Annotated in this window: 49 protein-coding genes and 1 tRNA gene; 17 read left to right on the forward strand and 33 right to left on the reverse strand. The window is 64.7% G+C overall.

Annotation, left to right across the window (positions count from 1 at the left end):
- Positions 1-32 precede the first annotated feature (32 nt).
- From J0A90_RS08535 to J0A90_RS08590, 12 genes are all read right to left on the reverse strand, one after another.
- Positions 33-108, reverse strand: a tRNA-Lys gene (locus J0A90_RS08535).
- A 226-nt stretch (positions 109-334) separates the two neighbouring features.
- Positions 335-1,198: a 23S rRNA pseudouridine(2605) synthase RluB gene (rluB, locus tag J0A90_RS08540; protein ID WP_106419304.1), complete on the reverse strand. Its 864-nt coding sequence runs from the start codon at positions 1,196-1,198 to the stop codon at positions 335-337.
- Between the two features lie 38 nt (positions 1,199-1,236).
- Entirely contained in the window at positions 1,237-2,118 is an 882-nt protein-coding gene (scpB, locus tag J0A90_RS08545; protein WP_207033514.1) for an SMC-Scp complex subunit ScpB, read from the reverse strand.
- 12 nt (positions 2,119-2,130) lie between these two features.
- Positions 2,131-3,081: a ScpA family protein gene (locus tag J0A90_RS08550; RefSeq protein ID WP_207033516.1), complete on the reverse strand. Its 951-nt coding sequence runs from the start codon at positions 3,079-3,081 to the stop codon at positions 2,131-2,133.
- Positions 3,082-3,197: 116 nt separating this feature from the next.
- Entirely contained in the window at positions 3,198-3,653 is a 456-nt protein-coding gene (locus J0A90_RS08555; protein ID WP_370635758.1) for a bifunctional diaminohydroxyphosphoribosylaminopyrimidine deaminase/5-amino-6-(5-phosphoribosylamino)uracil reductase RibD, read from the reverse strand.
- Positions 3,650-3,904, reverse strand: a complete 255-nt coding sequence (locus tag J0A90_RS08560; RefSeq protein WP_207033520.1) for a type II toxin-antitoxin system Phd/YefM family antitoxin — start codon at positions 3,902-3,904, stop codon at positions 3,650-3,652. The genes J0A90_RS08555 and J0A90_RS08560 overlap by 4 nt, the downstream gene beginning before the upstream one ends.
- 113 nt (positions 3,905-4,017) lie before the next feature.
- Positions 4,018-5,130: a pyrroloquinoline quinone biosynthesis protein PqqE gene (pqqE, locus tag J0A90_RS08565; protein ID WP_207033522.1), complete on the reverse strand. Its 1,113-nt coding sequence runs from the start codon at positions 5,128-5,130 to the stop codon at positions 4,018-4,020.
- Positions 5,127-5,420, reverse strand: coding sequence for a pyrroloquinoline quinone biosynthesis peptide chaperone PqqD (gene pqqD / locus J0A90_RS08570; RefSeq protein ID WP_207033523.1), 294 nt, complete (start codon positions 5,418-5,420; stop codon positions 5,127-5,129). Before pqqD ends, pqqE begins: the two co-directional genes overlap by 4 nt.
- Positions 5,417-6,217, reverse strand: a complete 801-nt coding sequence (gene pqqC, locus J0A90_RS08575) for a pyrroloquinoline-quinone synthase PqqC (protein WP_233076624.1) — start codon at positions 6,215-6,217, stop codon at positions 5,417-5,419. Before pqqC ends, pqqD begins: the two co-directional genes overlap by 4 nt.
- Positions 6,205-7,098, reverse strand: coding sequence for a pyrroloquinoline quinone biosynthesis protein PqqB (pqqB, locus tag J0A90_RS08580; RefSeq protein ID WP_233076625.1), 894 nt, complete (start codon positions 7,096-7,098; stop codon positions 6,205-6,207). Before pqqB ends, pqqC begins: the two co-directional genes overlap by 13 nt.
- Positions 7,099-7,142: 44 nt before the next feature.
- Positions 7,143-7,271 carry a pyrroloquinoline quinone precursor peptide PqqA gene (pqqA, locus tag J0A90_RS08585; protein WP_207033525.1) on the reverse strand — a complete coding sequence of 43 codons (129 nt, stop codon included), beginning with the start codon at positions 7,269-7,271 and terminating at the stop codon, positions 7,143-7,145.
- Between the two features lie 57 nt (positions 7,272-7,328).
- A complete protein-coding gene (locus tag J0A90_RS08590; protein WP_207033527.1) occupies positions 7,329-9,293 on the reverse strand; it encodes a DEAD/DEAH box helicase in 1,965 nt (654 codons plus the stop codon).
- A gap of 192 nt (positions 9,294-9,485) precedes the next feature.
- Between J0A90_RS08590 and J0A90_RS08595 the strand changes: the two genes are divergently transcribed.
- The 3 genes from J0A90_RS08595 (at position 9,486) to hutH (ending at position 11,972) form a co-directional block, all read left to right on the forward strand.
- Complete coding sequence (locus tag J0A90_RS08595; RefSeq protein WP_035477215.1) at positions 9,486-9,902, forward strand: hypothetical protein; 417 nt, start codon at positions 9,486-9,488, stop codon at positions 9,900-9,902.
- 127 nt (positions 9,903-10,029) lie between these two features.
- Positions 10,030-10,347 (forward strand): putative quinol monooxygenase, encoded by a 318-nt coding sequence (locus J0A90_RS08600; RefSeq protein ID WP_207033529.1) that lies wholly within the window; start codon positions 10,030-10,032, stop codon positions 10,345-10,347.
- 98 nt (positions 10,348-10,445) lie between these two features.
- Complete coding sequence (gene hutH, locus J0A90_RS08605; RefSeq protein WP_207033531.1) at positions 10,446-11,972, forward strand: histidine ammonia-lyase; 1,527 nt, start codon at positions 10,446-10,448, stop codon at positions 11,970-11,972.
- A gap of 21 nt (positions 11,973-11,993) precedes the next feature.
- Here the strand turns inward: hutH and J0A90_RS08610 are convergent, their stop codons facing one another.
- Positions 11,994-13,229 carry an FAD-binding oxidoreductase gene (locus tag J0A90_RS08610; protein ID WP_207033532.1) on the reverse strand — a complete coding sequence of 412 codons (1,236 nt, stop codon included), beginning with the start codon at positions 13,227-13,229 and terminating at the stop codon, positions 11,994-11,996.
- A 402-nt stretch (positions 13,230-13,631) separates the two neighbouring features.
- Between J0A90_RS08610 and J0A90_RS08615 the strand changes: the two genes are divergently transcribed.
- From J0A90_RS08615 to J0A90_RS08635, 5 genes are all read left to right on the forward strand, one after another.
- Positions 13,632-14,618 carry a D-glycerate dehydrogenase gene (locus J0A90_RS08615; protein ID WP_207033534.1) on the forward strand — a complete coding sequence of 329 codons (987 nt, stop codon included), beginning with the start codon at positions 13,632-13,634 and terminating at the stop codon, positions 14,616-14,618.
- 319 nt (positions 14,619-14,937) lie between these two features.
- Positions 14,938-15,618, forward strand: coding sequence for an HAD family phosphatase (locus tag J0A90_RS08620; RefSeq protein ID WP_207033536.1), 681 nt, complete (start codon positions 14,938-14,940; stop codon positions 15,616-15,618).
- Positions 15,619-15,718: 100 nt separating this feature from the next.
- Entirely contained in the window at positions 15,719-16,093 is a 375-nt protein-coding gene (locus J0A90_RS08625; RefSeq protein ID WP_207033538.1) for a translation initiation factor Sui1, read from the forward strand.
- Between the two features lie 68 nt (positions 16,094-16,161).
- Positions 16,162-16,593: a YbaY family lipoprotein gene (locus J0A90_RS08630; RefSeq protein ID WP_207033540.1), complete on the forward strand. Its 432-nt coding sequence runs from the start codon at positions 16,162-16,164 to the stop codon at positions 16,591-16,593.
- A gap of 85 nt (positions 16,594-16,678) precedes the next feature.
- Positions 16,679-17,671, forward strand: a complete 993-nt coding sequence (locus J0A90_RS08635; protein WP_207033543.1) for an aldo/keto reductase — start codon at positions 16,679-16,681, stop codon at positions 17,669-17,671.
- Here J0A90_RS08635 and J0A90_RS08640 read toward each other — a convergent pair.
- Positions 17,646-18,524 (reverse strand): NAD-dependent protein deacetylase, encoded by an 879-nt coding sequence (locus tag J0A90_RS08640; RefSeq protein WP_207033545.1) that lies wholly within the window; start codon positions 18,522-18,524, stop codon positions 17,646-17,648. The genes J0A90_RS08635 and J0A90_RS08640 overlap by 26 nt on opposite strands.
- Before the next feature lie 85 nt (positions 18,525-18,609).
- On the opposite strand from J0A90_RS08640, the gene J0A90_RS08645 reads away from it, so the two are divergent.
- From J0A90_RS08645 to J0A90_RS08655, 3 genes are read left to right on the forward strand one after another with little or no spacing between them, the layout of a single operon-like run.
- Entirely contained in the window at positions 18,610-19,695 is a 1,086-nt protein-coding gene (locus tag J0A90_RS08645; protein ID WP_207033547.1) for a diguanylate cyclase, read from the forward strand.
- 37 nt (positions 19,696-19,732) lie between these two features.
- Entirely contained in the window at positions 19,733-20,647 is a 915-nt protein-coding gene (locus J0A90_RS08650; protein ID WP_233076626.1) for a nuclease-related domain-containing protein, read from the forward strand.
- Positions 20,648-20,673: 26 nt separating this feature from the next.
- On the forward strand, positions 20,674-21,645 hold the full coding sequence (locus J0A90_RS08655) for a sugar kinase (protein WP_207033552.1): 972 nt from the start codon (positions 20,674-20,676) through the stop codon (positions 21,643-21,645).
- Positions 21,646-21,660: 15 nt separating this feature from the next.
- On the opposite strand, the gene J0A90_RS08660 is transcribed toward J0A90_RS08655, so the two are convergent.
- Together J0A90_RS08660 and J0A90_RS08665 are read right to left on the reverse strand one after the other, a co-directional pair.
- Positions 21,661-22,185 carry a hypothetical protein gene (locus tag J0A90_RS08660; protein ID WP_207033554.1) on the reverse strand — a complete coding sequence of 175 codons (525 nt, stop codon included), beginning with the start codon at positions 22,183-22,185 and terminating at the stop codon, positions 21,661-21,663.
- The gene (locus J0A90_RS08665) at positions 22,178-23,809 is read right to left on the reverse strand and encodes a sodium:solute symporter (RefSeq protein ID WP_207033556.1); all 1,632 of its coding nucleotides are present in this window, start codon (positions 23,807-23,809) and stop codon (positions 22,178-22,180) included. The genes J0A90_RS08660 and J0A90_RS08665 overlap by 8 nt, the downstream gene beginning before the upstream one ends.
- Before the next feature lie 335 nt (positions 23,810-24,144).
- On the opposite strand from J0A90_RS08665, the gene J0A90_RS08670 reads away from it, so the two are divergent.
- Positions 24,145-24,996, forward strand: coding sequence for a RimK family alpha-L-glutamate ligase (locus J0A90_RS08670; RefSeq protein WP_207033558.1), 852 nt, complete (start codon positions 24,145-24,147; stop codon positions 24,994-24,996).
- Between the two features lie 27 nt (positions 24,997-25,023).
- Here the strand turns inward: J0A90_RS08670 and betT are convergent, their stop codons facing one another.
- The 4 genes from betT to J0A90_RS08690 form a co-directional block, all read right to left on the reverse strand.
- Positions 25,024-27,087, reverse strand: a complete 2,064-nt coding sequence (gene betT / locus J0A90_RS08675) for a choline BCCT transporter BetT (protein ID WP_207033560.1) — start codon at positions 27,085-27,087, stop codon at positions 25,024-25,026.
- Between the two features lie 503 nt (positions 27,088-27,590).
- Positions 27,591-29,546, reverse strand: a complete 1,956-nt coding sequence (locus J0A90_RS08680) for a tripartite tricarboxylate transporter permease (protein ID WP_207033562.1) — start codon at positions 29,544-29,546, stop codon at positions 27,591-27,593.
- 39 nt (positions 29,547-29,585) lie between these two features.
- Positions 29,586-30,701, reverse strand: a complete 1,116-nt coding sequence (locus J0A90_RS08685) for a tripartite tricarboxylate transporter substrate binding protein (protein ID WP_207033564.1) — start codon at positions 30,699-30,701, stop codon at positions 29,586-29,588.
- A gap of 70 nt (positions 30,702-30,771) precedes the next feature.
- Positions 30,772-31,860, reverse strand: coding sequence for a 4-oxalomesaconate tautomerase (locus J0A90_RS08690; RefSeq protein WP_207033566.1), 1,089 nt, complete (start codon positions 31,858-31,860; stop codon positions 30,772-30,774).
- Between the two features lie 210 nt (positions 31,861-32,070).
- On the opposite strand from J0A90_RS08690, the gene J0A90_RS08695 reads away from it, so the two are divergent.
- The 3 genes from J0A90_RS08695 (at position 32,071) to J0A90_RS08705 (ending at position 38,272) form a co-directional block, all read left to right on the forward strand.
- A complete protein-coding gene (locus J0A90_RS08695) occupies positions 32,071-32,997 on the forward strand; it encodes a LysR family transcriptional regulator (protein WP_035477269.1) in 927 nt (308 codons plus the stop codon).
- Between the two features lie 275 nt (positions 32,998-33,272).
- A complete protein-coding gene (locus J0A90_RS08700) occupies positions 33,273-36,074 on the forward strand; it encodes a type VI secretion system Vgr family protein (protein WP_233076627.1) in 2,802 nt (933 codons plus the stop codon).
- Positions 36,071-38,272: a hypothetical protein gene (locus J0A90_RS08705; protein WP_207033568.1), complete on the forward strand. Its 2,202-nt coding sequence runs from the start codon at positions 36,071-36,073 to the stop codon at positions 38,270-38,272. The genes J0A90_RS08700 and J0A90_RS08705 overlap by 4 nt, the downstream gene beginning before the upstream one ends.
- A 43-nt stretch (positions 38,273-38,315) precedes the next feature.
- Here J0A90_RS08705 and J0A90_RS08710 read toward each other — a convergent pair whose 3' ends face one another.
- The 6 genes from J0A90_RS08710 to J0A90_RS08735 form a co-directional block, all read right to left on the reverse strand.
- Positions 38,316-39,218 carry an SUMF1/EgtB/PvdO family nonheme iron enzyme gene (locus J0A90_RS08710; RefSeq protein WP_233076628.1) on the reverse strand — a complete coding sequence of 301 codons (903 nt, stop codon included), beginning with the start codon at positions 39,216-39,218 and terminating at the stop codon, positions 38,316-38,318.
- Positions 39,219-39,469: 251 nt separating this feature from the next.
- The gene (locus J0A90_RS08715; RefSeq protein ID WP_233076629.1) at positions 39,470-40,408 is read right to left on the reverse strand and encodes a formylglycine-generating enzyme family protein; all 939 of its coding nucleotides are present in this window, start codon (positions 40,406-40,408) and stop codon (positions 39,470-39,472) included.
- A gap of 224 nt (positions 40,409-40,632) precedes the next feature.
- A complete protein-coding gene (locus tag J0A90_RS08720) occupies positions 40,633-41,559 on the reverse strand; it encodes an SUMF1/EgtB/PvdO family nonheme iron enzyme (RefSeq protein ID WP_207033574.1) in 927 nt (308 codons plus the stop codon).
- Positions 41,560-41,624: 65 nt separating this feature from the next.
- Positions 41,625-42,557: an SUMF1/EgtB/PvdO family nonheme iron enzyme gene (locus tag J0A90_RS08725; protein WP_207033576.1), complete on the reverse strand. Its 933-nt coding sequence runs from the start codon at positions 42,555-42,557 to the stop codon at positions 41,625-41,627.
- A 256-nt stretch (positions 42,558-42,813) separates the two neighbouring features.
- Complete coding sequence (locus J0A90_RS08730) at positions 42,814-44,148, reverse strand: deoxyguanosinetriphosphate triphosphohydrolase (protein WP_207033579.1); 1,335 nt, start codon at positions 44,146-44,148, stop codon at positions 42,814-42,816.
- Between the two features lie 276 nt (positions 44,149-44,424).
- Entirely contained in the window at positions 44,425-45,288 is an 864-nt protein-coding gene (locus tag J0A90_RS08735; RefSeq protein WP_207033581.1) for an oxaloacetate decarboxylase, read from the reverse strand.
- 297 nt (positions 45,289-45,585) lie between these two features.
- Between J0A90_RS08735 and J0A90_RS08740 the strand changes: the two genes are divergently transcribed.
- On the forward strand, positions 45,586-46,695 hold the full coding sequence (locus tag J0A90_RS08740; protein ID WP_207033583.1) for a cobalamin-independent methionine synthase II family protein: 1,110 nt from the start codon (positions 45,586-45,588) through the stop codon (positions 46,693-46,695).
- Between the two features lie 47 nt (positions 46,696-46,742).
- On the opposite strand, the gene J0A90_RS08745 is transcribed toward J0A90_RS08740, so the two are convergent.
- The 5 genes from J0A90_RS08745 to glnA all read right to left on the reverse strand — a co-directional run bounded on the left by J0A90_RS08745 (position 46,743) and on the right by glnA (position 53,442).
- Entirely contained in the window at positions 46,743-48,491 is a 1,749-nt protein-coding gene (locus J0A90_RS08745; RefSeq protein WP_207033585.1) for an alpha-amylase family glycosyl hydrolase, read from the reverse strand.
- Between the two features lie 90 nt (positions 48,492-48,581).
- A complete protein-coding gene (gene glnG / locus J0A90_RS08750; RefSeq protein ID WP_035474784.1) occupies positions 48,582-49,991 on the reverse strand; it encodes a nitrogen regulation protein NR(I) in 1,410 nt (469 codons plus the stop codon).
- A gap of 88 nt (positions 49,992-50,079) precedes the next feature.
- A complete protein-coding gene (gene glnL / locus J0A90_RS08755; protein WP_207033587.1) occupies positions 50,080-51,123 on the reverse strand; it encodes a nitrogen regulation protein NR(II) in 1,044 nt (347 codons plus the stop codon).
- Positions 51,124-51,281: 158 nt separating this feature from the next.
- The gene (locus J0A90_RS08760; RefSeq protein WP_233076630.1) at positions 51,282-51,845 is read right to left on the reverse strand and encodes a DUF4124 domain-containing protein; all 564 of its coding nucleotides are present in this window, start codon (positions 51,843-51,845) and stop codon (positions 51,282-51,284) included.
- 190 nt (positions 51,846-52,035) lie between these two features.
- Positions 52,036-53,442 carry a glutamate--ammonia ligase gene (glnA, locus tag J0A90_RS08765; protein ID WP_233076632.1) on the reverse strand — a complete coding sequence of 469 codons (1,407 nt, stop codon included), beginning with the start codon at positions 53,440-53,442 and terminating at the stop codon, positions 52,036-52,038.
- 437 nt (positions 53,443-53,879) lie between these two features.
- Here glnA and J0A90_RS08770 point away from each other — a divergent pair, with 437 nt between their 5' ends.
- Positions 53,880-54,875, forward strand: coding sequence for a polysaccharide deacetylase family protein (locus tag J0A90_RS08770; protein WP_207033591.1), 996 nt, complete (start codon positions 53,880-53,882; stop codon positions 54,873-54,875).
- Positions 54,876-55,132: 257 nt separating this feature from the next.
- On the opposite strand, the gene J0A90_RS08775 is transcribed toward J0A90_RS08770, so the two are convergent.
- A complete protein-coding gene (locus tag J0A90_RS08775) occupies positions 55,133-55,720 on the reverse strand; it encodes a nucleotidyltransferase family protein (RefSeq protein WP_233076634.1) in 588 nt (195 codons plus the stop codon).
- Entirely contained in the window at positions 55,699-57,276 is a 1,578-nt protein-coding gene (locus tag J0A90_RS08780; protein WP_207033593.1) for a transporter associated domain-containing protein, read from the reverse strand. Before J0A90_RS08780 ends, J0A90_RS08775 begins: the two co-directional genes overlap by 22 nt.
- Positions 57,277-57,554 lie beyond the last annotated feature (278 nt).

The raw sequence follows: 57,554 nt of genomic DNA on the forward strand, positions 1-57,554 counted from the left end.
AAAACTTGCAAATTGCATCGACCCGTCGGCGGTGGTGGGTCGTGTAGGATTCGAACCTACGACCAATTGGTTAAAAGCCAACTGCTCTACCAACTGAGCTAACGACCCTTACCGACTGGGCGCACATACTAATGGTAAGCCTCGGAGCAGGCAAGCGTTTTTTCCCACCTTCCCGCGCCGGTTGCACACCGCGGGTCCGATGCCCAGCACCCGCCAGGCCTTCGTCAAGAGCCCACCAGGAACACGCCGATAATTCGCCAAGAGCCGACGAAGGCCCCAAGCCGAACCCGCGTCGCGCAGACGCGGGGTCGGCCATGGTCAAACCGCGGCGAGATCAGGCGTCGCGGCGCGGCCGCCGCGGCTTCTTCATCGCCGTGACCGGGCGCCGCTTGTTCTTGTCGCGGCTCCAGCGATTCTTCTCGTCCGGGGTCAGCTCCGGCACCTTGCGCGGCTCCAGCCCGGCCATGGTGGAGAGTTCGTCGATCTCGTCCTGGGAGAGTTCGAGCCACTCGCCGGCCTTGGCGCGCTTGTCGAGGAAGATATTGCCATAGCGCACACGCTTGAGCCGGCTCACGGTCAGCCCCTGGGACTCCCACAGCCGGCGCACCTCGCGGTTGCGACCTTCGAGGATCACCACGTGGAACCAGGTGTTGATGCCTTCGCCGCCGAACTCCTGGACATCGGTGAAGCGCGCCGGGCCATCCTCGAGCATCACGCCCTCGACCATATTGACCACGTGCTCGCGCTGCACTTCGCCCATGACCCGCACGGCGTATTCGCGCTCGATCTGGTGCGACGGGTGCATCAGCCGATTGGCCAGCTCACCGTCGGTGGTGAACAGCAAAAGCCCGCTGGTGTTGATGTCGAGACGCCCGATCGCGATCCAGCGCTCGCCCTTCAGGCGCGGCAGCCGCTCGAACACGGTGCGCCGCCCTTCCGGGTCCTTGCGCGTGCACAGCTCGCCTTCCGGCTTGTTGTACATGATCACCCGGCGCGGCACCTCGTCGTTGGCGCGCAGGTTGACCGGCCGGTCATCGAGGGTGATCCGGTCGCGCATGCCGACCCGGTCACCCAGGGTGGCGACACTGCCGTTGACCTTGACGCGCCCGGCGCCGATCGCGGTCTCCATCTCGCGGCGCGAGCCGTAGCCGGCCCGGGCCAGCACTTTCTGCAGTTTTTCGGTATTGGTGTCTGTCATGGGTCTATCGATGCCTCATCGGCTGCGGGAAGCCAGGCTCAGGGATCCTGTTCGTCCGAGGCTTCCGGGGTGTCCGCGCCCGTGGCGTCGGCGGTGGAGTCCGGCTCCACCGCCTGGCGCTGGCGGGCGCGTTCGGCCAGACGTGCGTCGAGCTCGGCAAAACTCAACGACTGGCCGGGGGACGCCGTCTCGGCGTGCTCGTCTGCGTCGGGCACTGCCGACGCTGCCGAAGATACTGTCTGTTCGTCGCCGCTCGGCGTATCGCTCTCCGCCGCAAGGCTCTCGCTCTCCGCCGCAAGGCTCTCGCTTTCCGACGCCGGGCTCTCGCTCTCCGACGCCGGCGGTGTGTGCAGCGCGGTCTCGAAGGTCTCGAAATGCTTCAGCTCGTGCATCGGCGGTAGCGCATCGAGACTCTTCAACCCCAGGGCGTCGAGAAAGGCCCGCGTGGTGGCATAGACCGCCGGGCGCCCAGGGACGTCACGCTGGCCCACGGCGCGTATCCAGCCGCGCTCGATCAGGGTGCGCATGATCGAGCTCGACACCGCCACGCCGCGCACTTCTTCGATGTCGCCGCGGGTCACCGGTTGACGATAGGCGATCAGCGCCAGGGTCTCCAGCAGCGCCCGCGAGTAGCGCTGCGGGCGCTCGTCCCACAGCCGCGAGACCCACGGCGAGTAGCGCTGGCGAATACGCACCTGATAGCCGGACGCGGACTCCATCAGCTCCAGCGCTCCACCCGCCAGCAGCCGCTCGGAGAGCTTGTTGAGCGACTCCCGGATCGCCGCCCGCGAGGGCGGCTTGCCCTCGTCGAACACCGCCTCGATCCGCTCCAGCGACAGCGGCTCACCCGCGGCCAGCAGCACGGCCTCGAGAATCTCGTCGAGCGCCGGCGTCAGGTAGGGATCGGTCAGACGGTTCATGGTATCGCTTCGCTATCGCTGCTGTCGGCCGGACGACGCGCCGCTGTCGCTCACGCCATCGGTCTCGAAGGCCGGCTCGTCCGCCGCGGCGTCTGTCATGTCGTCGGCGCCGGCCTCCAGCGCCAGCCGCGCACGCACGTGGATCGGCGAGAGCGGCGCATTCTGCACGATTTCGATCATCGACTCACGCGCTAATTCGAGAATCGCCATGAAGGTGACGATCACCCCGGCGCGCCCTTCGCGGGGGGTGAAAAGCGCCTCGAACGGGGTGAATTGGTCGGCACGCAGCCGCTGCATGATCGCCTGCATGCGATCCCGGGTCGACAGCGCCTCGCGGCTGATACGGTGCGACTGGCGCAGGTCGGCACGCTTAAGCATCTGCCCCAGCGCGCCGAGCAGCTCGCCCAGCTCGACGTCCGGATGCACCACCCGCGGCGTGAGCGTGGGCAGCGCCGCCTGGGCCGGATGCCAGTCGCGGCCCTGACGCGGCAGCGCGTCGAGTTCCTCGGCGGCGAGCTTGAGCTGCTCGTACTCCTGTAGCCGGCGGATCAGCTCGGCGCGGGGGTCCTCCTCGTCGTCATCCTCCGCCGCCTTGGGCGGACGCGGCAGCAGGCTGCGCGATTTGATCTCGGCGAGCATCGCCGCCATCACCAGATACTCGCCGGCGAGGTCGATCTCCATCGCCTGCATCAACTCGACGTACTCGACGTATTGATGGGTGATCGCGGCGACGTTGATCGCCAGAATATCCAGGTTATGGCGCCGGATCAGATAAAGCAGCAAGTCCAGCGGCCCCTCGAAGGTCTCGAGAAAGACCTTGAGCGCCTCCGGGGGAATGTAGAGATCCTCGGGCAGCTGGGTCAGCGTCTCGCCGTTGACCCGCACCACGAAATCCAGCGGCAACTGCTCGGGTGACGCCGCCTTGGCGGCATCGGGTTCCTGCTCGGAATCAATCACGCGCATGCCGCCTCTCCGCCGAGTGCTGGATGAAATCGCTCAACGCCAATCCGCCAGTCTAACAAGGGATGGCGGACGGCGGGATAACGCAGCCGCGGATAGCGCGCCGGCATCCGGTATCTCTATCGCAGGAGATAGCGCCCCAGAAATGCATCCACCTCTGCCGCACAGATACCCTCGACGACCTCGACGCCGGCATCCGACAACATATTCAGACCCAGACCATCGTTTCGCGGGTCGGGGTCCTTCAACGCGACCACTACCCGAGAGATCCCTCTTCTTATCAAGGCTTGGGCGCACGAGGGCGTACGCCCGTGAAACGAGCAGGGCTCCAGAGTGACATAGGCGGTCACATCATGAAGAGGGCCCGCATAAGCGGCCAATGCGGCGGCTTCGGCATGATGCTGCCCCGGAGACTGCGTATGGCCCACTGCCACGACCTGCCCTGATCGGACCAGCACACACCCGACCGGTGGATTCGGCAGACACGCAGGTATCGCCTTGCGGGATTCCCGCATTGCGAGACGCATGAAGTCTTTATGCGACGAGGTGGGGAATATCTCTGCGGAGCTGGTCACAAGGCGCCCCCAGATGCTTTGCGCGCCGCCTGATGATCCAGCGAACGCCCTTCCTGCAGCGCACGCTCACCGCGCGACGGGCCTTCGAGTAGCGCCAGGCGCCGCTGCATGAACTCGTAGTCGTCGATATCCACCAGGTAGGCGGAAGGCCTGCCGTGCTCGGTAATCATCACGGGCTCTTTCGACATACGCAGCTCGCCAAGAATCTGCGTCGCGCGGCGCTTGAGGTTGGTTACCCGCTCGACTTTCATCGCTATATCTCCCGCATTCGCGCACGACACATGACGCCTCGATGGCCGCCACAAGAGAGCGTGTCGTGACTAGCCGCTAGCGTATCACTCGCAAGCGACACCGACACTCGCCCTCAGCGCCCCTCACGAGCGAAGCGCCGATAGCGAAACTCGGCGTCACGACTGGCGTCGACGATAGCCAGCGTCTGGACCTCGTCGTGATAGGGCGAACGCTCGCACACCGGGTCCATCTGGCTGGCGTCGCCGGTGAGTGCGAGCGCCTGGCAGCGGCAGCCGCCCCAGTCGATCTCGCGCCGTTCGCAGCTCTGGCAGGTGTCCGGCATCCACGCCGTGCCGCGATAGGCGTTGAACGCCGGGCTGTCGTACCAGATCTCGCCGAGGCCGTGTTCGCGCACGTTCCAGAACGCGAGGCCGGGAATCGTCTCCGCCGCGTGGCACGGCAGCACGCGCCCCGCCGGGGTGACATTGAGCGATTGCCGCCCCCAGCCGTTCATGCATGGCTTGGGCAGGCGCGCATAGTAGTCCGGCACCACGGCATCGATCACCAGCTTGCCCGCGAGCCGTTCCCGCGCGGCTTCGACCAGCGCCAGCGCCTCCATCACCTGCTCGCGCGGTGGCATCAGCGCAGCGCGGTTCTCCAGCGCCCAGCCGTAGTACTGGGCGTGGGCGATCTCCAGGCGCCGTGCGCCCAGGTCGAGCGCGAGTTCCACCAGCTCGGGCAGTTGGTGCAGGTTGTGGCGGTGGATCACGCTGTTGAGGGTCAGCGGCAGGCCGGCGTCGGTGACCTCGGCGGCAAAGGCGCGCTTCTTTTCGAACGCGCCGGGCAGATTGGCGATGCGATCATTGACCTCGGCAGTGGCGCCCTGGATCGAGAGCTGCACGTGGTCGAGCCCGGCCTCGGCCAGGGCGTCGAGCCGCGCTCGCGAGAGATTGACCCCGGCGGTGATCAGATTGGTGTAGAGCCCGTGCTCGACGCAGCTCGCCACCAGCGCTTCGAGGTCCGACCGCGCCGCCGGCTCGCCGCCGGAAAGATGCACTTGCAGCACGCCCAGCTCGGCGGCTTCGGCGAAGACACGCTGCCAGGTCGCCGTGTCGAGCTCGTCGCGCTTGCGCGTCAGTTCGAGCGGGTTGGAGCAGTACGGGCACTGCAGCGGGCAGCGGTGGGTCAGCTCCGCCAGCATGCCGAGCGGCGGCGCGGGACGGGCGGAATCATCGAGATGACTCATGCCACGTCCAGCACTTGCTTGAGGATCAGATCGGCGAGCATGGTGCGCACGTCAGCGAGAATGCGCTCGCGCGGGGCCGCGAAGGTGGCGGCCAGATCATCGACGATGGCGCCGATGGCGCGCTCGCCGTCGACCCGCGAGAGAACCTCACGGGCCACCGGATCGAGCTGGAACACGCGCTCCGGCGCGAGCAGCACCCAGCCGCCGCGAGCCTTGTCTTCACGCAGTCTCACGCCGCGTGGCAGACGTACGATCGCCTCTTCGGCGAGTGCTGGCGCGGATGGATTCATGTCGGCTGCCCCCGCGTTTCAGCCTCGCCGTTCCAGGCTCCCGGCGGGACTTGGCCCGTCCCTTTCGAACCGGAGCCGACGTAGGCGTGCTGGAGCGCATCGAGCATGGCCCACAGCACGCTGCACTTGAAGCGCAGCGCATCGATCACCGCCTGCTGCTGGTCGGCACGCTGGGCGTGGCGCTTGACGTAATCCAGCGCCATCTCCGCATCCCGCGGCGCCTGGGTCAGGCGCGGCTCGAAGTAGGCCAGGGTCTCGGCCGAGACGAAGTCATAGTGAGCCAGCATGCCGCGCACCCGCTGGCCGATCACCATCGGCGAGAACAGCTCGGTGAGCGAAGAAGCCACCGCCTCCAGCAGCGTGCGGTCGCGCACGAAGTGGGTGTAAGCCTCCACCGCGAAGCGCGTGGCCGGCAGGATGCCGCGGGTCGAGACCACCAGCTCACGCGCCAGCCCCAGGCCATCGGTCAGCTTAAGCCAGCGCGCAATGCCGCCCTCGCCCGGCGCCTCGCCGTCATGGTCGACCAGCCGCGCACGCCAGATGCGGCGCAGCTCGGGATCGTCGAGACGCGCGATCAAGGACGCATCCTTGATCGGGATCATCGCCTGGTAGTAGTAGCGATTGAGCGCCCAGGCCTGCACCTGGCGCTTGTCCAGCTCGCCGTTCTGCAGCATCAGCTGGAACGGATGGCGATGGTGATAGCGGGTCTCGCCCACCTCGCGCAGGCGCGCTTCCAGCGCTGCCATGCTCAGGGGTTCGACCAGATCGGGATGGTTCTCGACTTTCAGCTGCGACACGCAAGCTCCATGCCGTCGTAGGCGATTTCCCAACCCGCGCGCTCGGCCTGGGCGCGCTCCGGCGAGCCCTCGATCAGCACCGGGTTGGTGTTGTTGATATGCACGAAGACACGCCGGCGCACCGCCAATCCGGCGAAGGCGGCGATACTGCCCGCGTCGCCCGACATCGACATGTGTCCCATGCGTGCGCCGGTCTTGACGCCGACACCGGCAGCGATCATCTCGTCGTCGCGCCATAGTGTGCCGTCGAACAGCACCAGGTCGGCGCCCTCCAGCCGTGCGGCCAGGGCCGGGGTCATCGCCGCACAGCCGGGGATGTAGTAGACCCGCGAGCCGGCACCGATGAACTCCACGCCCACGGTATCCTCGCCCTCGACGCCGATCTCGACCGTGTCGCCTTCCAGGTAGAGCGCGGTCTTGCCCGGCACCGCGAAGAGTTTTGCGCTGACGCCGTCGAGCAGCTCGAAGGCGGTTTCCAGGGCCACCGGCTCGCGGGTCACGCATTCTGCGTTGAGCACGCCGAAGATCGGGTTGGTCTCGAGCACCGCCTGGATCGACGGCGTGGCCAGTAGCCGGAACGGCGAGCGCTCGCGCAGGTTGAGCAATCCACCGATATGGTCGACGTCGGCGTTGGTCAGCAGCACGCTGCGAATCGGGGTATGGCGGTCACCGTGCTGCGGCTGCAGCACCGGGTTTTGTCGAATCTGGGCGAGAATCTCGGGGGCGCAGTTGATCAGCGCCCACTGCTCGCCATCGCGACTGATGGCAATCGAGGATTGCGTGCGCGGGGTGATGCGAGGGTCGCCAGCCCAGGCCAGGCGGCACACCTCGCACCGACAGTTCCACTGCGGGGAGCCGCCACCGGCGGCCGCCCCCAGCACGCGAAGCCGCAGACCCGCGGCTTCGCCTGCACCTGCTGCCGAACTCAAAACTCGGCGGGCATGTAGTCGTTGATTTCCATGCCGACGCAGATTTCCTTCACTTCCGGGGTCGTCCAGCTCATGGCGAGCTCCTTGAATCGAGTGGCGTGGCGCTCCAACGAACGCCTGTGCATTCTAGCCAATCCGACCCGACTTCGTGAAACAATTAGCCGGTAAACGGTTCTCTCCGTTCAGCCATCCGCCGACTCGGCGGTGCGATAGCGCCCGGCATAGTCGAACAGCTTCTCGCCCAGACGCCAGTAGCGGCCGCTCTTGCGCGCAATGACGAAGTCCGGCGCCCGCAGGCGATGCGCTTCGGCAGCAGCCTCGTCGGCCGAGGCCGGCTGCCAGTCGCTGCCCGGAGCACGTAGATGCTGGCGCAGGAAGACCCGCGCGAAGACGTGGCGCTGGGCTCGGGTCTCGAGGCCGAACCACTCATCCAGGGTGTCACCATCCTCATCGTGGTAGGTGACCTTGAGACGCGGCACGCCGCGGCCGTTAGTGGTCGCCTGCAGCTGCATGCCGCTGACCCGCAGCACCTTGGCGTGTTTGAGCTTGAGCGCATCGCGCAGCTTGTCGTCGGGGTCGACCAGGCGCTCACCGCAGTGGCCGCAGGCGCGTGCAGCGATGTCGTTCTCGCCGCCGCACTGCTCGCACACCTTGAAGCGGAAGCGAAAGGTGCACTGCACCTTATTACTGGCGCCCGAAGCCGCGCCTCGGCTTTCATTGGCGCCCGCCCCCACGCCGACACCGGCTGACGCGTCCGGGTTCGACCTGTCGTCTTGCGCGCCGGGTTGGGCGCGACCGACAGCGTCGCGTGTAGTGCGCGCGCGGTCATGGGCGAGTGTAGAGAACACCAGCCCCTGGCAGCGGCGGCCGTGATGCTCGATCACCAGATCGCCATCACGCTTGCCCCAGAAGGTGTTGGCGAAGCCGCACTCGGGGCATTCGACCTGGACCGGCTCGCTGTCGCTGTCCGGGCGCGCCTGGTCGATCTCGGGGGCGTAGAGATCCCACGGGTTGCCGGCGTAATCGAGCACCAGACAGTCGCGCTTGCCCGGCGATAACCGCAAGCCGCGGCCGACGATCTGCTGATAGAGCCCCACCGACTCGGTCGGTCGCAGGATCGCGATCACATCCACATGGGGGGCGTCGAAGCCGGTAGTGAGTACCGCCACGTTGACCAGATACTTGAGTTCGCGTGCCTTGAAGGCGGCGATTAGTCGCTCGCGCTCCGGCCCCGGCGTCGCCCCGGTGACCAGGGCGCTGGCCTCCGCCGGCAGCAGCCCCAGCACCTCCTCGGCATGCGCCACGGTGGCGGCGAAGATCATCACGCCCTCGCGGTCGCGGGCGCGCTCGATCACGTCGGCCACGATCTGTGGCGTGGCGCGGTTGCCCTGGACCACCCCGTTCAGGTCGCGCTCGGCGAACTGGCCATTGCGCTGCGCCGTGAGCTGCGAGAAATCGTAGAACGCCAAGGCGGCGTCGAGGCGCCGCGGCTCGGCCAGATAGCCCTGGCGCACCATCACCCGCAGCGGCTGCTCGAATACGCAGTCGCGGAAGAAGGCGTCCTCCGGCCCCTTGACCATGCCGTGGTAGTGGCGGTGGTAGAGAAAGCCCTCGCCCAGCCGGTAGGGGGTGGCGGTCAGCCCCAGGATCTTGAGATTGGGCCGCGCCTGGCGCAGCCGGGCGATCACCTGGGCATAGCTCGATGATGCCCGCGCCCGCGCCGCAGCACTCGTCTGTGCCTCGGTCTCCGCACCACCGTGGCGCAGCGCGACCCGGTGGCACTCGTCGATCACCAGCAGGGTGAAGTCACCGGCGGCGAACGCCTCGAGGCCGTTGACCACCGACTGCACCGAGCCGAACACCACCTGGCGCGCGCTCTCTTTGCGCTTGAGACCGGCGCTGAAGATATCCGCCTCTAGCCCGTAGGCGAGGTACTTGGCGTGGTTCTGCTCGACCAGCTCACGCACGTGCGCCAGCACCAGTACGCGCCCCCGCGCACGCCTGGCCAGCTCGGCGATCACCAGCGACTTGCCGCTCCCCGTGGGCAGCACCACCACCGCCGGGTCGTCACTGCCGCGAAAGTGGGCGATGACGTTGTCGACGGCCTGGATCTGGTAGGGGCGGAGTTGGGGGGCGCTGGCAGACATGGCGCGAGGGTAGCACGCGCACCGCCGCCGGGCAGCCGCGCCTGCCGTGGCAACACCGCAGCGCACACGGTCAGGCCCTGGCCGGCGATCTCGCTTACACTGGGGGGATCGCCTTCGAGCCGGGCCGTGTCGCCAACGGCATCACCGCTCATGGCTCGAAGCCTGATTGACTTGATTTAGCGGAGCGCCACCATGTCATCCGAACAGACGCCACTGGCGCAATACATAGAGCGGCTGCGCGCCGAAGAGATCGATATCGAAGCCATGGACGAACAGGCCGCGCGCCTGCGTCAGGATCATCTGGAGTTCGTGCTGGTGGTAGCGGCCGACGAGCCGGCCTTCTTCCAGCTGATGCTGCCCGGGGTGTGGCAGGCCGCCGCGTCGACCAATCGTCTACGGCTGCTGGAGACCGCCAACGACGTGATGAACACGATCAAGGCGGCCAAGCTGGTGGTCCACCAGGAAGCGGTGCACGTCAGCGTCGAGCAGTTCGTCAGCGGCCCCGAGCAGGGCGCAGCGCTGATTCCCGGGCTGATGGAGCTGCTCAAGAGCGCGGTGGCCGAGTTCCAGGAGCGGTTGGGGATGGGCGAGGCACCGCGCATTCATTAGCGCCGCCTGACAAGATGGCGTTCGCCGGGCTTTCCGTCCTCACCCAGGGTTGCGTGAGCCCAGCACCACCCGCACCTAAGAGTCATCGACTGCATAGACACCCCCATAGACAACCCAGGAGAGCCGCATGGCCGATACCCCCTATTTCGTCGTGATTGCCGAGTTTCAGATCAAACCGGGTCAGGTGCCGGCCTTTCTGGCGCTGGCACACAACGACGCCAGCGAGTCGCTGGCCAACGAGGAAGGCTGTTTCACCTTCGACGTGCTGACTCCCGAAGGCAGCGAAGACCTGGTGGTGCTGCACGAGGTCTACCGCGACCGTGCCGCTTTCGAGCACCACACCACCATGCCGCACTATGCCCCGTTCAAGGAGGCCTCCGCCCCGCTGCTGGCCGCCGAGCCCAAGGTGCGCTTCTTCCTTACCGCCGAACGCCCGTCGGCCTGAGCCCTTCGCGCTGAACTCTCCTCACCCGGCGGCGCTGGCCGCCGGATGCATGGCCCGGCTACACTCGGCGCCTCCCCGAGCCAAGTGGATGCCGAGCCATGTCTCATGCCCCCGAGCCGATCGTTTTCGGCCCCGCCCCACTGACCCTGGAGGCGGTGGTCGCGCTGGCCGAGCGCCGTGCCCCCTCAATCCTGGACGACGACCCGGCGTGGCGTGCACGCATCGCCCGCGGCGCCCAGGCGGTCGAAGGGCTGCTCGACCGTGAGGGGCAAATCTACGGCATCACCACCGGCTACGGTGACTCCTGCGTCACCGCGGTGCCACTGAGCCAGGTGGCGGCATTGCCGCGTCAGCTCTACACCTTCCACGGCTGCGGCCTGGGCCGTTTTCTCGAGCCCGAAGCCGCCCGGGCGGTGCTCGCGGCACGCCTGCAGTCGCTGTGCCAGGGCGTCTCCGGGGTGCGCTTCGAACTGCTCGAACGGCTCCACGCCTGCCTGCACGAGGACCTGCTGCCGCGCATTCCCGAGGAGGGCTCGGTGGGGGCCAGCGGCGATCTGACGCCGCTCTCCTACATTGCCGCCATGCTGTGTGGCGAGCGCGAGGTGATCTGGCGTGGCCGGATGTGCCCCGCCGCCGAAGCCCACGCCGAGCTGGGCTGGGCGCCAATGACCCTGCGCCCCAAGGAGGCGCTGGCGCTGATGAACGGCACCGCGGTGATGACCGCGCTGGCGTGTCAGGCGTTCGCCCGCGCCGAGTATCTGCTGAAGCTCGCCACCCGCATCACCGCCCTCAACGTGGTGGCGCTGCGCGGCAACCCGGCGCATTTCGGTGCGCGGCTGTTCGCCGCCAAGCCGCATCCCGGCCAGGGCCAGGTCGCCGCCTGGCTGCGTGCCGATCTTGAGAGCGAGACGGCCGTACCGCAACAGCGCCTGCAGGACCGCTACTCGCTGCGCTGCGCGCCGCACGTGCTGGGGGTACTGGCCGACAGCCTGGGCTGGCTGCGCGGTTTCATCGAGACCGAACTCAACAGCGCCAACGATAACCCGCTGATCGACCCCGACTCGGGGGAGGTGATGCACGGCGGCCACTTCTACGGCGGCCATATCGCCTTCGCCATGGATAGCCTCAAGACCCTCACCGCCAACGTCGCCGACCTGCTCGACCGCCAGCTCGCGCTGCTGGTCGACAGCCGCTACAACCACGGGCTGCCGGGCAATCTCTCCGGCGCCCCGGCCGAGCGGGCGATGATCAATCACGGCTTCAAGGCGGTGCAGATAGGCGCCTCCGCCTGGGCCGCCGAGGCGCTCAAGGGCACCCTGCCGGCGAGCGTCTTCTCGCGCTCCACCGAGTGCCACAACCAGGACAAGGTGAGCATGGGCACCATTGCCGCCCGCGATGCCCTGCGCGTGCTCGAACTCACCAAACAGGTCGCCGCGGCGACACTGCTGGCGGCGCTGCAGGGGGTTCACCTGCGCGCTGACCCGCTGCCCAAACCGCTGGCCACCATGGTCGCGACGCTGCGTGAGGATTTCGCCCCGGTGGGCGAGGACCGCGCCCTGGATGCCGAGCTGCGTCACTGCCTGACGCGGATCCGCTCACGCCACTGGCCGCTGTACGCCTCCTGAAGCGGCAACGGCCGCGTCGGCTCAGAAACGCTTGGCTGAATAGGGCGCTGGCTCGATGTAGGGCGTCTCGCCGCACATCATCTCCGCCAGCAGCCGCCCCGAGGCCGGCCCCAGGGTGAAGCCCTGGTGGGCGTGGCCGAAGTGGAACCACAGCCCGGCGTGCTTGGGCGCCGGGCCGATCACCGGTTTCATGTCCGGCGTGCACGGCCGCGCGCCGAGCCACGGGGTCTGCTCGACCGCATCGCCGATCGCCAAAAGCTCGCGCGCGACGCGCTCGGCCTTGCTCGACTGCAGCGGCGTGGCGCGGGCGTCGAGACGTGCGAACTCGGCCCCGGTGGTGATGCGCAGGCCGCGATTCATCGGCGCCAGCATGATGCCGTTCTCGGCATCCAGCATCGCCATGCTCAGCGGCGTCGGCATGTCGTAGTGGCGGTGGTAGCCGCGCTTGACGAACAGCGGCAGGTGGTAATCGAAGCGCCGCAGCAGCTCGTCCGACCAGGGGCCCAGCGCCACTACCGCCTCGGCGGCCTCGACCGGCCCTTCGCTGGTGGTCACCCGCCAGCCGGCGCCGTGACGTTCGAGGGTCGCGGCGTCACCGCTGACGAAGGCGCCGCCGCGGGCCTGGAACAGGCTGGCGTAGCTCGCCACCAGCGCGCCGGGGTCGCGTACCGACCACGGCTGGGTCCAGTGCACTGCACCCGCCAGGCGCTGGGTCAGCCCGGGTTCCAGCCGCGCCAGCTCGTCGCCGCTGACCGGGGCATGCTCGACCCCGTACTCCTGGGCCAGCCGCTCGGCATTGGCCAGGCCCTTCTCCAGCGCCTCCTGGCTGCGGTAGGCGGTGCGCCAGCCGCTCTTGCGCACCAGCGCCCCGGCGCCGGCCTCCTCGATCAGGCTGTCGTGCTCGCTCAGGCAGTGGGCGATCAGCCGGCTGTACTCCCGCGCCACCTGGGCGTAGCGCGACGGCGAGGACCACCACCAGTACTGCGCCAGCGGCGAGGCCAGATGCGGCAGCGCCGAGGGGTGGTAGTTGACGTCGATGCCGCCCTTGCGCGCGACCTTGAAGATCATGCGGCTGTCGTGCGGGAAGGGGTAAGGCTCCACCGCCTCGCGCTGGATCAGGCCGGCGTTGCCGTAGGAGGTCTCCTCCCCCGGTGCGCGGCGATCCACCAGCACCACGTTGCGCCCACGCCGCTGCAACTGCAGCGCGGTCGACACCCCGATCATGCCGGCCCCCAGCACCACCACATCCGCTTGCATAGCCACTCCTCAGCCCTTGAACACCTACTTAGCCCTTGAACAACTACTTAGCCCGTGAACACCTACTCGGCCCTTGAACACGCCAACGGCATCGCCCATGGGTCAGCGCCGATGCCGCCCCAGTGACGAACCCCGTGCCGCATCCTGTCATACCTGTAGCAGTCGATGATAACAGCAACCCCGGCGCAACCAAGGTCTGCGGGCGCGAACACTCGCGCCCTCGGGGTCGACGCCAGCGTCAGCCTCGGTGGTCTGGACTTTACGCAGGCCGACTCGCCATGATGCGGTGATCACCGGTCAAGCTCATGGCCCCGCTCGGCGCCGTGCCGGCGCGACTTTGGCGTCTTCCCCCGGCCACGCAGGGCTGGGTCGGCCGGTCCATGCCATCAAACGGAGAGTTCCATGCGCAAGCGTATCCTGGCCTATCGCCGTCTCGACGAGCAGCAGCTCGACCAGCTCCGCGAGCGCTATCAGGTCGACTACTTCGGCAAGCTCGCCTCCGCCGACGACCCGGCATTCCGTGAGGCGCTGGGCCAGGCCCACGGGCTGATCGGCGCGGGGGTGAAGATCACTTCCGAGCTGCTCGACGCGGCGCCGAATCTCGAGACCATCTCGAGCATTTCGGTGGGCGTGGACAGCTACCCGGTCGAGGAGCTGACCCGGCGTGGCATCCTGCTCAGCCATACCCCGGACGTGCTCACCGAGACCACCGCCGACACCGGCTTCGCGCTGATCATGGCGAGCGCCCGGCGGGTGGTGGAACTGGCCGAGTACGTCAAGCGCGGCGAGTGGCAGGCGAGTATCGGCGCCGAGCAGTTCGGCACCGACGTGCATGGCAAGACCCTGGGCATGATCGGCTTCGGCCGGATCGGCCAGGCGATCGCCCGCCGCGGTGCGCTGGGCTTCGGCATGCGCGTGCTCTACGCCAAGGCCTCGCCCAAACCGGCACTGGAGCAGGAGCTGGGAGCACGCCACTGCGAGCTGGACGAGCTGCTGCGCGAGGCCGACTTCGTCTGTGCGATCGTGCCGCTCAACGCCGATACCCGGCACCTGATCGGCGTGGCCGAGTTTGCGCGCATGAAGTCGAGCGCGATCTTTATCAATCTGGCCCGCGGCGAGGTGGTCGACGAAGCCGCGATGATCGATGCCCTAGAACGCGGCGAGATCCGCGGCGCCGGTCTCGACGTGTTCGCGCAGGAGCCGCTGCCGGCCGACTCGCCGCTGCCGCGCATGGCCAACGTGGTCGCGCTGCCGCACATCGGCTCGGCCACTCACGAGACGCGCACCGCCATGGCCCAGCGCGCCGTCGACAACCTGCTGCTGGCGCTGGAGGGCAAACGCCCACTCAGCCCGTTCAACCCCGAAGCCTGGTCCGAACGGCTCGACTGAGCGCCAGCAAGGGCGCCAGGAAGGACGCGCTGACGATAGCCCAGCGGGGGCCGGCATGAGCAGGCGCCGGTACCCGCTCGGACCGAGGTCATCGGTTAAAGAGTGTGCAATTCGCGCCCAGCGGCACGCCCTGACTTGTCAAGCAGAATCTCGGCGACTAAAGTTGGAGAGCGTCATTGAAAACAGTGTTCCGTAACCTTATCTCAACAAAAGGGTCACGGTGCCGATAACCGGGATATTGGCGCGACAGCCACCGACTCACCGGCCACGGCCGCTCTGGTCACCCCTTTCACTGACAGCGCCCTCGAGGCGACCCATCATGCCCGACCCGCTCTGCTTGCTTTTCGATTGCGACGGCACTCTGGTCGACAGCGAACCGTTGTTGGCCGAGATCATGGCCAAGTACCTCACCCAGGCCGGCCTTCCGTTTCGCCCCCTCGATTACATGAACGACTTTCGTGGCGCGCGCTTCGGCAGCATCGTGGCGCATCTCGAACGCGCCTACGGCGAGATCGATCCCACGCTGCGCGAAGAGACCGAACGCGACATGCGCCGTGAGATGAACGAGCGCATGCTCAACGAGCTCGCGCCGATCGAAGGCGCCGCCGGTGCCCTCGATGCGCTGGGCGGGCTGCCGCGCTGCGTCGCCTCCAACGGCCCCGAGCACAAGATCCGCCGCGCGCTCGACAGCACCGGGCTGCGCCACTTCTTCGATGATCATATCTACAGCGCCTACAGCGTGGGCAGCTGGAAGCCCGACCCCGGCCTGTTCCTGCACGCCGGTCGCGACATGGGCTTCGACCCGGCCCACTGCGTGGTGATCGACGATGCCCAGGTCGGCGTACGCGCTGCGCTGGCCGCCGGCATGCGGGTGATACACATCAACCGCTTCCCCGAGCGCGAAGCCACGCCGGCGGGCGCCATCGCCATCGGCCACATGCGCGAACTGCCTGGGGCCGTCGAGCGACTGCTGCCGATGCTCGCCGCCAACCACGCCTGATAGCGGCTCGATCTGCCGCCGGGACGTCGGCGGGCAGCGCTCGTCCACCCCCGGCCGAGCGCGCTATCATGGCGTCTCAGCCATTGCAGCGGAGTCCTTCATGCCCTCCCTCCAGGATCAGTTGCGCGGTCTGGTCTACTCCACCGAGCACGGTGAGACCTGCCCCGCGTGCCGCCAGGCGCTCGCCGAGTGCCGCTGTCAGGCCGACGCCGAGGCCGAGCGGCTCGCCGCACTCGACGGGATCGTGCGTATCCGCCGCGAAACCAGCGGCCGCAAAGGCAAGGGCGTAACCACGATCGAAGGCGTCCCCCTCCCTCAGGAGGAACTCAAGGCGCTGGCCAAGGTATTGAAGAAGCGCTGCGGCACCGGCGGCGCGCTCAAGGCGGGAGTGATCGAGATCCAGGGCGACCATCGCGAGGTGCTCAAGCGCGAGCTGGAAACCCGCGGCTATACGGTCAAGCTGGCCGGCGGTTGAGGAATTTATCGCCGCCACCTGTGTCTCAATGCCAGCTTCCCGCTCGCTATTTCAGGAGATCGCATCCCATGCCGCTACCCGCCCTTTCGCGCGGTGTCCGTTCGGCCGCCGTCTTGCTGGCTGTCGCCCTACTGGCCGGCTGCGCCGGGGGACCGCAGTTCGAGACCCTAGCCGCCCGGGTGGTCTCCGAGAACCCGGTCACCCTGCCCGCCGATGCCACCCTGGAAGTGCAGCTCGAAGACGTCACCCACGGCGACGTGGTGGCCAGCAGCCGTTACGAGCAGCTCGGCCAGCTGCCGCTGCCGGTCACGCTGCAGTATCTGCCCGACGCCATCGCGCGTGACGACATCTACCAGCTCAGCGCCCAGATTCGCAGCCATGGACGCATCATCTACCTGAGCCAGAAACCGGTGGCGGTGTTCGGCCGCCAAGATCCCGCGGAGCCCGACATTCCGGTGGTGCCGACCGGGGCCGACGCGCTTGCCCCCTCGGCACCCTGAAGCGCTCACCCCAGCGGCATTGGCTTGATGCCCGAGCGAAAACCGACCACGCTGATTCGACTGTCATTCCTCGATGGAGACGAGCATGGAAACGCGTAAGCTACCCGGTACCGATATCGAAATGTCCCGCGTGGGCCTGGGCACCTGGGCCATGGGCGGACGCATGTGGGGCGGCACTGACGATCCCAATGCCATCCGCACCATTCACGCCGCCATCGATCAGGGCATCACGCTGATCGATACCGCTCCGGCCTATGGCTTCGGCCACTCCGAGGAGGTGGTGGGCAAGGCGGTTGCCGAGAGCGGCCAGCGCGAGCGGCTGGTGCTGGCGACCAAGGCAGGGCTGGAGTGGTACGACGACGACAGCCTGGCCCGCAACGCCACCGCCAAGCGGTTGGAAAAGGAGCTCGACGACTCGCTGCGGCGGCTCAAGACCGACACCATCGACATCTACCAGATCCACTGGCCCGACCCGCTGGTGGAGATCGCCGAGACCGCCGAGGCGATGGCGCGCTTTCATCAGGCGGGCAAGATCCGCGCCATCGGGGTCAGCAACTTCTCCCCCGAACAGTGCGAGACCTTCCGCGAGGTGGCGCCGCTGCATACGTTGCAGCCCCCGTACAACCTGTTCGAGCGCGACATCGACGAGCAGATCCTGCCCTATGCCGAAGACAACGACCTGACCCTGCTCACCTACGGCGCGCTCTGCCGCGGCCTGCTCAGCGGCAAGATGCACCGCGACTCCACTTTCTCCGGCGACGACCTGCGCAACAAGGACCCCAAGTTCCAGTCGCCGCGCTTCGCGCAGTACCTAGCCGCGGTGAAGGATCTCGAAGCGCTGGCCCAGGAGCGCCACGGCAAGTCGGTGCTGGCCCTGGCGGTGCGCTGGATTCTCGACCGCTCGCCCAACATCGTGGCGCTGTGGGGCGCGCGCAAGCCGGCCCAGGTCGACCCGGTCGGCGACATCAGCGGCTGGCAACTGAGCGATCGCGACCTGGCCGATATCGATGCGCTGCTCGCCGAGCACATCAAGGACCCGGTCGGGCCCGAGTTCATGGCCCCGCCGACCCGCCGCTGAGCGCGGCTGCTGGCGGCACCCGTGCCGCCAGCAGCGCCGTCAGCGTGGACCCGATCGGCGCGCTGACCTTGAGCGCATAGAGCGCATCGGCGCGCGTCCGCCCCAGGTTGAGACAGGCGATCGGCTTGCCCAACCGCGCCGCGTGGCGGGCGAAGCGATAGCCCGAATAGACCATCAGCGACGACCCCACCACCAGCATGGCCGGCGCCCGTTCGAGGGCGTCGAAGGCCGCCTGCACCCGCACCTTGGGCACGTTGTCGCCGAAGAACACCACGTCCGGCTTGAGAATGCCGACGCCACAGCGTTGGCAGTCCGGCACACCGAAATCCGCGAAATCGACACCCTCGAGATCGGCATCACCATCCGGTGCCACCGCCGCCGGCAGGTCGACCCAGCGCGGATTGCGCCGCGCCAGCTCGTCGTGCAAGGCGTGGCGCATCAGCGTCGCGCCGCAGTGCATGCAGACCACCAGATCGGCCTGACCGTGAAGGTCGATCACCCGCTGCGAGCCGGCGCGCTGATGCAGGCCATCGACGTTCTGGGTCACCAACTGCGAGATACCGCCCCCGGCCTCCAGCGCCGCCAGGGCGTGATGCGCCTCTCCCGGCCGCGCCGCGGCGAGGGCACGGAACCCGACCAGGCTGCGCGCCCAGTAGCGCTGGCGCACCGCTCGGCTGGCCATGAACGCTTGGTGGCTGACCGGCGGCGGTCGCTTCCACGCCCCGCTGGCATCACGGTAGTCGGGAATGCCGCTGGCGGTGCTCACGCCTGCCCCGCTGAGCACGAATAGCCCAGGATGACGAGCGAGGAAGGCTCCCAGCGCCTCGACGCCCGCCGCCGACGTGTCGCACATGCTTTTTGCCCTCGATCGGTGATAGAAAGGGAGACAATCTACTCCCAATAGACTGTGTCCCGTGGAGACACAGCACGGCTGCCCGATGCCCAATACGCTTCTGGACCCTTTGATCGAACAGCGCCAGCGCGGCCTGCGCCTGGCGCGGCGGATCTATCCGCCGCGCACCCTGGGGCTGGCTGTCGGGGGGCTGTGTATCGGCAGCGCGCTGTTGACGCTGTCGACGCCGCCCTGGGCCTGGCTACTGTGGGCGCTGCAGATCGCCGGCTGGTCGCATCTCGCCTACTGGCGCGCCAAGCGGCACAGCTCACCCTATCACGCCGAACGCCAGAACCTCGGCATCGACAGTCTCCTGGGCGGTTTCTGGCTCGCCGCCATGCACTTCAATCTGCTGCCGACGATCATCGTGCTGAGCATGATCAGCCTCAACAACATCGCCGTCGGTGGCACCCGCCTGCTGTTGCGCGGTATCGCCCTGATGGCGCTGGGCAGCCTGTTCGGCATGTGGCTGATCGCGCCCGGTACGCCACCGCTCATTCCCAGCGCCAGCGTGCTCCTGTGTAGCCTGCCGATGCTGATCGCCTACCCCCTGGCGATCGGCTACATCACCTACCTGCAGGCACGGCAGCTCAGTCAGCAGAAGCGTAACCTGACCGACCTGAGTCGTACCGACGGCCTGACCGGGCTCTACAACCGCCGCTTCTGGGAGGCACAGGTCGCCGCCGAGCAGATCAGTGATGCACCTGCCGTCATCGCCCTGATCGACCTCGACTTCTTCAAGCGCATCAACGACGAGCACGGCCATGGCGTGGGGGATGAAACGCTGCGCGAACTGGCCACGCTGCTGCGTCGTTCGCTGCCGGCGCATTTCCTGCTCGGGCGCTACGGCGGCGAGGAGTTCGGCATCCTGATGCCGGCGACCACGCTGGCACAGGCAGAAACCGCGCTGCGCGCCTTCCAGCAGCGTCTGCACCGGCACACGCCACCGGCGCCGCTGGCGCGAATGCCCACCTGCAGCATCGGCGTCGCCGCCAAGGCGCCGCACATGGCCAGCCACGAGCAGTGGCTGCTGCAGGCCGACCAGGCGCTCTACGCGGCCAAGGGTGCCGGCCGTGATCGCCTCGAGGTCGCGTCTAGTGCGGCATCGCGGAGCCTGCTCGACCTCAGCTAGAATGGCGTTTTCGCCGCCGCCGCAAGGACATCTGCCCATGGCTTGGTTGGAGTACCTGCTACCGCTGATCTTTCTCGCCCCGCTGGGGGCGGCCGCACTGGTGGCGATCACCCTGCGGGACCTGCAGAACGTCGGCCTGCGCTCGCCCCACGACGGCAAGCCGATCCGCGAGATCGCCCAGCTCCACCGCGACCGTCTCGAGCGCGCCCGGGTGGCGTTCTTTCTCGATGCCGCGCTGGCGCCGACCCTGACCCTGATGCCGCTGGTCTACGGCATGGGGCGCATGCTGTTCGCCGACGAGCAGAGCTGGCTCGAATGGTCGCTCTACGGCGCATTCAGCACCCTGCTGGCGATGCTGTTCGGTTTTCTGATCCTGCGCGACGTGCAGCGGGTGCGCCGGCTCACCCGCAGCCTGGCCTCGGAGCTGGCCATCGGTCAGGCGCTGGATCATCTGATCCGCCCGGTGGCCAAGCCCTTCTTCGTGTTCCACGACTTCCCCGCCGACAGCTACAGCATCGACAACGTGCTGGTCACGCCCCAGGGCGTGTTCGTGATCCAGACCATGGCGAGAGACTTCCCCCTCGATCTGGAGGGCAACCCCAACCAGGTCGTGGCGGTGGAGTCCGAGCGGCTGCGCTTCCCCGATGGCAGCCAGCGCAGCATGCTGCGCAAGGTACGCATGGCCACGGTGTGGCTGCGCCAGTGGCTGACGCGCCACACCCAATTGAACGTGCCGGTTAAGGGCGTGCTGGTGCTGCCGGGCTGGACCATCGACGACGAGACCCAGCATCTGGGCAGCGACCGCGAGGTGCAGGTGATCGACGGCGCCGATCTCGCCGCCCAGTTGAGTATCGACGGCAACGAAGTGATCGACGACGAGCAGCGCCAGCGCCTGGTGGAGTTGCTCGACCGCCGCCAACAACAATATCAACGCAAGGCGGCCGCACGCTGATCGCCGCCGCTTTTCCAGGAGATATCATGTCCGCTGCACCCGCATTCGATGTTCTCACCTTCGGCGAAGCCATGGCGATGTTCGTGGCCGACGAGGCCGGGCCGCTGGATAGCGTCGGCCAATTTCACCGGCGCACCGCCGGCGCCGACACCAATGTCGCCATTGGCCTGGCCCGGCTGGGCTTCGACGTGCGCTGGCTCTCCCGGGTCGGGCGCGACCACAACGGCACCTTCCTGCGCCGGGCACTGGAAGCCGAGGGCCTCGACTGCCGCCATCTGATCGATGACCCGGCGCACGCCACCGGGCTGCTGTTCAAGGCGCGCGCCGAAGGTGGCGCCGACCCCCACGTGGAGTATGTCCGCCGCGGCAGCGCCGCCAGCCATCTGTGCCTCGACGACTGCCGCGAAGTACCGCTCGATGCCGCACGCCATCTGCACGCCACCGGTATCCCCCCGGCGCTCTCCGCCACCACCCGCGAGCTCTCCTTCGAGCTGCTCAGCCGGGCCCGCGCCGCGGGGCTGTCGATCTCCTTCGACCCCAACCTGCGCCCCAGCCTGTGGGCCAGCGAGGCGGAGATGAAGCAGACGCTCAACGCCCTGGCGGCCAAGGCCGACATCGTGATGCCCGGGCTCGCCGAGGGGCGCCTGCTCACCGGGCGCGACAGCGCACACGACATCGCCGGGGTCTATCTCGACAGCGGCGCCCAGGCGGTGGTGATCAAGCTCGGCCCCGAGGGCAGCTACTTCCGCACGCGAGACAGCGAAGGCAGCGTCGCCGGCACTCCAGTGGCCAGGGTCGTGGACACCGTGGGTGCGGGCGACGGTTTCGCCGTGGGCATCATCAGCGCGCGTCTCGATGGGCTCGACTGGCCCGCCGCGCTGCACCGCGCCAACTTGATCGGCGCGCGTCAGGTGCAGGTGATCGGCGACATGGAGGGGCTGCCCCGGCGCGCCGAACTCGCCGCCATGGAGCGCAGCGGCGAGGCGATGCCCGGCTGACACGCGGGCGGCGACTCAATCCGGCATTGCAGTCCGCGCCTCGGCCCGAAGCGCGGCCAGCACCGCGGGCTTGAGCGCACCGAGGGCTTCGCCGGAGACCCCGCTCAGCACGATCAGCCGCGTCTGGCGCCCCTGGTGGTAGCCCAGCCACAGCGGTAGCCAGAGCCGCTGCTGAGTGGCAGGCTGCACCCGTAGCGGCCACAGTCGCGGCCTGGCCAGCCGCTCCCACAGCCACCAGCGCGCAAACGCCTCTGGCGAGGGACGCCCCGCCTCACTGATCTCGCCCCCCAGCCGGCTCTCCGCGCGTGCCGGCGCCTCGTGCTCCCAGGCATCGTGGCCCAGCGGCCCGGGCCACAGCAGCGCCCGTGAAAGCCCACTGCGCCCCAGCAGCCAGGCATCCGGCGTCTGCGCCCCGCGTGCCGTCAGCGCCACCGCCCACAGCGCCAGCCAGGCCGGTTCGAAGCGCGCGGCCGCGTAGCGCCGCAGCCGCCGGCTCGCCGCCACGCCATCGATCCGGCGGCGCAGATAGCCCTCAGCCATGGGCATGGGCCCAGAGTTGCAGCCCACCCAGGGCCACCAGCGAGATCACGAACCAGGCCAGCAGGCCGAGACAGCGGGCACGCGTCACGCGGGCATCACGCCCCAGCGGCGTGGCCGCGGCACTGCGCCGGCGCAGCAGCGCCTGCATGTCCGGCGCGGTCTCTTCCAGGGTCACATCGGCGAGCTGATCACGACTCGGCGCCGGGGCGCTGAGGCTGACCGCATAGCCGACCGCCAGCGATACACCGAGCCCCACCGCATTCTGATAGAGCCAGGAGATCCCCAGGTGCGACGCCGCCCACACCGCGGCCATGCCCAGGAGCATGCCCGCCACGGCGCCGCGGCCATTGCTGCGTCGGCTGAGCACCGCCAGCAGGAAGACCCCGAGCAGGGCGCCGTAGAACCAGGAGCCGATCCGATTGACCGCCTCGATCACCGGGCCGAGATTGCCGGCGAAGAAGGCAAACAGGGTGGCGTAGAGCCCCCAGAACACGGTGGCCCAGCGCGACGCCTTGAGGTAGTGCCCCTCGTCGGCGTCGGGCCTGACGAAGCGCGCATAGAAGTCGCGCACGCTCACCGCCGAGAGCGAGTTGAGCGCCGAATCCAGGCTCGACATGGCGGCGGCGAAGACCCCGGCGATCACCAGGCCGGTGATGCCGACCGGAAAGGCCTCGACCACATAGCGCGGGAACAGCTCGTTGAGATTTTCCGGCGGCGTCAGCCCGTGCTGCTGGTAGTACGCCGCGAGCATCACCCCGATGAACAGGAACAGCAGCATCTGCGGCACCAGCAGATAGCCGCCGATCAGCAGCGAACGCTGCCCCTCGGCGATGCTCGGGCTGGTCAGCACGCGCTGGATCTGGCTCTGATCGGTGCCGAAGTAGGCCACGTGCATGACCACCCCACCGATCAGCCCCGCCCACAGCGAGTAGGTCACGCTGGGGTCGAGCGACAGGTCGAAGGTATCGAACATGCCGTGGGCGGCGCCGAAGGCGAAGACGTCACTCCAGCCGCCAGGCAGGCTCGAGACCATCAGCAGCATGCTCAGGATGGCCCCGAGCCAGAGCACGAACATCTGTATCACATCGGTCCAGATCACCGCGCTGATGCCGCCGAGCACGGTGTAGCCGACCGCGATCACCGCCATCAGCACGATGGTCAGATCGACGCTCCAGCCGGTCACCACCGAGAGCACCAGCGCCGGCGCATAGAGCACCACACCGGTGGCCAGGCCGCGGGCGATCAGGAACAGCAGCGCCGCCAGCGACCGGGTCAGCGGCCCGAAGCGCCGTTCGAGCAGCTCGTAGATGCTGTAGATACCGGCGCGATGGAAGATCGGCACCAGCACCACGATCAGCACCGCCATCGCCAGCGGCACGTTGATGAAGGTCACCAGCCGCTCGAGACCGCCTTCGAAGCCCCAGCCCGGCGCACCGATGAAGGTGATCGCGCTGGCCTGGGTCGCCATCACCGAGAGACCGATGGCCCAGCCGGGAATCCTGCGCCCACCGAGAAAGTAGTCCTGGGTCGTCGCCTGCGACTTGCCGAAGCGAGCCCCGACCCAAGCGATGCCCAGCACGTAGACGACCAGCACGATGCTGTCCCAGACAGTGAAAGCCCCCATGAGCCGATCCTCGCGTTGTTTTTGTACGTCGATGTTATACGTCGGTGTTAGCCGTCGATGTCGTCCGTCGAGTGGTGAGGTGTCTTTGAAGCGCCTTGTATCGATGACTTCAGCCTAGCATGTCGTCACACAACCATCGCAACGCCACGTCTCGATAGCCGTGCAGGTACCAGGACAACCCAGCCCGACGCGGCCCGGGACGACGCGCCGTGGGGCATGAGCACTGCTCGTCGGGGCCACTGACAAACTCTCGCGACCCTCTTGCCAAACGTCAGAAAGCCTCGGATGATGCGCTCCCTTCCCCGCTGGCGCGCCTGTCCTCGATGAGGTCTCCGATGCGTTTGATCACTTTCGATGTCTCCCGCACCCTCGGCATGCCGAACGTTCGCTATATCAAGCCCGAGCGCATGTTCGATCATCTGGACGAGATCCAGGCCGCCGACTGGCTGCTGTTCCCCAGTTACTGGCAGGTCAACGTGCTGCTGCATGCACTGCACAAGCGCATCTTTCCCTCCCCGGCGACCTACTATCTGGGGCACGACAAGGTGGAGCAGACCCGTGCCATGCGCGCGGCCTTCCCGCAGCACATTCCGCCCACCGCGATCCAGGCCAATACCCCCTACGGCATCGACGCCGTGGAGGCGGAAATCGGCTATCCGATGATTCTCAAGGAGATTCGCAGCGCCCGCGGCAACGGCGTGCATCTGGTCGAACGGCGCCGCGAACTCGAGCGCTTCGCCGCGGATAACCCGGTGCTCTACGCCCAGCCCAGGCTACCGATCGATCGCGATCTGCGGATCGTACTGGTGGGGGATCGCATTCTCGCCAGCTACTGGCGGGTGACGCCGTTGGGCGGCTATCGCGCCAACGTGGCCCAGGGTGGCCGGATCGACCACGAGGACATTCCCGAGGCGGCCGTCGCGCTGGTGAAGCGGGTGGCGGCGGCGTTCCAGATCGATCATGGCGGCTTCGATGTCGCCATGCTCGGCGAGACGCCGATACTGTTCGAGTTCAACCGTCTGTTCGGCACCCAGGGCATCGCCGACGCCGGTCGCGTGACCGGCGCGGCGATGCTCGACTGGTTGGGGCGGCGCGAACTCGGCCTCACCGCCCCGGTGCCCGAGGCGGCAGAGCTGCCGCCGGCGTGGGAACCGCCGACGGAGACCGCCTGCGAACCGCGACCCTGACGCTGTCAGGGCCGCGGATCACTCGCCTCAGGCCGGCGGCTGCTCGGGGCTGTCGGGCATGTTGATGCTGCCCGGCTCTTCGCGGTTGAGATGCAGGAACTGCAGGTGGCGCTCGTACTGATCGAGCATGTCGTCGATCACCTGCTCGCGGGTGTAACCGGCCAGGTCGTAGCCCTGGCTGCCTTCGAGCAGATAGACCTCTAGGCGGTAGTAGCGGCTACTGCTGCGCGGCGTGCGCATGGCGAACGAGGGCGTGGCGAACGGGTGCGTCCAGATCTGATAGGTGAAGTTCTGCTCGCTGCCGAGGTCGACGTAGAGCGACAGATAGTCGTCGTCATTCTGCGTGCCCTCGCTGATCTGTACCTTCACGCCCTGGCCTTCGAGCTCGTCGCGCACCGCCTCCATCGCCGGGCGTCCGGTCTGCTCGAGGAACTGACGTGCCTCGTCGCGGGTGGGGAAGGACATCGCCCGCTTGAGTCGCTTGCGCCAGTCGTAACCCGTATCGCGCCCGCCGGCAGACATGCGCCCGGAGAGCGACCCGGAGAGACTGAGCCGGTGGCTGTCCTCCTTGAAGGCCTCCACCTTCAGTGCCCGGTAGAGCCCGGCCATCATGAAGAAGAGCACGATCGAGAACGGCAGCCCGGTGATCACCACCGCGCTCTGCAGCGTCGAAAGCCCCCCGGCGAGCAACAGCGACAGGGTCAGCACACCGATCACCGCCGACCACAGGATACGCATCCAGATCGGCGCATCGCTGTTGACGTCCTTGAGGATCGAGGTGAAGTTCGACAGCACCAGCGCCCCGGAGTCCCCCGAGGTGACGAAGAACACGATCGCCAGCACGCTGACCGCGATGGTAGTGAACACCGGCCACGGATAGGCCTGCAGGAACAGATAGATGCCCGCCGGCGGGTTGTTCATCACCTGCTGGCCGAAGTCGTGGGCACCGTTCATCGCCATGTCCAGCGCGCTGTTACCCAGAATCGACATCCAGATCATCATGAAGGCGATCGGCAGCGTCAGGGTGCCGGCGACGAAGGTGCGGATGGTGCGCCCGCGCGAGATGCGCGCCAGGAACAGCCCCACGAACGGGCCCCAGGCGATCCACCAGGCCCAGAAGAAGATCGTCCAGGCGTTGAGCCACTCGGTCGGGCGATCGAAGGCGTAGGTGTTGAACGACAGCGAAATGAAGTCGGAGAGATAGTCGCCGACGTTCATTACCAGAGCGTTGAGCAGGAAGATGGTCTTGCCGGCGAAGAGCACGAACAGCAGCAGCGCGACCGCCAGCAGAATGTTGAACTCCGACAGCCGCCGGATGCCCTTCTCAACCCCAGTGACCGCGGAAATGGTGGCGAACAGCACGATCATCAGCACCAGAATGGTCTGGGTCCAGACGCTCTCGGTGATACCGAACATGAAGTCCAGGCCGTAATTGAGCTGGATCACGCCGATCCCCAGGCTGGCGGCGATGCCGAATACCGTGCCGAGTACCGCGGCGATATCCACCGCATGGCCGATCGGGCCGTAGATCTTCTTGCCGAAGATCGGATAGAGCGCGCTCGAGATGGTCAGCGGCAGGTTGTGGCGGTAGCTGAAGAACGCCAGCGACATCCCCACCAGCGTATAGATACCCCAGCCCGAGATGCCCCAGTGCAGGAAGGTCAGCTCCATGGCGTGGCGCGCCGCCAACACCTGGTCGCTGGGTACCTGCGGCGACTGGTAGAACTGGGTCAACGGTTCGGCCAGGGCGAAGAAGATCACGCCGATGCCGATACCCGCCGAGAACAGCATCGCCGACCACGAGAAGATATTGAAGTCGGGCCTGGCGTGCTCTGGCCCGAGGCGGATCTTGCCGAAGCGCGAGACGCCCAGGAAGATCACGAAGGCGAGATAGATGACGACGGTAAGAAAGTAGTACCAGCCGAAGGTGTTGGAGATCCATCCCAGCAGCGCGTTGATGAGCGCATTGGCCTGCTGGGTAGCGACCATCGCCCAGATCGAGAAGGCGACGATGCCGATCACCGAGCCGTAGAACACGACGGGATTGAGTCGGTCTCGGGCTGGTGAATTATTATCGGTTTGTGTGTGCATACGATATCCATCCGGTGTCGAAATGACGTCCGGCGCGTCACGCCCAGAGGGCTCCCCGGGCGACGACGAACCGTCGACCACAGCGCGTTGTTCCCGCTGTCCCTCGCGGGGCGCTGCGATCTTGCTTTGAGTTAAGTCGACTTGGGGCATACCGGCCAGGGCGACTTTCAACGCCCGCCCTCCCCGCGGTCAACGCAACCCGGCACCACCTGGCGTACTACCGCGCGAGGCGCCCGGACACGAAGACCACCAAGAAGGCGTCACGCATCTTTATTGATTGACCGTTCAATTAAAATACGGCGTTATGCTGCGACTTTCAACCGCACCTATCTCGCCTTTCTTCGGTGCGGACTGGCACCGAACGGGGCTCAAAGCCATCGCGCTGGGGCCCGCGCGTGGCGCGTCCCGCTATGGCCAACGGCTTGCCCTGACAGGCTCGATGAACCAAAAAAAGGCGCCTCCCCGCTTGGGGAGGCGCCTTCGATCACCGCTGTGACGAGCGCTCAGATGCCGATCAACGCATCCAGCCAGCCACTGGGGTAGTGCAGATTGAGCAGCGCCTGCATGCCGAGCAAAAAGGCCGCGATCCCTGCCGCGATCGCCAGCGCCGTTGCCCAGCGCGCCTTGGCCACGCCGCGCAGGAATACGAACGCCATCAGCGTCGCCGCGCTGACGAATCCGAGCAGCGAAGCCACCACGACCAGCCCCAGCAACCCGGCCAGCCATAGTAGCGGCTCACCCAATGGCTGTGCTTCCCAGCGCGCGCCGCGGCGCCACGCCTCCAGCGCGCTCAGCGCCGCCCCCACGGCCATGATCGTGATCGCCAGCCGCGGGAAGATACCGCCGAGGAAGGAGAGCCCGCTAATGTCGTACCAGGACGCCGCCGCAAGCAGTAGCAAGCCCACCACCAGCAGCACATCGACGCGCCCAAAGGTGGGGGCTGCCGGTGTCTGTTGCGGCGAACTGATGCCGGCACCGACGGCCAGCGGACGCCGACGGCTCAGCAGGCGCTTGCCCAGCGGGAACAACAGCGCCAAGGCGATTAGGCCTAGGATGATCAGCACCCCAGGGCGCAGGAAGGCCGACATGCCCTGGAACTGTACGCTCTGATAGAAATAGGTTTCTGCCCCCGGTGCCAGCACGAAGCCGATCAAGAACGCCGGTCGCGACCAGCCGGCACGCTTGAACAGCACCCCGACCGCACCCACCGCCAGCAGCGTGTACCAGTCACCCAGCGAACGCGTGGCCTGGTAGGCAGCGAACATGATCAGCGTGGTGATGACCGGCGCCAGCAGCACGAACGGAATCCGCGTCAGCTGCGCTACCGGGCGCGCCAGCACCAGACACAGCGCCGCGCCCAGGATGTTGGCCAGCGCCAGCGACCAGATGATGGTGTAGGTCAGGTCGAGGTGAGTGGAGATCATGCTCACCCCCGGCTCCAGGCCGAGCAGCAGCAGGCCGCCGAGGAAGATCGCCGCCGTGCCGGAGCCCGGCACGCCGAACAGCAGCGTAGGCACCATCGCCCCGCAGGCGCAGGCGTTGTTGGCCGATTCCGGGGCGATCACACCGCGGATATCGCCCTGGCCAAAGTGCTTCTCCCCCTTGGCCGTGCGCGAGGCGAAGGCGTAGGTCAGCCAGTCGACCACCGAGCCCGCCAGCCCTGGGATGGTGCCGATGAGGCTACCCATGCCGGCACATTTGGCGACCAGTCCGCGGTTGTCGACCACGTCGCGAATCCCCTGGCGCCAGCCGTGCCCCAGCGAGGTACGCTCACGGGCGATGCTGCCGCGCTGGATCAACAGGTCGATGATCTCCGGCAGGGCGAAGATCGCCAGGCCCACCACGATCAGCGGGATACCGTCGTAGAGATAGCCCACATCCAGGTTGAGGCGGAACTCGCCCGTGGCCGGCGCGGTGCCGATCGCCCCGAGCAGCAGCCCCAGACCGCACGCCGCCATGCCCTTGAACTGACTCTCGCCGGAAAGCACCGCGACCATCGCCAGCCCCAGCAGCGTGAGCACGAACAGCTCCGCCGAGGAGAACGCCAGCACCAGCGGCCGCGCGACCAGAATGAAGCCGGTCAGTACCACTGCCCCGATCACCCCACCGCACAGCGAGGAGAGAAAGGCACTGGCCAGCGCCCGCGCGGCCTGCCCCTTCTTGGCCAGCGGAAAGCCATCCATCACCGTGGCCTGGGAAGCGCTCGAGCCAGGTATCCCCAGCAGTACCGAGGTAAAGGTGTCGCCAGTGGGAATCACCGCCACCATGCCCATCAGCATGCCCAGCGCCAGTCCCGGCGACATGCCGTACAGGAACGGCAGCAGCAGCGCCATGCCGGCGATACCGCCCAGGCCGGGAATGATCCCCACCAGCAGCCCCACCAGCACGCCGAAGCCCATGTAGAGCAGATGGGCGCCGCTGAACACCTCGCCCAGGCTCGTCATCAACGCATCGATCATCGTTGTCTCTCCTTGGCCGGCCTTGGCGCCGGCCCTTGATCAGCGCGTGGCAACGCGCACGCCATAGCGTGACTTGAGCCAGTCGATCACCCACTGGCGGCGCGCGTCGCTGAGCTGCATGGCAGAGTCGAGCTGCTTGGCCGCGACCTCACCCACGACAGGCGTGTACGGGCCGACCTGATTGCGCGCCGCGGTCAGGAAGTCTTCGCGCTCGGGCAGCGTCGCCGCGGCCTGACGGTAGGCCTTGATCAGTGCCGGCGGGGTGTCCTTGGGCACCAGCAGCAGCTTCTGCAGGGCATAGCCGGAGGCAAAGAACTTGTGGAACACCTGGTAGGCGATGTCGTCGCGGCTATGACCAGGCTGCGCCAGATAGAGCTCGGAGAAGGTCGGCAGATCGGGGAAGGCTGGGTCACGCTCGATGACGTTGTCGGCATTCATCACCCCGAGCGAGAACAGCGGCACTGCCTTGCCCGCTTCGACCAGTGGGGCGACGTTGCTGAAATAGGCCGACGTGGTCTGGAAATCGACCCCCGCCTCGCCGCGCTCGAACGCCAGCCGCCCTTCGCCTCGGCTGCGCATGCCGAACACCGGCTCCACCTTCAGACCCAGCAGGTCGAAGGCCAGCAGCACCGGCATCTCGAGCCCGGTGGGGGTCTGCATGGCGAACTTGGTCGGCGACTCGCGCAGCGCGGCGAGAATCGTATCCGTATCCTTGCCGTAGCCCGGCTGGGCGTAGACCACGCCGCCGGTGGGCGCGGCGATGATCGGCGTCCACTTGGCGTAGTCGTAGCGCACCCGCGGATCGTCGAGCATGGCCGGGAACTGGGTCGAGGCCGAGGTCACCAGCATCTGTGATCCATCGGCATCGGCGCGGGCATAGAACAGATTGGTGCCGGTGATCGAGCCGCCACCGGGCACGTTGTCGATCACGATGGTCGGATGCGAGGGCAGCGCTTCCCCCATCCAGTGCGACATGAAACGGGCCCAGACATCGGTACCGCCACCGACCCCGAAAGGCACGGTCCACTCGAGCGTATCGGGTACCGTCGCGGTCTCCGCGGCCTGTGCGCCCAACGGCAGCAGCGCCGCGGCCAGCGCGAGGACGCAGCGGCGGCCAACTCGGGGGAAAAAGGTGTGTGTGCGCTTGGCGTGCATGGCACTTCTCCTCATTGATGTTGTAGCTGTTATGGCTGTTGTGTCGTCATCTCGTCGGCTCGCGCCATGCTCAGCCGATTGCTGCATCGGAGTCGCTGGATACTGTCTCGGGCACGTAGACGTTGCCGCTGAAGAGCCGCCGCGCGGTACGGATCAGTGAACAGCTCGGCCATGCCTGCCCCGTCGGCCAGCGCGCGATCACCCCGAGCTTGCCACTCGGATGCTCGAACTCGAGCAAACCGTTCGCTCCCGGCGCGCCGGCCAGATCCCTGACCAGACTCTGCCCATCGGCGCAAGCCACCGCCAGCCCGACTGCACCGGTGATCGCCAGTGCCCGATGGCAACGCTGTGGCATGAAATAGCGCACGCACAGCGTGCCACCGGCGGCGGGCGCACTGATCAGCACCGGCTTAGGAATCACGCGCTCGCGCACGTCGCCCAGTCCCATGGCCGCACCGGCCTGAAGACGAATCGACTCCAGCCGTTCCAGCAGCTCGCTGTCACCGTCCAGCGCCTGAGGTGTTTCGTCACCGCACTTGCCGAGATCGGCGGCGCGTATCAGCACCATCGGCATGGCGGCATCGATGCAACTCACCTCGATCCCGTCGATCGTGTCCACCGGCTTGCCCGTGGGGTAGAGCTTGCCGGTCTTGGCCCCCACCACGTTGCGAAACTCCAACAGCACCGGCGCGGCGCTGCCGGGCACGCCATCGATATGCGTATCGCCGACGTAGCTCACCTGCCCGCCCGGCGTGCAGATCTCGGCATCGATCAGGCTGCCAGTGTTGAGGTTGCGGATGGTCAGCCGGGTGACGTCTCCCGTCGCGGCGACCAGGCCCTGCTCGATGGCGAAAGGCCCCACGGCGCTGAGCATGTTGCCGCAGTTTGGGGAGGTATCCACCCGGCGCTGCTCGACCATCACCTGCACGAAGAGATAGTCGACGTCGACCCCAGGCTCGGCGGAAGGCGTGACGATGGCGACCTTGCTGGTCTGCGGATAGCCGCCGCCGATGCCATCGACTTCGAGTTCGTTGCCAGACCCCATCAGGGTCAGCAGCAGCTCATCGCGTTCCGCAGGATCGCTGGGCAGATCGTGCCCCAGAAAGACCGGCCCCTTGGAGGTGCCGCCGCGCATCAGGACGCAGGGTATGGCTCGCATGACGTGTTTCCTTTCCCGTGACGGCCCTCATGGCCGACAAGTGACGGGGAAGCTCGCATGCTTGAAATCGCCATTCCAATGCCATTATCGTGACCATTGATGCATATTACGCATCAATTGCAGGTTTGAACGCAACCTTTTGATAAAAAAGAGAAAAACGAAATCTCCGGAGGCCAACCATCGACATGTCGGCAGAGAGGCATTCGACTAATGAACTATGAGATTCAGCAGATCCAGGCCTTCCTCAAGGTTGCCGAGCTGGAAAGCTTCCAGGCCGCCGCTGAGGCGCTCAACCTGTCGCAGCCGGCGCTGAGCCGACGCATCCAGAAGCTTGAAGCGGTACTCGGTACCCCACTGCTGGCGCGCACCACGCGCAAGGTGAGCCTGACCACCGTGGGCCGCGACTTCTTCCCCCAGGCCAAGCGCCTGCTCGACGAGTTCGACCACGCCCTGTTCAACATTCGCGCCCTGGCGGAGAACCGCATCGGTCAGATCACCCTCGCGTGTATTCCCACCGCAGCGTTCTATTTCCTGCCCGCGGTGATCCGCGAGTACAACGCCCGCTACCCCAATATCCGCATCCGCCTGCTCGACCTCAGCGCCAACGACGGGCTCGGCGCCGTACTCAGCGGCGAGGCCGAATTCGGCATCAACATGCTCAGCGGGCACCACCCGGACATTCGCTTCACGCCGCTGGTGGTCGAGCCCTTCGTGCTGGTATGCCGCCACGATCACCCGCTGGCCGCGCAGTCGCAGGTGACCTGGAGCGAGCTGAGCGAGCACAAGCTGATCGGCGTGGGCCGGATGAGCGGCAACCGCATGCTGCTGGACCACGAGCTGTCGTCACTGACCCAGCGCCCGACCTGGTTCTACGAGGTACAGCATCTCTCGACCTCGCTGGGGATGGTGGAAGCGGGCCTGGGCGTGGCCGCGGTGCCGCGGCTGTCGATGCCGGACGACGAGCACCCGCTGCTGGTGCAGCGCCCGCTGGTCGAACCGCTGGTCAAGCGCACGCTCGGCATGGTGCGCCGCCGCGACAGCGCGCTCTCGCCGGCCGCGGAGCGCTTCGTCGAGACGCTGCTGCGGCACTGGGACCGCGGCGAAGGAGGCGAAAACGGCGGGCCGATATATCTCTAGGCGTTTATAACGCGGTATGGGCCAGCGCAGTACTTTCAGACAGTGCCTAATCTTTAGGCAGGCAGTCCCTAAACTTTGGACAGACAGTTCCTGAGCTTTAGATGCGATTGATATCTCATGCTTTGGGCGAAAATGCGTCTTTTTTGGCCGCTATCTCACACGCTTTGTAGCCGATCGCTTACAAACATTTCTCGCCTGATGCGTTATCCTGATTCTCTGACCCTTTTTCTCTGACCCTCGTCGACCGGCTTCGCCACCGCGATCAGGAAAACCGCATGCTCAACGATCTTCTCGACACCTTCGATATCGATCTGTCGCAGTCGCAGCGGCTGCTGACTCTCGATATCGCCGGCACCGCCCTCGTGCCCCATCGGCTGGTGGGCGAAGAGCGCGTCAGCGCCCCTTTCACCTACACGCTGGACTGCATCTCCCAGCAGGGCGATATCGAGCTCAAGACGCTGATGGCGCAGCCGGCGCGGCTCTCGATCCTGCAGGCCGACGGCAGCTACCGCCCGCTGCATGGGCTGGTTTCCGAGGCCGCGCTGCTGGGCGAAGATGGCGGCGTCACCTACTACCAGCTTACCCTGGTGCCGTGGCTCGCCATGCTCGGCCTGGGCCGCGACAGCCGCATCTTCCAGGATCGCAGCGTCGTCGATGTGCTCACTGCCGTCTTTGACGATTACGACCTCGCCAAGGGGCGCTACCGCTTCGATTTGCGCCGCGACTACCCCGCCAGAAGCTACTGCGTGCAGTATCGCGAGAGCGATCTGAACTTTATTAGCAGGCTTCTAGAAGAAGAAGGATTATGGTTCTATTTCGAACATTCAGGGTCCTCAACCTCTGCTGACAACGGCCAGGATAACGCCTCGTCGACAGAATCCGAGGCGGACTTCGACGGCCATCGGCTGGTGATCACCGACGATGTCGATACCACTCAACCGGTCAGCCCACAGGCGATCCGCTTCCACCGCCAGGCGGCCACCGAACGCGAAGATGCTCTGACCCAGTGGGGCGGCGTGCGTACCCAGCAGCCCACCCGGGTCAGCGTGGGTACCTTCGACTACAAGCAGCCCTCACTGACCAAGCGCACCGGGCTGGATACCCTCAGCGACCAGGGCAACCTGCCTAAGACCGAGCTCTACGACTATGCCGGCGAGTACTACTACCACGGTTATGAGCGCGGCGAACGCCTGACCGAGAATCGCCTGGAAGCGCATGAGTCCCGCGCCAAGCGCTTCCGCGGCAGCGGCGGCGCGCGCCAGCTCCAGGCCGGGCGCTGGTTCGAACTCACCCAGCACCCGCTGCACGACAGCGGCGGCGAGGCCGAGCGCCAGTTTTTGCTGCTGGGCGTCACCGTCCACGCCGAGAACGCCCTGCCGGTCTCGGCCCAGCTCCAGGCGCTGCCGGGCAGCCTGCAGCCCCAGCTCGACGCCGCCAAGCAGGCGCACGGGCTGGAAGACGAAGGCGATAGCGAGCGTCTCTCCGACTACATGAGTGGCGGCACCGGCCACTTTCTGGTCGATCTCGAGGCCCAGCGCCTCAGCCAGCCCTACCGCCATCCGCTGACCCACCGCCGCCCGGTGATCGGCGGGCCGCAGACCGCCACCGTGGTCGGTCCGGCCAATGAAGAGATCCACACCGATCACCTCAACCGCGTGCGCGTGCAGTTCCACTGGGACCGCCAGGGGCAGAACGATGAAAACAGCAGCGTCTGGCTGCGGGTCTCCCAGCCCAACGCCGGCGCCGGCTGGGGCGGGGTTTTCGTGCCGCGTATCGGCCAGGAAGTCCTCGTCGACTTCCTCGAAGGCGACGCCGACCGCCCGCTGATCACCGGCCGGGTCTACAACGGCGAGCAGACCCCGGACTGGCACAGCCACGGCCTGCTCTCCGGGTTCAAGAGCAAGACCTACCGCGGCAGCAAGTACAACGAGCTGGTGTTCGACGATGCCACCGACCAGGAGCGGGTTCGCCTCAACTCGGAAGCCGATAAGAGCCAGCTCAACCTCGGCTATCTGATACACCAGACCGGCAACATCCGCGGCGCCTTCCGCGGCACCGGCTTCGAGCTGCGCACCGATGCCTATGGCGCCATTCGCGCCAATCAGGGGCTCTACCTCACCAGTTGGGGCCAGCTCGGCGCCAGCGGCGACCAGCTCGATTTGACGCCGGCACGGCAGCAGCTCGACAGCGCCTACCAGCTCACGGACACGCTGAGCCAGAGTGCCCAGGATCACAACGCCGAAGCACTCGACAGTCGTACCCACCTCAAGCAGGCGGGCGAAGACGCCGACGACACCTACGGCAACAGCGAACAGCTTGCCGGTTCATCAGGACAGACCGATCAGAGCAACGCCCGTGGCGCCACCGACAGCGGCGGCCGCGGCGAAGCGGCACGTATGAAAGCGCCGTGGCTGCATATGGCCTCGCCCGCCGGTATTACGCTGAGCACACCGGAATCGACCCATCTCGCCCAGGGCCGCTCGCTGAGCGTCTCCAGCGGAGAGGACGTCAACGTGGCCACCGGCAAGAGTCTGGTCGCCTCGATCTCCGAGAAGCTCTCGCTGTTCGTCTACCGTGCCGGCATGAAACTGTTCGCCGCCCGCGGCAAGGTCGAGGTGCAGGCGCAGGATGGCGAGATGGCCTTCACCGCGGAGAAAGGCGTCCAGGTGACCTCCACCGAAGGGCGTATCGAAGTCCAGGCCGAGAACGGCATCCTGCTGCAGAGCGGTGGCGGCTATATCCGCATCGAAGGCGGCAATATCGAGGTTCACTGCCCGGGTGCTGCGGACTTCAAGGGCGCCCAGCACAACTTCGGTGGGCCGACGAGTCTTAGTCGGACCCAACCCGAGCTACCTGATGCGCAGGGGCCATTCGAGGAGTTCTTCACGCTGAAGGACAAGGAGTCGGGCAAACCTCTCGCCCATGCGCGTTATCGCGTGTCGACCGCCGAAGGGCGGGTCATGACAGGTCGCAGCGATAGCGAAGGAAAAACCCAGAAAATCTTCACGAGCAAACCTGAGGAAATCCAGGTAACGATACTGGATCGGTTCGACGACGCCGAGGGAGAACTGTCATGAGTCAGGGCGTTAAAGCCGACGGCAACACTCAGACCAGAAACAAGAGCAAAGGCCAGGATGCCTACCACGCGCCGGCGGATCAGCTTTTCTATATGGTCGGCAAAGGTACGATTCTCGCTGTGCCCCGCGAGGATATGCCGGATCTACTCGCTGAAATGCGTCTGCTCGAAAGTGTCGTCGAGTCTCAGCAGCAGGCGACGAGCCATCTCAAGAGCTGTCAGGACAAGTACATTCAGATCAAACAGGGCGACTACTTCAAGCCCGAAGACCGCGTCGTGCTGTCAGAATCGGATAGTGCCGAGAAGTTAGAGAGCGAAGTCGTCAAGGCGCAGTCTGCACTGGACGAAGCGAACAACGCGCTCATCGAGCAGATGACGCCGCTGACACAACTCAGTGACAATACCAACCACATCAGCGAACTCATCCCCATTCAGCGACGCGGCGGCCACGCCTCTGCCGTGGGCTTCAAGATGACCTACGTGCGCTCACAGAAAATCCAGAACCACTGGAGGAAGTATCGGCTGACCTCTCAAGCCGATACGACGGGCGGTGACGACAGCGTCATCACGCAGGGCAAGGTCGACTGGAAGAAGCTGAAGCAGCAGCTCACGGATATCAGTGGAAGCACCTCGATCAAAACAGACATTCCGTGGTTCGACGACTGGATGAAGCTGGAAGATCAGCACAAGGAGCTCTTCCAGTGGAGCGAACACATCAACGAAAACCTTCAGATCGCCCGCTCCTATCAGAGTGGAGGCGAGCATGACGTGGACAGCCTCAAAGTCGACCTCAGTGCGGAAGCACAACTGATGCGATGGTCCTACGGGGCGAGCGGTCTCAGCGGTGAAGCCAACCCATTCAAGAAAAAAGGCGCCATCAAGGCCAGTGGACACGCAGAGCTGATGCTGGCGGAGGCCAAGGCGTCCATCGACTGCTACGAGCCGCCGGGCGGATACATGATGGCCTTTGCGGGCATGAATCTTGGCATGCTGCGCTCTCACACCATTCTGAGCGTGGCCGGCGGCATCGGCGCCAGTATCGCCGCAGAACTCAATATCGATGCGGAGTTCAGCGGCAGCGGCGCCAAGGCCAAGGGCGTCAGGGGTTCTTCAAGGAACAGGGGGGTTCCAGGAAAGCAAACCGTCGATATGTCGCTACCCGACAATAGCCAGGGTGGCGAACTTGGTGCCTTTATCGGTGGTCAGCTCGAAGCCACCGTGGCAGGACAGGTCGAGTGGAAAAGCCCAGAGAGCGAGAAATTCGAGCCCTTTGCGAAAATTGCCCCGGCGTTGGCAGCCCAGGCAGGTATCGGAGGCGAAGCGACATTTAAAATCTCATATGCAGGCGGGAAATTCAGAATTCTTGCAAAGGCGGCTCTCTGCTTCGGGGTAGGTGCGAAAGGTAAACTATCGCTAGAGGTAGATGGCAGCTTAATACTGGAATTCGCAAAATGGGTCGCATATCAACTCAAGAATGCAGACTATGGCAAGCTAGACTTCATAGACGAGGAAGCTTTCGAGGCCTTGTCGGAAATAATAGTCCTGGCAGCACAGTACGGAGAAAGTCTCGCAAACTATATGTACGAAACAACCGGCATTATAAAACGTACTGCACAGGGTGCGTTAGCCGATCTTCAAAACAGCCTAGAATCAGCAAGTGAGCGTGGTGAACTGGTCGTCAGAATCAACTCGGACCCAGATTTTCTGCGGTATGCCACACCAGACGCCAAAGGCGCCATAATTTATCGATTAATGCAAACAAACGCTTTCGACAACCTCGACCCAGACAACCGCACCACAGATTACAGCGACTTGAATTTTTGGCGCTTTGGGTACATGACGCAGCGTAAAAGAGCAATCATAAGAGTTTTCACTTGGGTGCAATCCAAAAAAGAATACGAAAACATAATGCAAAGAATAAAGGCAAGCACAGACAGCTCAAACATTTCGGTGCATGAAGGGGAAGAAGAGCTACTTGAATTTTTGGGCCGAGGAGAAATGCCCATACTTTCAAGCCACTACCCAGAGAACCTAATCTCATTTTATAAAAGCTTGCGCAACAAAGCTAACAAAGGAGATCCCATAATCCGAAACGACATGGAGGAGTATCTAACCCAAAATGATATCTCGAATGACTTTGACAAACCATGCTTCAATTCAACGCAATGTTTACTAAAGCCTGAAAGTAGAATAGCGTAGTATATGCAGGTGGGAAAATCCCACCTGCACTATTACCCACCACCTATCGGCTCTCATTCAAAACGCAGCGAAATGTATTGGGATACAAGGGTTCGTTAGATAGCACAGGATTATTGTCTATTGACAGATCGGGCTTTGCGTGGCGTCGATTCACTGTTAACAAATCTCTTCCTTCACTGCCTAGCTCACCACCACGACGGACTTTTTCCAAACCATGCTCCGGCCCGGAAGGATTCATCTTTGGAGATTTTTTATAGTAATCTTTATCATACCAATCACTTACCCACTCAAATCCATTCAACCCCATCTGATAGATCCCGAGAGGGTTAGGTGGGTAACTAGCGATCACACCAGGTGAGAGTGAATCATTGGCAGATGTCGCCTCTTTACGCTCTTCCGGAGTAGAGTGATTAACACCGGGCTTTAGCGTTCCGTCATCAGTTGCAAAAGGTCGAAACTCTCCACGATTGCGAGCAGCATATTCCCACTGTGCCTCTGTTGGCAATGAAAATGATTGGCCTGTCTTTCTTGACAGCCATTCGCAATAATCATGAGCTTGATACCAATCCACTCCCGCTGGCACGTTAGGTGCTCGGTATTTTGCCTCTGGCCCTTCATTGTTAATATTGGGCTGACCAGAGGCCTCTGTAAATACATCGTAATCCGCGTAAGAAACCTGACGACTGGAGATGAAAAAGCCATCCAGCTCAACCTCATGCAAAACCTTGTTGTCATCGTAAAAACTATAAGGAAGATTGTTCGCCTTAGGATCGATTTGGCCAAAATCGCCCATTTGAAAGCTACCACCTTTCACATAGACCAAGTTTTCTTTGGTCTTCTTGATCAACGCATCTACCGCTTGTTGGTTTTTCGAGTCAGCCTGACCATCGCTACAGGCAACCAAGCTCAAAGTCGACAGCGCCACCAAAGTAAATCGCAACTTCATAGGTTTTTCCTCTTTTGGGGTTCCGGTGCAGCAACCAAACCGGGGGTTGACGCATCGACGAACGTCCACATTAAACGCATATGAGGCATGTCGACAGCCCCAATTCAAAATCATTTCACCATAATAGAAAGCTAGGTTTTAACTTGCTATTCAATCGCACTCATCCCTTCAGCAACCAGCCACAAAGTTTTGCAAAACGTCTTCTACCAAGCATGAAATGCTCATTAAATCACCTCCGAATGGCAACACCCCTAATTCGTGGAAGACCCTGCTATAACGCACCGAAAAGTGTTTATTTTTGCCGACTGCTTTCTCTTCTTAAAAATATCTAGATCCTTGTCGGCCCCTTCGGGCACTTTCAAGCTTAGATCCGGACTGTAAGGGTTGCGTATAACGGTAACCAAACCTAAAGAGCTTTCCCCCGTCGCGCCTCCCCGGCGCACTTTCAAAGTGCCGGAATCAGGACCCTTGGGATTATGTTCAGGTGATTTCTCATAATAACCCTTATCATACCAGTCGCTCACCCACTCATATCCATTGAGCCCCATCTGGTAAAGGCCAAGAGGATTGGGAGGATATTTTTTGGCAACAGGGAAGGGGGAATACGCGTCACTTTGAGGCGTCACCTCCATCCTCTCACTTCGGGTAGGATAGTTTTTACCAGGTTCGAGCTTTCCATCATCGGTAGCATAGGGCATCATACGCCCACGACTACGAGCAGCATATTCCCACTGAGCTTCAGTCGGCAAAGAGTAATCTTTACCGGTCTGCTTAGACAACCACTGACAATATTTATTCGCCTTATACCAGTCTACTCCAGCAGGAAGATCCGAAGCATTTCTCTGACCTTTCTGCTCGTTGTATTCTATTGCAGGTTCATTTATCGACTTGGCATAGACACTGAAGTCAGAGTAGGTCACCTGCCTATCTTGTATGTAAAAATCATCTAGGGTGACTCGATGAAGATATTTGTCATCTTGATTCACGCTATAAGGAAGCTTTTCAGACTTGGGGTCGATTTGGCCAAAATCGCCCATCTGAAAGCTACCACCTTTCACATAGACCAAGTTTTCTTTGGTCTTCTTGATCAACGCATCTACCGCTTGTTGGTTTTTCGAGTCCGCCTGACCATCGCCACAGGCAACCAAGCTCAAGGCCGATAGCACCAACAGAATCAACCTCGGCTTCATAGATGGCTCCTCTTCTATTTTTCTACATATAGAAATATCTTATGCGCATGGCCGGCGCTACTGTCTGCTTGTCCTGAATAATCTACATCACCAGGGCCGATTTTCGCTTAGCGGTCCAACGCTTGATCTCGTCGTTCATCTCGATGCTCACAGGTGTCTCCTTTTTGGATAACACCCTGAACAGGAATTCACTGGGTCATTACAGTTTTCATACAAAGCAAAGGCTAGTTTGTCTGGTCGACCACACAACGAACTGTGCTCATGCTGTAGGGTTGTTTTTTTTCCGGATCAACCTCTACGTCGCTGCCCTTCGGTGGAATCTGAGTCAGATCCGGATTATAGGGCGTTCGTATAACGGTGACCATGCCCAAAAAGCTTTCTCCAGTAGCTCCCCCTCGGCGTACTTTGAGTGTCCCGGATTCAGGGCCAGTCGGGTTAAGCTCCTGTGAATACTCGTAATAGTCCTTACCATACCAGTCGCTGACCCACTCATAACCATTAAGCCCCATCTGATAGATACCCAAAGGGTTGGGAGGGTACTTTTTGGCAATAGTGTAAGGTGCCGTAGGGCTGTTACCCGGCGTAGCCTTACGTCTATCTTCTCGAGTAGGATAGTTTTTGCCTTCTCGCAAAATGCCATCATCTGTAGCATAGGGCATCATTTTCCCGCGATTTCTAGCAGCGTATTCCCATTGGGCTTCGGTCGGAAGTGCGAAAGGAAGGCCGGTTTGCTTTGCCAACCATTGGCAATAATCCCGGGCCTGATACCAGTCCACGCCCGCCGGCACGTCAGGAGCGCGGGTTCGACTACTATAGTTGTTCGTGTTGATTTTGGGTTGGCCGGTAGCTTCGGTGTAAGTATCATAATCGGCGTAGGAAACCTGACGATCCATTATATAATAGCCGTCAAGCGTAACCTTATGGAGGTGTTTGTCGTCTTCCCCAACACTCCATGGCAAATGATCAGCCTTAGGGTCTTTGGGCCCAAAATCCCCCATCTCAAAGCTGCCACCTTCCACATAAACTAGATGCTTCTTGGTTTTTTTGATCAGCGCATCAACCGCTTTCTCTGTATCTTGGCTGGCACCGCTTTGCCCACAGGCAGTCAACAAACAAGACAACAAAAACACCAAAGCGCATGAAAGCTTCATACTTTCACCTATCCTGTGTACTCGGCATAGCGAAACGCACCAATACTGCCTGACTTCATACAATTTTACCTCACGGGCTCATTGACCACGCACCTAAAAGTCGTTTCAAAAGGAGCCCGTGTCGAGAGCATCTCTCCCAGGCGCGGGTTATCGATCGCGTCAGAAGCGTCTCGTGTCAGATCCGGCTTTGCCTTGCTACGGTAGACAGTCAGCATCCCTTGATCTGAGGCGCTGAACCCACCACCACGAAGTACTTTCTCTGTTCCTTCTTCAGGGCCCATCGGATTTTTCTCGGGAGAATGCTCATAATAATCCTTTCCGTACCAATCATTCACCCATTCGAATCCATTCAACCCCATCTGATAGATGCCCAATGGATTAGCTGGAATCGAAGCTATCTCAAATGCCTTTGGCGCTGCCCCATCAACTGTTGTCTTCCTGATTTCTGCCTTAGAGGGAGCATTTTTTCCACGTTCAAGTGTACCGTCATCTGTAGCGTAAGGCCAAAACTCACCACGATTTCTGGCAGCATATTCCCACTGTGCCTCAGTAGGCAAGGCGTATGGTCGCCCCGTTTTTTCTGCCATCCACTGACAATAGTCGTGTGCTTGATTCCAACTAACACCTACGGGAACATTGGGACTCTGGAATCGCGCCCCAAAACCTTCGATACTGACATCTGGCTGCCCCATAGACTTTGTGTAAACATAGAAGTCAGAATAAGAGACCTGACGCGAAGCCATATAATACCCATCCAGGGTCACTTCATGCAGGTGCTTATTGTCTTCACCATAAGTATAAGGTAACTTCCCGGCCTTAGAGTCGACTTGTCCAAAATCGCCCATCTGAAAGCTACCACCTTTCACATAGACCAAATTTTCTTTGGTCTTCTTGATCAGTGCATCGACCGCCTGCTGGTTTTCCGGATCAGCGTTGCTCTGCCCGCATGCTGTTAGAGAGAGCGATATTATCGCTGCCAGTATCGACCAAGGTTTCATGAGCGCCTCGCGCTTCCGATATCGCCAACATGATGCCATATAAGATGGCACGGTAGAGGGCAAAACTGTCAATACCGGTAACGGCGGGCAGTAATGGTTATGTCACCCGGTGATATGTTCAAGAAGCACTAAGTTTAATGAGCAGGCACCAAGCGAACGGCAATGCCCTTGGGCACACCGATGAGCGCAACGCCGCGGGTTCTAACGCTCTCACTGAGGTCGAGATGGCAGGGCGTTGCGCCCTGCCGCGCTTCCCTCAATCCCCCTTGAGGCGGCCGCCCATCTCCTGGGCGAGTTCGACCGCGTAGTGGTCGGTCATGCCACCGATGAAGTCGAGCATGCGGCGGTAGCTGGCGTAGAGCGACCAAGAGGGTTTGGGGGTGTTCTCACCGATCAGCGCCAACACGCGCTGATGCTTGAAGGATGACTGACCGGTGTGGTGCAGCTCGTGGGCGGCGCCGATAAAGGCTTCGAGCAGGATGCCCAGGGTGGTGTAGGCGCCGATTTCCAGCTTGGCCTTGCGCTCGTTCTGGAAGATGCGCTCACGCGCGAGCTGCTTGGCCGCGGACACGCCCCAGGCCAGGTCCGGGTGGCACAGTTCGAGCAGGTCGTCGGTCAGGGTGCCATTGAGCAGCGCCTGCTCATGCTGGACGAAGACATCGCCGACCTCGTTGACCGCGCGCTCCATCGCCGCGCCGCGCAGGGCGGCGATACGGCGGCGCTGGGAGACCCCGGCTTCCTGCATGCCCGGGTAGCCCTTGGGCGGCTCTCCGGCGATCTGCAGCAGTACTTCCGCGACTTCATCGAAGCGCAGAATGCCCATCTCCAGGCCATCTTCCAGGTCGAGCAGCGCGTAGCAGATATCGTCGGCGGCCTCGACCAGATAGGCCAGCGGGTGGCGGCACCATTTGGACTCCCCGGCCGGCTTCATGCCAAGCCGGTCGACCACCTCGGAGAGCAGGTGCTTCTCCGACTGATAGCAGCCGAACTTGCCCATCTTGCCGCCGTGCTCGACCGTCCACGGATACTTGAGCAGCGTGCCCAGGGTCGCTGCCGAGAGCCGCATGCCGCCGCGGAACTGGTTGTACTCGATCTGGGTGACGATGCGGAAACCCTGGGCGTTGCCTTCGTAGGTGAGCAGGTCGGCACGCTCGGCCTCGTCCAGCCCATCGAGCAGGCCACCGCCCTGCTGCTCGGTCCACTTGAACCAGTCGCGGATGGCGTACTCGCCGGCGTGGCCGAACGGCGGGTTGCCGATGTCGTGCCCCAGGCAGGCCGCCTGCACGATCACCCCCAGGTCCGCCGGGCTGACCCACTCGGGCAGCCGCTCGCGAAGCTGTTCGCCGACGATCATCCCCAGGCTGCGACCGACACAGCCGACCTCCAGCGAGTGGGTCAACCGGGTGTGGATATGATCGTTGTCGGTGAGCGGGTGCACCTGGGTCTTGCGCCCCAGGCGCCGGAACGAGCCGGAGAAGACGATGCGGTCGAAGTCCTTGTGGAAAGGACTACGCCCCACCTCGCCGCGCGAGGTGCGGGCGTCGTGTAGACGCACGGGGTCGAGCAGGCGCTCCCAGTGCATGGCGGTCATCGGTATCTCCGTTCGAAAGGACAGCGGCTCACTGCCGAAAGGGCGCTAGGCACTGCCTGAAAAGTCGACGAGCGAAGCCCAGGCAAGGCAAAAATCGGCGAAAACGCGGAGTTTACGGGGTGTAAATGAGCATTTTGAGCCGATTTTTAACGCCGCATGGGCGAGCGCAGTACTTTTCAGGCAGTGCCTAGGTGTTCCCGTCAACGCCTAGCATGCCGATAGCTCGGGACGAAGAAAAGCGCTCGCCCCGGCATCGCGCCTCGTCGATGCTGGTGCTTACTCCTTGACGTCCATGTATTCGCGCGCCCAGATGCGGTACTCCTCCAGGGTGGAATAACGCGTCGAGAGACGCGAGGCGTCGAGGTCGTTGGTGGCGATGTCGCGCTGCTCGCGCAGGCAGTCGTAGGTCGCCTTGATCGCGGCGAAGTAGGCGGCGTGGCCGTTGACCACGATGCGCACGCCGAGCTTGGCCAAGCGCGCACGGTCACGCAGCGCCGGATTGTCGTAGGTGACCAGCATCAGCGGTACGGTCAGTACCGAGGCCAGTGTCTCGAGATGCTCGAAATCGCGCACGCCGACCAGGCAGATGGCGTCCACGCCGGCGGCCTGATAGGCACGAATCCGTGCGACCGCGGCGTCGTCATCGAGCTGCCCGGCGTTGGTGCGAGCGATGATCGACATCGCCGGGTCGATGCGCGCTTCGAGGGCGGCGCGCATCTTGCCCACGCCCTCTTCGACCGGAATCAGGTCGGTGGACTTGTGGCCGTACTGCGCCGGCAGCAGGGTGTCTTCGATGGTCAGGGCGGCGACCCCGGCGCGCTCCAGCTCGGTGATCGTGCGCATGACGTTGAGCGCGTTACCGTAGCCGTGGTCGGCGTCGGCGATCACCGGCAGCCGCGCCACGCGGCCGATCCGGGTCGCCTGCTCGACGAACTCGCTCAGCGTGATCAGTGCGAAGTCGGGCGCCGCCAGCACCTGCAGCGAGGCCACCGAACCGCCGAGAATGCCAACCTCGAAGCCCAGATCGGCGGCAATACGCGCCGACATCGGGTCGAACACCGAGGCGGTGTAGTAGCACTCGTCGTTGGCCAACAGTTGGCGGAAGGCGTTGCGCAGATCGTGCTGGGAAGGTGTCGCCACGGAAGACTCCTGTGATGTCGCCCCGCGCCTTGCGTCACGCGCGGTGATGAATGAGATGATGAAAAACGAACGCGAACCGACGCGCGCTGGCGCGACGGGTTGAGTCGGAATGCCGACGATTCTACCACTAAAGTCTTATCGCCAAACGTCAGCGCCGATGAAGCCTCGGCGGTCTCGAGCGCCAAGGTGAACGCCGTGCATGATCTGCGTGAAGCGCCTTCATTGGTGTCGATCGTACTCCTCACGCACTATTAGCACCCTCAGCATGCCGTCGCATTACTACCGGAGAAAACTGCCATGTCACAAGCGCATCCCCCATTCCGAGCCGATATCGTCGGTAGCTTTCTGCGTCCGGCGGCACTCAAGGCGGCCCGCGCCCGCTATCAGCAGGGCGAGATCGATGCGGCTGCACTCGCCGCGGTGGAGGACCGCGAAATCCGCCGGGTGGTCGAGCAGCAGGAGGCGGCCGGCCTTGCGGTGGTCACCGATGGTGAATTCCGGCGTGCCTGGTGGCACTTCGATTTTCTTGAACAGCTAAACGGCGTCACCGGCTTCGTCGGTGAGCAGGGTATCCAGTTCCAGGGCATGCAGACCGGGGCCAAGCAGATCCGGGTCGACGGCAAGGTCGGCTTCAACCCCGATCATCCGATGCTCGGGCACTTCCGCTATCTGGCCGAGGTGGCCACGGCGATGCCCAAGATGACCATTCCCAGCCCCAGCGTGCTGCACTTCCGCGGTGGCCGCAAGAAGATCGACAGCGATGTCTATCCGAGCCTGGACGCCTTCTTCGCCGACACCGCAGACGCCTATCGCGAGGCGATCCGCGCCTTCTACGCGGCCGGCTGCCGCTATCTGCAGCTCGACGACACCGTGTGGGCCTATCTCTGCTCGGAGAAGGAGCGCGAAGCCGCCCGCGCCCGGGGCGACGACCCCGACCGGCTGCAGACGATCTACGCCGAGATGCTCAACCATGCCCTCGCCGACAAGCCCGATGACCTGTTCGTCTCGCTGCACGTCTGCCGTGGCAACTTCCGCTCCACCTGGATCAGCGAAGGCGGCTACGAGCCGGTGGCCGAGACGCTGTTCGGCCAGGTCGGCGTCGATGCCTGGTTCCTGGAGTACGACAGTGATCGTGCCGGCAGCTTCGACCCGCTGCGCTTCATTCCCGAAGGCCATCAGCAGGCGGTGCTCGGTCTGGTCACCACCAAGGTGGGCGACCTCGAAGACCCCGACGGCGTGCGTGCGCGACTCGACGAGGCCAGCCGTTTCGTCGCCAAGTCGCAGCTCTGCCTGAGCCCGCAGTGCGGCTTCGCCTCCACCGAGGAGGGCAACGACCTGGCCGAGCAGGCCCAGTGGGACAAGATCCGGCTGGTGGTGGATCTCGCCCGCGACTACTGGGGCGCGTAACGCGTCACGCCCCATCCTCACCCGGCCTAATCCGGCGACGCGCGGCCTCAGCTCGGCCGCGTGCCGCCCTCCTCCTGCCCCATCAGCGAGCCCAGCAGACGGCTCAGGAAGCCCTTGCGCTCGAGATCCGGCTCCTGCTCGATCAGCGCTCGCGGGTCGATGCTATCGCGGGCGATCTCGATGAACGCCGCCTGGAACGGCGGCAGCGTCAGTTGCCTCTCCGCCAGCTCGGGGCTGAAGCCCTGGCGATAGACGATCTCCCCGGCGCCCTCGGGTAGCCCGGTGGTGCGGGTCTCGGCGGTCAGGTTGAATACCGCGAGGATCGCCTGATCGCGGGAGACACGCAGCCAGCCCAGCAGCTCGTCGTCGAAGTCGGAGAGGATCAGGGTGCCGTCGACCATCGCCGACTGCGCCTTACGCCAGTGCAAAAAGGCGCGGGTCACGTTCAGGGTACTGTCGGCGTCGGCGAGCTGACGATCCACGCACAGGCGGCGATGGTGAACATCCACCGGCAGCCAGGGCTCGACGCTGGAGAAGCCACCGCGGTCGCCCTCGCTCCACGGCATCGGCGTGCGGCAGCCATCGCGTCCCTTGTATTCCGGCCACAGCGCCAGGCCGTAGGGGTCGACCAGCCGCTCGTAGGGCACATCGGCTTCGGGTAGCCCCAACTCCTCGCCCTGATAGAGACACACGCTGCCATAGAGCGAGCAGAGCATCACCGTGGCCAGCCGCGCCACCAGCGGCCCGTGCTGCTCCAGATGCTCGTGATCGGTCCAGCGCGAGACCACGCGCATCACGTCATGGTTGGAGAGCGCCCAGCACGGCCAGGCATCGACGGCGTAGTACTGGAAGTGCTCGATCACATCGCGCAGCTGCTTGGCCTCGAAGCGCGCATCGAACAGATCGAAGGTGTAGGCCATGTGCAGGCGGTCGTGGCCGGTGGTGTACTCGACCATCCGCTCCAGCGGGCGGTCGTCGGAGATCTCGCCCACCGTGGTGGTGCCGGGGTACTCCTCAATCAGCTCACGCAGCTCGCGCAGAAAGCCCAGGTTCTCGGGCTGGCTGATGTCGAACTGGTGGCGCTGCATGGCGTAGGGGTTGGACGCCGGCACGCTGGGCGTCTTGAGTTCACCGCTGCCCAGCGCCGGATTGTTCTCGAGCCCCTGGCTGTGGAAGTAGAAGTTGGAGGTATCGAGGCGAAAGCCGTCGACGCCCATGTCGAGCCAGAAGCGTGCGTTGTCGAGCTGCGCCCGGCGCACCGCCGGATTGTGGAAGTTGAGATCCGGCTGGCACGACAGGAAGTTGTGCAGATAGTACTGGCGCCGCCGGCTATCGAAGGTCCAGGCGCTGCCGGTGAAGAACGACAGCCAGTTGTTGGGCGGCGTACCGTCGGGCTTGGGGTCGGCCCAGACATACCAGTCCGCCTTCTGGTTGTCGCGCGAGCTGCGGCTCTGTACGAACCAGTGGTGCTGATCGGAGGTGTGGCTGAGCACCAGGTCGATGATCACCTTGAGCCCCAGCTCGTGGGCGCGCTCGAGCAGCATCTGGAAGTCGTGGAAGGAGCCGAACATCGGATCGACGCCGCGATAGTCGGTGACGTCGTAGCCGAAGTCCTTCATCGGCGAGGGAAAGAACGGCGAGATCCAGATCGCATCGACCCCCAGCTCGGCGACGTAGTCGAGCTTCGAGGTGATCCCCGGCAGATCGCCGACGCCGTCACCGCGGGCATCCATGAAGCTGCGCGGGTAGATCTGATAGATGACGCTGCCACGCCACCAGGCGGTGTTCTCGATCATGGCATCCCCTGGGTGATGGATTGACGCCCGGTCACAACACCGGGCGTCGTGTCAGACTAGCCGCTTTTATGATCGAGGTTAAATTCGGTTTCAATCGTCCGCCAGCGCCGGCAAAAGCACCTTCAACTTGCGCGTCAGAGTGTTGCGCCCCCAGCCCAGCAGCTCTGCGGCTTCACCCTTGCGTCCGCCGGTGTGCTTGAGCGCGGTCTCGATCAGGATACGCTCGAAGTCCGGCACCGCCTCTTCGAGCAGATGCGTGTGGCCCGCGGCCAGGGCGCGATCCGCCCACTCGCGGAAGGCCGCGCGCCAGTCACCGCTGGGCGCTTCCACGCCGTCGAGATCGCGCAGCTCCAGCGGCAGATCGTCGACCAGCACCTCGCGCCCCGAGGCCATCACGGTGAGCCAGCGGCAGGTGTTCTCGAGCTGGCGCACGTTGCCCGGCCACGGCAGCCGGGTGAGATGCGCGGTCGCCTCCTGGGTCAGCACCTTGGGTTCGGTGGCGAGCTCCTTGGCGGCCTCGGCGAGAAAGTGCTGGGCCAGCCGCGGGATATCTTCGCGCCGCTCGGCCAGCCGCGGCAGGTGCACGCGGATCACGTTGAGACGGTGGAACAGATCCTCGCGGAAGCGCCCGTCGGCGACCAGGGTCTCCAGGTTCTGGTGGGTCGCGGCGATGATCCGCACGTCGACCTTGACCGGGGTGTGCCCGCCGACCCGATAGAACTCGCCGTCGGCGAGCACGCGCAGCAGCCGAGTCTGGGTATCGGCCGGCATATCGCCGATCTCGTCGAGGAACAGGGTGCCGCCGTCGGCCTGCTCGAAGCGTCCGCGACGTTGGGAGGTGGCACCGGTGAAGGCGCCCTTCTCGTGGCCGAACAGCTCCGACTCCATCAGATCCTTGGGGATCGCCGCCATGTTGAGGGCGATGAACGGCTGACCGCGGCGCGGGCTGTGCTGGTGCAGCGCCTGGGCCACCCGTTCCTTGCCGGTGCCCGACTCGCCGTTGATCAGCACGGTGATGTGCGACTGCGACAGCCGGCCGATGGCGCGGAACACCTCCTGCATCGCCGGGGCCTCACCGATGATCTCCGCCGAGAGCCCCTCCGGCAGCGCCGCCGGCGAGCGCCGCTCGCGGGCGTGGGCGACCCCACGGCGCACCAGCGCCAGGGCGTCGTCGACATCGAACGGCTTGGGCAGATACTCGAAGGCACCGCCCTGGTAGGAGGCCACCGCGCTGTCGAGGTCAGAGTGCGCGGTCATCACGATCACTGGCAGGTCCGGGTGCTTCTCGCGCACCTTGGCCATCAGATCGAGCCCGTCGATCCCCGGCATGCGGATATCGGTCAACAGCACCTCCGGCGGCTGGCGCTCGATCGCCTCCAGCGCGGCGTCGGCACGCTCGAAGGATTTCACTTCCAGATCCGGCTGCGCCAGCGCCCGCTCCAGGACCCAGCGGATGGCACGATCGTCGTCGACGATCACGATACGGGCGACATCGCTCATGACACTCCTCCTTCATTAAGATGAATCGCGCTCGTGGCGATGGCGGCAGAGCGCGTCCTTGCGCGCCCGCGGGGGTAGCGAGAGGCGCTCAAACCGGCGCCTCGAACGGAATCAGCAGACGGAACTCGGTGGCCCCGGGGCGCGACTCGCACTCGATCAACCCCTGGTGCTGGTGCAGGATCGACTGCGCGATGGAGAGCCCGAGGCCGCTGCCTTCGGCGCGCCCGGAGACCATGGGGAAGAACAGCGTCTCGCGGATCGGCTCGGGAATCCCCGGGCCGTTGTCGAGAATCGCCATCTCGCACACCAGGCGATGGCGCTCCGCGCCCAGGGTGAACTGGCGCCGCACTCGGGTGCGCAGGGTCAGCCGCGGCTCGGGGGTGGCGTGTTCGGTCATCGCCTGCACCGCATTGCGCGCGACGTTGAGCGTGGCCTGGATCAGCTGCGCTTCGTCGCCGATCAGATCCGGCACGCTGGGGTCGTAGTCGCGCTCGAAGGCGAGCCTGGGGTGCTCCGCTTCCAGCAGCGCGCGCACCCGCTCCAGTACCTTGTGCACGTTGAGCGGCTCGTGGCGCACCAGGGTGTTGGGGCCGAGCATGCGGTCGACCAGATCGCGCAGGCGGTCGGCCTCCTCGACGATGATACGAGTGAACTCCGCCAGCTGCGGGTCGGGCAGGTCGCGCTCCAACAGCTGGGCCGCGCCGCGAATGCCGCCCAGCGGATTCTTGACCTCGTGGGCCAGCCCACGGGTCAGCACCTTGACCGTCTCCTGACGCGCGATCAGCGCCTCCTCGCGGGAGATACGCAGCAGCCGGTCGCGCGGTTCGATCTCCAGCAGCAGCTCGCGGCTGGTGATCGGCGTCGCGGTGAAGTCGACGGTGATCGTCTCGCCGCCGGGCAGCGACAGCGAGGCCTCGCGCTGGGTATAGGGGTGGAATTCGTGCATCGCCTTGCTCAACACCTCGCGCACCCGCCCCGACTCGCCCTCCAGACACTCCAGCCACTGCCCCACCACCCGCGGCCGGCTGGCTGCCAGCAGCGCCTCGGCAGCGGGGTTGAGCCAGCGCACCTGGAGCCGCTCGTCGAGCAGCACGACCGCCGTCGTCAGATGTTCCAGCAAGCGTTGATACATACGTCGATCCATCGTGGTGATCCGCCATGTCCTGATTCAGTGCAAGAACCGCGCCACCTCCACGCCGGCGGGCTTTGGTGGCCTGGGGGCCGCGCTATCCTATCGTCAATGCACCAAAATGGCGCACTGGATTCAAGGCGAGTCGGTCCAGGAGCGGATCACTTCGAACCGTTGGCGCGATTCGGGTTGGCGGGCAGATTCACGCTGGCGCGCTGGACGTAGAGCGTGACCGGTGGCGTGGCCAGCTGCACCTGACCCTGGGGATCGACGATCTCCGCCAGCAGTTGGTGCTCGCCGCGCGCCAGGCCGCTCACCGCGAACACCTGGGTACGCATCGGCGACTGGCGCACCTCGCCGTCCACGCGCAGCTGCACGCGGTCGGCGTCCGCCAGCGGCGGCTGGATGGCCAGACGCACCTGCACGTCGCCGGCGCGCCCGGTGGGCAGGGTCGTGCCGTCGGCGGGACTGGCGATCTCGAAGCGCGTGTAAGACGCTGCCGCCTCGGGCGCCGACGCCTCGCGCGGTGGCGACGACGGCACCATCCCCGAGGCCCCCTCAGCCTCCCCCTGCGGGTCGACCACGCTGATCGGCGCCAGCTCGACCCGCTCGCCGCTGGCCGGGCGGTCGCTGTAGACCACGTTGCCCTGGGCATCGATATGCCGGTAGACCGGCGCCGCCAGCGCCACGCCGATGGCCATGACCGCGACCGTCACGCCCGCCATGACGCCCCTCAGCACACGTCTTGCGGACCGCTCACGCCGGCGCCACCCGCACCGAGCCTCACATTGGGTATCGCTGCGCATCGGTATCACCCCCGCTTGTCGTTTCGGCGCTGCGTTTCCGCTCTCTATCGGCCGCAGACGAAAAAGCCCCACCGAAGTGGGGCTTGTCGTCGTGCGCGAACGCCGTCGATTACAGGCTGTAGTAGAGCTCGAACTCGACCGGATGCGTGGTCATGCGCAGACGCTCGACATCTTCGCCCTTCAGCTCGATGTAGGCATCGATCATGGAGTCGGTGAAGACGCCACCTTCGGTCAGGAAGGCGCGATCCTTGTCCAGCGCTTCCAGCGCCTGATCCAGGCTGTTGGCGACGGTCGGAACCTTCTTGCCCTCTTCCGGCGGCAGGTCGTAGAGGTTCTTGTCCATGGCATCGCCAGGATGGATCTTGTTCTTGATGCCGTCGATACCGGCCATCAGCATCGCCGAGAACGCCAGGTACGGGTTGGCGGTCGGGTCAGGGAAGCGCGTCTCGACACGCTTGGCCTTCGGGTTGGAGGTGTACGGAATACGGATCGAGGCAGAACGGTTACGCGCGCTGTAGGCGAGCATGACCGGCGCTTCGAAGCCCGGCACCAGACGCTTGTAGGAGTTGGTCGAAGCGTTGGTGAAGGCGTTCAGGGCACGTGCGTGCTTGATGATGCCGCCGATGTAGTACAGCGCCATCTCGGACAGGCCGGCGTACTCGTCACCCGCGAACTGGTTCTGACCGTCTTTCCAGAACGACTGGTGGACGTGCATCCCGGAACCGTTGTCACCGACCAGCGGCTTGGGCATGAAGGTCGCGGTCTTGCCGTAGGCGTGCGCCACGTTGTGGACCACGTACTTCAGTTCCTGAACCTCGTCGGCCTTCTTCACCAGGGTGTTGAACTTGACGCCGATCTCGTTCTGGCCGGCGTTGGCGACCTCGTGGTGGTGCACTTCGACCGACTGGCCGATCGCCTGCAGCGTGTTGCACATGGCGCTGCGGATGTCGTGGAAGCTGTCGACCGGCGGTACCGGGAAGTAGCCACCCTTGACCCGCGGACGGTGCGCCAGGTTGCCGCCTTCGATCTGACGATCGGTGGCCCAGGCACCCTCTTCCGAGGTGATCTTGTACATCGAACCTTCGATGTCGGACTTGAAGTGGACCTCGTCGAAGATGAAGAACTCGGGCTCCGGGCCGAAGAAGGCGGTATCGCCCAGGCCGGTGCTGTTCAGATAGGCTTCGGCGCGCTTGGCGATGGAGCGCGGATCACGCTCGTAGCCCTGCATGGTGGCCGGCTCGATGATGTCACAGCGCAGGATCAGCGTGGCGTCTTCGGTGAACGGGTCGAGGAAGCCGGTACCGTCTTCCGGACGCAGGATCATGTCCGATTCGTTGATGCCCTTCCAGCCTTCGATGGAAGAACCGTCGAACATCTGACCATCTTCGAAGAACTCAGCGTTGACGGCGCTGGCCGGAATGGTGACGTGCTGCTCCTTGCCCTTGGTATCGGTAAAGCGCAGATCGACCCACTTGACATCGTGTTCTTCGATAAGGGCGAGGGTTTTCTCAGACATGTTTTCCTCCACTGTGAGCCATGGCTCGATTCGTTGGCGAATGTCCAACACCGCTTTTTAGCATGTGACCCGGGCACTTGCCCATGCGCGCAATCACTGCCCGCGGATCGATAAAGCGTGTTACGAAACAAGAGCAAGTAATGTGCCAAAATGAGGCAAATGCACCTGCCACAATAATAAGACCCTGTAATGTGGAGTTTTTTTGCTGTCACTCCGATGCACTAAAATCGCCGAAGACGCGCCGAGGGTTCATACTGGTGCGTCATACGCAGATGAATGCACCAAAAGCGCCAGCCAAAAAGCCAGCCTGCACCAATTTGACGCACGACTCGCTCATGCAAGTTTGCGCCAGGCCCTTTTCCACGGCGCGCCGGGCAGAGATACTGCAGTGAGGGCGCCGGGCGCCCCCGTCGCCACCTGATCACGGAAGGCTACACATGCCCAGGCTGGATCGCCCACAGGACGTGGTACAACGCTTGCGCGGCCATTGGCGGCGCAGCCTGAGTGAGCCGCTATGGGGGCGCAGCGCGATTCTGGCGCTCAACCGCGTGCTCGACAGCGAAGACGAAGCACGGCTACCGCATCGACGTGATACCTGCCTGGGGCCGGAGAGCCTGGCGCATCTCGTTGCTACCCTCACCGAGAGCGCCCAGATCGTCAGTCTCGAGAGTGCCCTGCAGTTGCATCACGACCAGTTGCCGCGCATAGCGCTGACCATCGACGGCGGCTGGCGGGATGTCGCCACGCGGCTGCATCCGCTGCTGGAACGGCTGGCCTTCCCCGCCAGTGTCTTTCTGCCCGACCCCACCGTTCGCCAACCCTGGATGCCGGATCGCACACTGATCGCCGAAGCGCTGTGGCACGACGAGAGCGACGGCGGCCGCGTCGCGACCCGGCTCGCCGAACTCGACCTGCCGGGCGCGCCTCGCGGCGGGCAGGACGAGCGCAAGAGCCAGGCGATCGCGGACTATCTGCAGGCGCAGCCGGCGGCACAGGCGCCGCGCCTCAAGGAGATCGCCCAGACGCTGTGGCGGGAAGAGCTGGCAGGCAAAGACCAGATGGAGCCGGCACTCGATGCCTTCAGCGTGCGCCGGCTCGATCAGGCAGGACTGTTGCGCTTCGGCCAGTTGACCGACGTCGCCGCCCTCGGCGCCAGCGCCGATGCCCGGCGCGCCCTGCAGACCGGGCGTCAGCGGCTATCGCGGCTGTGTCGCGAGCCGTTGAGCATCCGTGCCTGCACCGACCCCGGCGATATTGCCACCCTCGACCGCTTCACCCGGCTCGATGCCGATGCCCGCTGGCTGACGCGCACGCCCGGCTGGCTGGAACCCGGCAGCGACACCCGGCGGCTGCCACGCTTCGTCATCGGCCAACCGCTGGCCAGCAGCACCGGCAGGCTGTTTGATTGGCTGCTGGGGCATCTGCCGCACTAGGCTTTTTACGAAAACTACCTGCGCTCGGCAATACGGCGTTAAAAATCGGCTCAAAATGCTCATTTACACCCCGTAAACTCCGCGTTTTCGCCGATTTTTGCCTTGTCTCGCCTTCGCTCGATGACTTTTCGTACAAACCCTAGGGGCTTTCTTCTTATCCGGAGGCTGTCTGGCCCCGAACGCTGTGATGAACCCGAACGCTGTGATGAACCCGGGCGCTGTGATGAAAAGGAGTGCGCTCGGCTCGTCGACCCGCCTCAGGCCGGCATGACCTTCAGTCGAGGCCACTGCTCTCGCCAGCGTTTCTCGGCGACACGCCGATGGAATACCGTGACATCGCCGTGGCGCGGGTTGTGTGTCAGCCGCCCCGCCAGCAGCGAGTCGAGCCCCAACGGGGCGCTCAGACGCAGTGCCCCGGACGCCTCCAGACGCACCCCCAGTGCGGTCTCGCGCTCGACCCAGTAGCGCATCGCATCGCTCGCCGAGACATAGGGCGCGTGACCGTGACGCCGATGCATGCGCGCCTGGTTCTTGACCGACCACGGCTGCCCGCTGGCTGCGCGCAGCCGCTCGCTCAGCGCTCGGTCGCGGGCCTCGCGGGTGTCGTCAGGGTCGTGATAGATCAGATCGATATCGTTGAGCGGGGTGGGCGTCGCGTAGCCGTGCAGCCGGTCCCACACGCAGTTGCGCACGAAGCCGGCGGCAAGCCAGGCATCCGGCAGCGCCAGTTCGCGCGCCTGATGGAGGGCGGCCAGGCGCCGGGGGTCCTGCGCGATCCACACCAGCAGGCACGCGGTGGCGGGCGCCGCCGCGTGCCCGGCACTCACTCGGGCTGGGCCAGACACAGCCTCACCCGGCGAATGCGATGGCGCTCGACATCGCGCACCTCGATCTGCCAGCGCTCGATCGCCACCCGCGCGCCGATATAGGGCAGGGTCTCGAGGCGGTCGACCACCAGGCCGCCGAGGCTGGTGTAGTTGCGCCCCAGCGGCAGCGGCTCGGGCAGCTGCTGGTTGACGTCGACCACATCCTCGCTGGCATCGATCTCGTAGCAATCCGCCGAGACCTGGCGGATCTTGGCCTGGGCGCCCTGGGCCTGGGGGTCCTCCTCGGCAATGTCCATGAGGATATCGAACAGCGTGACCACGCCCTCCAGGGTGCCGAACTCGTCGACCACGAAGGCGATCAGCGCGCCGCTGCGCTGGAACTGGCGCAGCGCTTCGACCAGGCTGGTGTTCTCGAGCAGCACCAGCGGCTGTTCGACCAGCGTCTCCAGCGCCAGCGGCGCCTGGGTCAGCAGCGTGTCGATCAGGCGCTTCTTGTGCACCACGCCGAGCGGGGCGTCGCGCTCACCGCCCCGAATCGCCACCAGGGTGGCGTGGGTGCTCTCGCGCAGCTGCGTCTGCTGCACGCTGAGCGGTTCGTCCAGGTCGACGCAGTCGAGGTCCCGGCGCAGGGTCATCACCGCGCTGATCGGCTTGTCCGCCATCGACAGCACGCCGCGCACCATGCGTCGCTCGTCGGCACCGAAGACCGCCGCATCGGCGTCATCGCCTTCGTCGCGCGGCGCCTCACCGGTACGCTGCTCCAGGCTCATGTCGCCCCCGCTGATCAGGCGCATCACCGCATCCGCGGTCCGCGCCCGGCGCGCGCCCAGGCGGGCACCGGCGCGATCCTCGTTGCGCCGGCGCCACTCGTGCATCAGCTCGATCAGGATCGAGAAGCCGATGGCACCATATAGATAGCCCTTGGGAATGTGCAGCCCCATGCCCTCGGCGACCAGGCTGAAGCCGATCATCAGCAGAAAGCCGAGACACAGCAGGATCACCGTGGGGTGCTCGCCGACGAAGCGCGTCAGCGGCTTGCTCGCCAGCAGCATCAGCCCCACCGCGATGATCACCGCGATCATCATCACCATCAGATGGTCGACCATGCCGACGGCGGTGATCACCGAGTCGATCGAGAACACCGCATCGAGCGCCACGATCTGTGCCACCACCACCGAGAAGGCGGCGTAGTGGCCGCGGTTGCGCCCCTGGTGGGCGGTGGCGGCATTGAGATGGTCGTGCAGCTCGCTGGTAGCCTTGTAGATCAGGAACAGCCCGCCGCCGATCAGGATCAGATCACGCCCGCTGAAGCCGTGCTCGAAGAGCCGGAACAGTGGCCGCGTCAGCCCCATCAGCCAGGAGATCGCCGCCAGCAGCACCAGACGCATGACCAGCGCCAGCGACAGCCCCAAGACGCGTGCGCGGTCGCGCTGCGCCGGCGGCAGCTTGTCGGCGAGAATCGCGATGAACACCAGATTGTCGATCCCCAGTACGATCTCGATGATCACCAGGGTCAGCAGCCCCGCCCAGGCGGCGGGCTCGAGCATCCAGGAGAATTCGAACCAGTGCATCATCGCCGTTCACCCGCGGCGGTGAAGCACGTCGGCGCCGCGACACGCGCCGCGCCAGGGGGCCGGCCGGGTCGCCGGGGGCGAGCACACGGGCGGGGTCGAAAGTGCGCCGGAAAACACGCCGGCGCGGAGAGAAAAAGCGCGGTGGAGCGACGACAACCGTCGTCGTTAGACGTGGACAAGCCAGGTCCCTCGTTGACTATGGAGCGGCCAGTCTAGGACCGGCAGCGGCCAAAGGGAATCCCGTCGCGTGATGGCATCGGCGGCGATCGCCATCGAAA

Origin of the sequence: Salinicola sp. DM10, assembly GCF_017306975.2 — a bacterium.
In the GTDB taxonomy this organism is placed as follows: domain Bacteria; phylum Pseudomonadota; class Gammaproteobacteria; order Pseudomonadales; family Halomonadaceae; genus Salinicola.

Bases quoted from the DNA above. Each gene is read 5' to 3' on its own strand.
- rluB (WP_106419304.1), bottom strand. From the start codon at position 1,198: ATGACAGACACCAATACCGAAAAACTGCAGAAAGTGCTGGCCCGGGCC.
- scpB (WP_207033514.1), bottom strand. From the start codon at position 2,118: ATGAACCGTCTGACCGATCCCTACCTGACGCCGGCGCTCGACGAGATT.
- J0A90_RS08550 (WP_207033516.1), bottom strand. From the start codon at position 3,081: ATGCGCGTGATTGATTCCGAGCAGGAACCCGATGCCGCCAAGGCGGCG.
- J0A90_RS08560 (WP_207033520.1), bottom strand. From the start codon at position 3,904: ATGAAAGTCGAGCGGGTAACCAACCTCAAGCGCCGCGCGACGCAGATT.
- pqqE (WP_207033522.1), bottom strand. From the start codon at position 5,130: ATGAGTCATCTCGATGATTCCGCCCGTCCCGCGCCGCCGCTCGGCATG.
- pqqD (WP_207033523.1), bottom strand. From the start codon at position 5,420: ATGAATCCATCCGCGCCAGCACTCGCCGAAGAGGCGATCGTACGTCTG.
- pqqA (WP_207033525.1), bottom strand. From the start codon at position 7,271: ATGCACAGGCGTTCGTTGGAGCGCCACGCCACTCGATTCAAGGAGCTC.
- J0A90_RS08590 (WP_207033527.1), bottom strand. From the start codon at position 9,293: ATGTCTGCCAGCGCCCCCCAACTCCGCCCCTACCAGATCCAGGCCGTC.
- J0A90_RS08595 (WP_035477215.1), top strand. From the start codon at position 9,486: ATGTCATCCGAACAGACGCCACTGGCGCAATACATAGAGCGGCTGCGC.
- J0A90_RS08600 (WP_207033529.1), top strand. From the start codon at position 10,030: ATGGCCGATACCCCCTATTTCGTCGTGATTGCCGAGTTTCAGATCAAA.
- hutH (WP_207033531.1), top strand. From the start codon at position 10,446: ATGTCTCATGCCCCCGAGCCGATCGTTTTCGGCCCCGCCCCACTGACC.
- J0A90_RS08610 (WP_207033532.1), bottom strand. From the start codon at position 13,229: ATGCAAGCGGATGTGGTGGTGCTGGGGGCCGGCATGATCGGGGTGTCG.
- J0A90_RS08615 (WP_207033534.1), top strand. From the start codon at position 13,632: ATGCGCAAGCGTATCCTGGCCTATCGCCGTCTCGACGAGCAGCAGCTC.
- J0A90_RS08620 (WP_207033536.1), top strand. From the start codon at position 14,938: ATGCCCGACCCGCTCTGCTTGCTTTTCGATTGCGACGGCACTCTGGTC.
- J0A90_RS08625 (WP_207033538.1), top strand. From the start codon at position 15,719: ATGCCCTCCCTCCAGGATCAGTTGCGCGGTCTGGTCTACTCCACCGAG.
- J0A90_RS08630 (WP_207033540.1), top strand. From the start codon at position 16,162: ATGCCGCTACCCGCCCTTTCGCGCGGTGTCCGTTCGGCCGCCGTCTTG.
- J0A90_RS08635 (WP_207033543.1), top strand. From the start codon at position 16,679: ATGGAAACGCGTAAGCTACCCGGTACCGATATCGAAATGTCCCGCGTG.
- J0A90_RS08640 (WP_207033545.1), bottom strand. From the start codon at position 18,524: ATGTGCGACACGTCGGCGGCGGGCGTCGAGGCGCTGGGAGCCTTCCTC.
- J0A90_RS08645 (WP_207033547.1), top strand. From the start codon at position 18,610: ATGCCCAATACGCTTCTGGACCCTTTGATCGAACAGCGCCAGCGCGGC.
- J0A90_RS08650 (WP_233076626.1), top strand. From the start codon at position 19,733: ATGGCTTGGTTGGAGTACCTGCTACCGCTGATCTTTCTCGCCCCGCTG.
- J0A90_RS08655 (WP_207033552.1), top strand. From the start codon at position 20,674: ATGTCCGCTGCACCCGCATTCGATGTTCTCACCTTCGGCGAAGCCATG.
- J0A90_RS08660 (WP_207033554.1), bottom strand. From the start codon at position 22,185: ATGGCTGAGGGCTATCTGCGCCGCCGGATCGATGGCGTGGCGGCGAGC.
- J0A90_RS08665 (WP_207033556.1), bottom strand. From the start codon at position 23,809: ATGGGGGCTTTCACTGTCTGGGACAGCATCGTGCTGGTCGTCTACGTG.
- J0A90_RS08670 (WP_207033558.1), top strand. From the start codon at position 24,145: ATGCGTTTGATCACTTTCGATGTCTCCCGCACCCTCGGCATGCCGAAC.
- betT (WP_207033560.1), bottom strand. From the start codon at position 27,087: ATGCACACACAAACCGATAATAATTCACCAGCCCGAGACCGACTCAAT.
- J0A90_RS08680 (WP_207033562.1), bottom strand. From the start codon at position 29,546: ATGATCGATGCGTTGATGACGAGCCTGGGCGAGGTGTTCAGCGGCGCC.
- J0A90_RS08685 (WP_207033564.1), bottom strand. From the start codon at position 30,701: ATGCACGCCAAGCGCACACACACCTTTTTCCCCCGAGTTGGCCGCCGC.
- J0A90_RS08690 (WP_207033566.1), bottom strand. From the start codon at position 31,860: ATGCGAGCCATACCCTGCGTCCTGATGCGCGGCGGCACCTCCAAGGGG.
- J0A90_RS08695 (WP_035477269.1), top strand. From the start codon at position 32,071: ATGAACTATGAGATTCAGCAGATCCAGGCCTTCCTCAAGGTTGCCGAG.
- J0A90_RS08700 (WP_233076627.1), top strand. From the start codon at position 33,273: ATGCTCAACGATCTTCTCGACACCTTCGATATCGATCTGTCGCAGTCG.
- J0A90_RS08705 (WP_207033568.1), top strand. From the start codon at position 36,071: ATGAGTCAGGGCGTTAAAGCCGACGGCAACACTCAGACCAGAAACAAG.
- J0A90_RS08710 (WP_233076628.1), bottom strand. From the start codon at position 39,218: ATGAAGTTGCGATTTACTTTGGTGGCGCTGTCGACTTTGAGCTTGGTT.
- J0A90_RS08715 (WP_233076629.1), bottom strand. From the start codon at position 40,408: ATGAAGCCGAGGTTGATTCTGTTGGTGCTATCGGCCTTGAGCTTGGTT.
- J0A90_RS08720 (WP_207033574.1), bottom strand. From the start codon at position 41,559: ATGAAGCTTTCATGCGCTTTGGTGTTTTTGTTGTCTTGTTTGTTGACT.
- J0A90_RS08725 (WP_207033576.1), bottom strand. From the start codon at position 42,557: ATGAAACCTTGGTCGATACTGGCAGCGATAATATCGCTCTCTCTAACA.
- J0A90_RS08730 (WP_207033579.1), bottom strand. From the start codon at position 44,148: ATGACCGCCATGCACTGGGAGCGCCTGCTCGACCCCGTGCGTCTACAC.
- J0A90_RS08740 (WP_207033583.1), top strand. From the start codon at position 45,586: ATGTCACAAGCGCATCCCCCATTCCGAGCCGATATCGTCGGTAGCTTT.
- J0A90_RS08745 (WP_207033585.1), bottom strand. From the start codon at position 48,491: ATGATCGAGAACACCGCCTGGTGGCGTGGCAGCGTCATCTATCAGATC.
- glnG (WP_035474784.1), bottom strand. From the start codon at position 49,991: ATGAGCGATGTCGCCCGTATCGTGATCGTCGACGACGATCGTGCCATC.
- glnL (WP_207033587.1), bottom strand. From the start codon at position 51,123: ATGTATCAACGCTTGCTGGAACATCTGACGACGGCGGTCGTGCTGCTC.
- J0A90_RS08760 (WP_233076630.1), bottom strand. From the start codon at position 51,845: ATGGCGGGCGTGACGGTCGCGGTCATGGCCATCGGCGTGGCGCTGGCG.
- glnA (WP_233076632.1), bottom strand. From the start codon at position 53,442: ATGTCTGAGAAAACCCTCGCCCTTATCGAAGAACACGATGTCAAGTGG.
- J0A90_RS08770 (WP_207033591.1), top strand. From the start codon at position 53,880: ATGCCCAGGCTGGATCGCCCACAGGACGTGGTACAACGCTTGCGCGGC.
- J0A90_RS08780 (WP_207033593.1), bottom strand. From the start codon at position 57,276: ATGATGCACTGGTTCGAATTCTCCTGGATGCTCGAGCCCGCCGCCTGG.